This window comes from Sphingomonas sp. GM_Shp_1 (assembly GCF_026540895.1).
Lineage (GTDB): Bacteria > Pseudomonadota > Alphaproteobacteria > Sphingomonadales > Sphingomonadaceae > Sphingomonas.
This window is the reverse complement of sequence record NZ_JALNUR010000012.1, coordinates 1-55574: the sequence shown is the minus strand read 5'-3', so window position 1 is coordinate 55574 and position 55574 is coordinate 1. Positions and strand designations below refer to the sequence as shown.

Sequence of the window (55574 nt, the reverse complement as noted above, 5' to 3'; positions counted from 1 at the left end):
AGCACCGAGACGACGACGGTCAGGCCGAAATTCTTGAAATACTGCCCCGGCACGCCCGGCATGATCGACACGGGCAGGAACACCGCAACGATCGCCATGGTGGTGCCCAGCACGGCGAGGCCGATCTCGTCCGCCGCGTCGATCGACGCCTGATAGGCGGATTTGCCCATGCGCATGTGGCGCACGATATTCTCGATCTCCACGATCGCGTCGTCGACCAGCACGCCCGCCACCAGGCTGAGCGCCAGCAGCGTCATCTGGTTGAGGGTGAAGTTCATCAGATCCATGACCCAGAAGGTCGGGATCGCCGACAAGGGGATGGCCAGCGCCGAGATCACCGTCGCGCGCCAGTCGCGCAGGAACAGGAACACGACGATCACCGCCAGCACCGCGCCCTCGATCATCGCATGGATGGCGCTTTCATATTGCTGCTCGGTATATTTGACGCTGTTCGAGCGGAGGACGAACTTCACCTCCGGGTTGCGCTTTTCCAGCGCCTTCAGCTTCTCGACCGCGCCGTTATAGACGCTGACGTCCGAGGCGCCCTTGGCGCGCTGGAAGTCGAAGCTGATGACCTGTCGCCCGTCGACCGCCGCCTGCGAACGCTGCTCGGCATAAAGGTCCCGGACCGTGGCGATGTCGGCCAGCCGCACGGTGCGCCCGCCGCCCACGTTGATCTGGGTCTGGCCCAGATCATAGGCGTTGCGCGCATTGCCCAGCACGCGGACCGCCTGTTCCGTGCCCGCGATCTCGGCCCGGCCACCCGCCGCGTTCAGGTTGGTCATGCGAAGCTGCGCATTGACCTCGCTGGCGGTCAGGCCCTGTGCCTGGAGCTTCAGCGGATCGAGGATGACGCGAATCTCGCGCGTCACGCCGCCGTTGCGGATGACCTTGGAGAGGCCGGGGACCGACAACAGCTCCTTGGTGACGTTATTGTCGATATACCAGCTAAGCTGTTCGGGCGTCATGTTGGACGCGACCGCCGAATAGCTGGCCAGGTCGTTGTCGGTCGAATCGACGCGGATCACCTGCGGTTCCAGGATGCCGTCGGGCAGCATCGAGCGGATCTGGGTGATCGCGTCGCGCGCATCGCTGACCGCGCGGTCGATCGGGGTGCCGATATCGAGCTGGACCAGCGTCTGCGACTGGCCCTCGGTCACGGTCGAGGTGATCTGGTCGACGCCCTGCAAGTTCCGCAACGCCGCCTCGACCCGCTGGGTGACCTGCGTCTCCAGCTCGGTCGGCGCCGCACCCGGCTGGTTCACGACGACCACGACGATCGGGAAATCGATGTCGGGGTCGTTGTTCACGTCCATCCGCATGAAGCTGACGATCCCCGCCAGCGTCAGCGCGACGAACAGGACGATCGGCGGAACCGGGTTCCGGATCGCCCAGGCGGAGATGTTGCGGAAACTCATGTCACTTGGCCTCCGGGCCGCCGAGGATCGGATGGACCAGCTGGCCGACCGCCAGGAAGCCACCCGCCGACCGCACCACCCGCTCATTGCCGTTCAGGCCCGAGGCGATGGTCACGCCATCGTCCGATACCTGACCGATCTTGATGTTGCGGCGCGCGACCTTGTTGTCGGGACCGACGATATACACGAAACTGCCCTTGTCGTCGCTCTGGATCGCCGAATCGGGCAGCATGGGCGCGCGGCCCGCGCCGCCGCGGATCGTCGCCGAGGCGAAGCCGCCCGGACGAAGTTCGGGACTGTAGGAGAGCGCGATTCGCGCGATGCCCTGGCGGGTCTGCGGATCGATGACCGGCGACACCTGCCACACCTCGCCCTTGAAGCTCCTGTCGCCGCCGACCGGGGTGACGGTGGCGGGCGAACCGACGGTCAGGCCGACCAGGTCCGATTCGGCGAGCTGCGCGCGAAGCTCCATCTGCCCGCCCATCGCCATGCGGAACAGCACCCCCGACCCTGAGCTGACGATCTGGCCCGGCTCGGCGGCGCGGGTCAGAATCAGCCCTTCGGCGGGCGCGCGGATGTCCAGGCGGCCGTTGCGCGCCTGCGCTTCCCTGTACGACGCCTGGGCCGCACGGACGCGTGCGGCGGCGGCGTTGCGGGTCGCCTCGCGCCGTTGCAGATCGGCCTTGGAGATGAAGCCGCGATCGACCAGCTGCTGCGCGCGGTCCAGTTCGGCCTGCGCGATCTGCTGGTCCGACTGCGCCACCGCGACCTGGGCGTTCAGCGCCGAGGCGGTCTGGGTCTGGACCGAGCGATCGACGGTCGCCAGCACCTGGCCCGCGCGGACCCACTGGCCCGGCTCGACCAGGACGCGGGTGATCATCCCCCCCTCGCCCGCGACGCCGACCGGCATTTCGCGCCGCGCGGCCAGCGTACCGGTGGCGGAAACGATGCGGCTGACCGCCTGCTGGCCGGGAACCACGACGGTGATGTTGGGCACCTGCGTTCCGCTGGAGGCGCCGGTGGCCGAATCATGCTTCTTGCCGCCGAGCAGATACCAGCCCGCCAGCGCCACGAGGGCGAGCACCACGACCACCGGAATCCAGCGCCGCCGTGCGGGCGCGGGTCCTTCCAGTGCCATATGGCCGCCGCCACCAATCGCCCCCGTTTCGTAATTCATGTTCGTCATCGATCCCCGATCCGCATCCTCATGTCGTGGCCACGCCTCAGATGCGCCTATTCGCCGCTGTATTATAGAAATACATCACTGCACTCAAGCGACTTTGCGTATGGGAGAATTAAGGCGGCTCTAAGATGCGCCGGACGCGTTCATCGCACGTTTCGGCGCGGTCGGCCAAAGGCTTTGCCAGCATCAAAGGGAGTTGATGATGAAATTATTCCTGTTTTCCGCCGCCTTGGCTCCGCTCGCCATGGCGTCGGGCGTCGCCGCCCAGTCGGTGCCCGCCCCGACCACGGTCGAGCCGCTGGTCCCGGCGGCGGGTACGATCCTCGACGTTTCGGCGGAGGGGCGCACGACGCGGGTGCCCGACCTGGCGACGATCCGCGCGGGCGTGGTCAGCCAGGGCGCGACCGCCGCCGCGGCGCTGAGCGACAATGCGCAGCGCATGGCGCGCGTGCTGGCGGCGGTGAAGCGGGCCGGCGTCGCCGACCGCGACATCCAGACCGCGACCGTCCAGCTTCAGCCGCAATATCGCTATGGCGAGAATGTCCCGCCAACCATCACTGGATATCAGGCGACCAACACGCTGAGCATCCGGTTCCGCGACATCGCCAAGTCCGGCACGGTGCTGGACGCGCTGGTGGCGCAGGGCGCCAACCAGATCGACGGCCCCAACCTGTCGATCGACAAGCCCGATGCCGCGCTGGACGAGGCGCGTACTGATGCCGTCGCCAAGGCCCGCGCGCGCGCCGAGCTTTATGCCAAGGCGGCGGGAATGCGCGTCGCGCGGATCGTGTCGATCACCGAGAACGGCGCGGACGCGGGTGGGCCGGAGCGGCCGATGATGATGGCACGCGCGATGGCCTCCGACGCCATGGCCAAGACCAGCATCGCGCCGGGTGAACGGGACGTGACGGTCAATGTCTCGGTCCGCTTCCTGCTGAACTGATCCGGCCCGCCCCCTCCGCCCGCGTGGCGGAGGGGGCATCGCCCATACCCGATATACGAAAAAGGGCCGCCCGGTTTCCCGGACGGCCCTTTTGATTCCGCTCAGAGCGAGTAAGTGCTTAGCGCACCCGACCGCGACGAACGAGGTTCACGATCGCCAGCAGGATGACGGCACCCAGCAGCGAAACGAGGAACGAGGTCAGCGTCAGACCCGCGTTGTTGATCGAACCACCCGAAAAGATCAGGCCGCCGATGAACGCGCCGACGATACCGACGACGATGTTCAGGAAAATGCCCTGCTGGGCGTCAGTGCGCATGATGATGCTGGCCAGCCAGCCAATGACACCACCGATGATAAGCCACAGGATAATACCCATTGTCTTTCCCTCCGTTGGGCCCGCGAGCGGGACACGGGGGGAAGACGTGCGAATGGCGGTTATTGTTCCGTGCCCGTACCATCAATTCGATGAAGCGTTTTCACATTGTCAACGATGCGATCGTTTTTAATTTCGTGCTCAGTATTTCTGCTGGCGCTCATAGAGCGAGCGATAATGCTGGATGCGGGTGACGCGCAGGCCCGGCATGCCCGACCGGTCGATCGCGCGCTGCCACCCGGCGAATTCCTCCACCGTAAGGCCATAGCGATCGCAGACTTCGTCGACCGAGAGGAGACCGCCGTTCACCGCCGCGACCACTTCCGCCTTGCGACGGACCACCCATCGGGTCGTGCTGGGCGGCGGGAGCGATTCGAGCGTCAGCGGTTCGCCGAGCGGCCCGATCACTTTCGCAGGACGGATCTTCTGGTTCTCGATCATCATACAACCTCACCGGGGCTCCCTACCCCATGTCGTCTGTAACGGCGGACCTGACACACGCGGTTGAACATCACCTAAAGTCGAAAGGTTAATGCTTTATTCACTCTTACTCCATCGGGCCAGATGACGCGCCATGGGGCCGTTGAACGCGCCGTCGAGCGGCGCGAACAACACGGGGTCCGCCGTGCCGCGAACGAATCCCGCCTGCACCGCCGCCGTCCGGCTGGCAGCCTGCCGGGCGGTCGCGCCGACCATCAACACCGCCAGATCGGGCGGCAGCACCGTCAGTTCGGCATCCCGGTCAAAGCGGTTGAAGCTCAGGTCCAAAAGCGCAATCCATCCCGATCGTGAACGACCCTGTTATCGGGCGGATATGAAAGTCGGGTAAAGGGCGGGGGCATTTTCCGCTTTTTCTTCGCCCGCAGGCCGCTCGTTCTTCGCCCGCAGGCCGCTCGTTCTTCGCCCGCAGGCCGCTCGCTTTGCAAGCCGCGCGCGAAAGGCGTATGGGGCGCGCATGGAGCAAATGGTGGACTTTCAGCTTGGGGGCGATCCTCGGGCGCGTCGGATCGTGGTGGCGATGTCGGGCGGCGTCGACAGCTCGGTCGTGGCGGCGCTCGCCCATGCGACCGGGGCCGAAACCATCGGCGTTACCCTGCAACTCTATGACCATGGCGAGGCGGTGGGCCGCGCCGGGGCCTGCTGCGCCGGGCGCGACATTCGCGACGCGCGCGCGGTGTGCGATCGCCTCGGCATCGCGCATTATGTCTTCGATCACGAAGACAGCTTCCGCACCCAGGTGGTCGACCGCTTCGCCGACGAATATCTCGCCGGGCGCACCCCCATACCGTGCGTCCAGTGCAATATGGGGCCGAAATTCACCGACCTGCTGAAGCTCGCCCGCGATCTGGGCGCGGACTGCCTGGCGACCGGCCATTATGTCCGCCGGATCGAGGGCCGGGGGGGCGCGGAACTGCATCGCGGGGCCGATCCCGCGCGCGACCAGAGCTATTTCCTGTTCGCCACCACGCAAGCGCAGTTGGACTTTCTGCGCTTCCCGCTGGGCGCCCTGCCCAAGTCGCGGGTGCGCGAGATCGCCGCCGAACTGTCCTTGAGCGTCGCGGCCAAGCCCGACAGCCAGGATATCTGCTTCGTCCCCGATGGCGATTATGCGGGGCTCGTGAAGAAATTGCGTCCGGAATCGGATACGCGCGGCGACATCGTCGACCTGGCGGGCGCGAAGCTGGGCGAGCATCGCGGGCTGATCCACTATACGGTCGGCCAGCGACGCGGGCTGGAGATCGGGGGCAGCCCCGAGCCGCTCTATGTCGTCCGGCTGGAGCCCGATACCAAGCGCGTCGTCGTCGGCCCGCGCACCGCGCTGGCGGTCGAGGCGGCGCGGCTTGCGGCCATGAACGTGCTGGGTCCGCTGGACGGCCCGCTCTTCGCCAAGGTCCGCTCGATGGCGAAGCCCGTGCCCGCCCGCATGGTCGGCGACCGGCTGGTCTTCGAAACGCCCGAATATGGCGTGTCGCCCGGCCAGGCGGCGGTGCTGTATGATGGCGACCGGGTGCTGGGCGGCGGCTGGATCGCGCAGACCGAGGCGGCACGCATCGCCGCCTGACGCGTTGTTCCGGCATGACCGGTCCTACCATCGAAGAGCTGCGCCACCGGATGGAGGCCGCCGCCGAACGCCTCGATTTCGAGGAAGCGCGGGCGCTGCGCGACCAGATCAACCTGTTGCGCGGCGGGGCGGAGGATATGGCGGTCGACACCAGCGGCCTGACCCGACAGCAACCCGGCGCAATGGGTCTGGGCACCAGCCAGTCCCGGCCGGAACGCCCCGAAGGCTGGGTGCCGCCCAAAAAGCCCGACCCGATGACCAAAGGACGCGGTCGGCGTCAGGGTTAAAGTTGGAGCGGGACGCGAAGAATATGTTCGCGCGGAGGCGCGGAGAACGCAGAGATGTCGTGCCCGAGGCGACACCAGTCCATTTTTGCCGTCCGATGATTTCGTGAGGCGCGCTGCTTCAGGAGCATATTTTCTCTGCGCCTCCGCGGCTCTGCGCGCAAAAAGGTTGGCGGCTTCGCTTAGAGCGGAATGACATCAGGTTGATCCACCCCTCCCCTTCAGGGGAGGGGCTCGGCTCAGGCCGATTCCATGTCATACGGCCACCTCGTTCAGCAGCATCTCCGCCTCACAAGCCTGCCGCCCCTATGCCGGTTCGTCCGGGACGAAGCGAAGCACCCCGGCCAGCCGTGACGGTTGGTGCGTGTCGCTGGGGTGGTTCACCCCGTCATTGACCGGAACCTCGGCGAAATCGAAGGGCGGCACCCCCTTCAGACAGGCGACGTTGACGCCATATTGATCGGGATTCGATCGCCGCTGATGATGGGTAGATGCCGCATCCGGCAACAGGAACAGGTGCAGCGCCGGACCGTGTCGAACCCCGCCGTCAGCTTCGCCTCGAAACGGACCGCCCCGCAATGGCAGCATCCCGGCACCATGTCGCTCATCCCGCTCATCCCTATCATCCCGCCCGCAGATCGAGCGCGAAGAACTGGTTATGCGGGCTGGGCGCATAGTCCGCGAACGCCTCGCACGGCACGAACCCCGCGCTGCGGTAGAGCGAGACGGCGGGCGCGTGGAGCGGGGCCGTGCCGGTTTCCAGGCTGAGGCGGTCATAGCCCCGCCCCCGTGCCTCGCCGACGATATGGACGAGCAGCGCGCGTCCCACGCCCTTGCCGCGCGCCTCTGGGGCGGCGCGCATCGACTTCACTTCGCCATGGCGCGGGTCGAGTTGCTTCAGCGCGCCGAAGCCGACCAGCGCCGCCCCCTCCCACGCCGTCCAGAAGGTCACCTCCGGTGCCGACAGGCCCGAGGCGTCGAGCGCGAAGGCATATTCTTCCATCACCCCCCGCAATTCGCGCAAATGGAGCGCCAGCAGATCGGCGACATAGGGTGCGTTCGGGTCGTCCTGCCTGATGTCCATCGGGTCCTCCTTGTCACCACCCCGCGACCGTATCGCGATCGCGGCGGGTGGCAAGGCCGCCAGGTTCAGCGCCCCGGCGCGAAGGCCGCGCGATAGGCGGGCTTCACCGCCGCCAGGACCACCCGCGTCACCGGCAGGGTCACCTCATAGCTGCCCTCCACATAGGAGCCCGCGACATAGGGGTCGGCGATCAACCCGATCCGGTCGATCGCCCGGCCGTTGCTCGATCCCAGCAACAGGGTCAGGTCCTTGAGCGGCGGGCAGGCGTTCATCGACGACAATTCCCCCCGGTTGCGCCGCATCTGCTCGGCCTTCAGGCGGGCGCAGTAATCGGTGCGGGTCGCGGCTTGCAGCGCAGCCTCCGAAACGAAGACCGACTTGGTCTCCAGCCGCCGCCCCGCCGCCTTGTCCCACAGCAGCGCCGAAGAGGCGGGCTGGCCATGCGCGCCGCCGGTGTAATGATAGCTGTCGCTCGACAGGCTGAGGAAACGGGACGTGTCCGTCACTTGCTTCCAGGTCTTCACATAGGAATAGGGACGGAAGGGGAAACCGGACGCCTTCGCCTCGCGCCGGTCCGACGCTGCATCACGCGCGGTTTTCCGGCGAATGGCGGCGGCCTCGGCGTCGAGCCTGTGCTTCAGGGCCGGAATGCGGCCCACGGCGGCGGGATAGTGATAGGTGAACTCATAATCCGCCGTCTTCGTCCGGATCGTCGCCACCTGCGCCGCCACCGGTCCGGCCACGCCCAACAGCGCCAGCGCGATGATCACCTTCCGCATCGTCCACTCCCTTCATGCGCCCTATGAGTGGACCAGCCGGGCTGTACGGACGATGACCGGCTCCCTGCGCCTTGTTCGGCGACCCGTGAGAACGTATATCGAACAAATGGCGCAACTCGACACCCGTGAGAAGCTGGCGATCCTGGCGGATGCCGCGAAATATGATGCGTCCTGCGCCTCGTCGGGGACGGCCAAACGCGACAGCCGCGACGGCAAGGGGATCGGCTCGACCGAGGGGATGGGCATTTGTCACGCCTATGCGCCCGATGGCCGCTGCATCTCGCTGTTGAAGATATTGCTGACCAACAGCTGCGTCTTCGACTGCCATTATTGCATCAACCGCAAATCCTCCAACGTTCGCCGCGCGCGCTTCACGGCGCAGGAGGTGGTGAACCTCACCCTCGCCTTTTATCGGCGCAATTATATCGAGGGGCTGTTCCTCTCCTCGGGTATCATCAAGTCCTCCAACTACACGATGGAGCAGATCGTCGAAGTTGCGCGATCCCTGCGCGAGGATCATGGCTTCCGCGGCTATATTCACCTGAAGACGATTCCCGACGCCGATCCCGAACTGGTCCGGCTGGCCGGGGTTCATGCCGACCGCGTGTCGATCAATGTCGAACTGCCCACGGTCGGCGGGTTGCGTCGCCTTGCGCCGGAAAAGGATGCGGGCCGGATCGAGGGCGCGATGGCCGAGGTGAAGACCGCGATCGACGACCGGCAGGACGCGGCCAAGAAGTACAAGTCCGCCCCCGGCTTCGCACCAGCGGGCCAGTCGACCCAGATGATCGTCGGCGCCGACGCCGCGACCGACCGCGACATCGTCGGGCGCGCGGCGACGCTCTACGACCGCTTTGCCTTACGTCGTGTCTATTATTCGGCGTTCAGCCCGATCCCGGACGCCTCCGCCGTGCTGCCCCTCCAGCGCCCGCCGCTGATGCGCGAACATCGACTCTATCAGTCCGACTGGCTGATGCGCTTCTACGACTATCAACCGCGCGAGGTTGCCGCCGCCGCCGACGAGGCGACGGGGATGCTGCCGCTCGACATCGATCCCAAGCTCGCCTGGGCATTGAAATTCCGTCAGAATTTTCCGGTCGATGTGAACCGTGCCCCGCGCGAGATGCTGCTGCGCGTACCCGGCCTGGGGGTGAAGGCGGTGGACCGGATCATCGCCAGCCGCAAATGGCGGCGGCTGCGGCTGGAGGATATCGCACGGCTGACCGTGTCGATCACCAAGCTGCGTCCCTTCCTGATCGCCGAGGACTGGCGCCCCGTCGCGCTGGCCGAGCGGGCGGACCTGAAACCGCTGGTCAAGCCCAGGACCGAACAGCTCGAACTCTTCGGCTGAGTGAGAGTGATTCGCGGGTGAAACGAGCGGCCGGTTTCGCCGTTGGGCTTCGCGAAGGAGACACAGCGATGGCGACCGCCGACATCTATACCGATCTGAAGCGCGATCACGACAAGCAGCGCGAAATGCTGAAAGAGCTCGCCGAACTGAAGGGGGATGGCGCCAAGCGCAAGAAGCTGTTCGAGGCGTTCCGCATCGAAATCCAGAGCCACGCCGCCGCCGAGGAGGAGTCGCTCTACGCCACCATGCTCGGCGAGCCCGAGTTGCGCGACGATGCGCGCCATTCGGTGTCCGAGCATAAGGAGATCGACGATCTGCTGGGCGAGATGATGGACCTCGATTTCGCGTCGGACGAGTGGGAATCCAAATTCTTCCACATGCGCCATCGCTATGAACATCATATCGACGAGGAAGAGGAAGAGATGTTCCCCGCCGCCGATAAGGAACTCGACGACGCGACCGAGCAGAAGCTGGCGGACATCTATGAGACGCGCAAGCCCATCGAGGCGAAGGAAGCCAAGGCCAACCCGCCCGGCGCGGACGAACGCGATTGATATTGGATGACCTTGATCCTCCCCGGCACGGGGAGGGGGACCATGCGAAGCATGGTGGAGGGGGAGAGCCGCAAAGGACGACCTATGTGGAGCCTCCCTTTCCGTCAGGCCTGCGGCCTGCCACCTCGCCGTACCGGGGAGGATCGGTGGGCGATTGCCGTTCATTGCCACTAACCCATGCGCATCGTCACCCTCCCCGCCCCCGATGATTTCGACGCCTGGCGCGACGCCGCGCGGGGACTGATCGCCGACAGCGTGCCGCCCGACCAGGTGGTGTGGCAGGTGGGCGAACGATCCGCCGACCTGTTCGGCGCGGTGGCGGAACAGGCCCCGGCCACAGATGCGCCGCGCTTTTCCGTGTCGCGTGGTTTCCTCGACCTCGCGCGCAGCGTCATCCTGTCCGACGACCCGGAGCGTTTCGCCCTGCTCCATACCGCGCTCGATCGGTTGCGGCGCCAGCCCCGGTTGATCGAGGATCAGGCCGATCCGCTGGTCCGCCGCCTCGATCGGCTGGCCAAGGCGGTGCGACGCGACATTCACAAGATGCGCGCCTTTCTCCGCTTTCGCGAAACCGAGGATGACGATGGCCCGCGCTATGTCGCCTGGTTCGAGCCCGAACATCATATCGTGCGCGCCAATGCGGCCTTTTTCGTCAACCGCTTTACCACGATGCGCTGGTCGATCCTGACGCCGGAGGTATCGCTCCACTGGGACGGCAAGACCCTGTCCGAAGGGCCCGGCGCCTCACGCGCCGACGCTCCCGAGGGCGATCCGACCGAGGCGGTGTGGAAGACCTATTATGCCAGCATCTTCAACCCCGCGCGCGTGAAGATCGGCGCGATGCTCAAGGAGATGCCGCGCAAATACTGGAAAAACATGCCCGAAACCGCGTTGGTCCCGCAACTGATCGCAGGCGCGCAGGCGCGGGAGACGGGCATGATCGACACCGCCAGAACGGATGTGCGGACGGGACGCGGCGGCAATGCGCAAAGCGCTTGGGCGGCGTTGCGGGACGAGGCGATGGGCTGCACCCGCTGCCCGCTTTACGCGCCCGCCACCCAGACGGTGTTCGGCGAAGGGCCGGTCGACGCGTCCCTGATGTTCGTCGGCGAGCAGCCCGGCGATCAGGAGGATCTGGCGGGCCATCCCTTCGTCGGCCCCGCCGGCCAGGTCTTCGACCGCGCGGTGGCGGACGCCGGGATCGACCGCGTGCGCGCCTATGTCACCAACGCGGTCAAGCATTTCAAATTCGAGCCGCGCGGCAAGCGCCGCATCCACAGTTCGCCCAATGCAGGCGAAATCCAGGCCTGTCGCTGGTGGGTGGAGCAGGAACGACTGCTGGTCCAGCCGCAGGTGACGGTGGCGCTGGGCGCGACCGCGGCGCGATCGCTGTTCGGCAAGGTCATGACCATCGGACGCGAGCGGGGCAAAGCGTTGACCCTGCCCGATGGCGGCATGGCCTTCATCACCGTCCATCCGAGCTACCTGCTCCGCCTGCCCGATCCGGAGGCCAAGAAGGTGGAATATGCGCGGTTCGTGGAGGACCTGAAACTGGCGGCCACGGCGCTACCGTCCTGACCGTTGTCGTCCATCGGTTTTCCCGACATATCGCGGCGATGCTGTCGCGACTGGTCCACCGATTCCGCCGAAAGCCTCCTGCCCATCCGCCGGAAAGACGGGGCGAGGCGAACTTGCTGGTCAAGCCCACCTGCCCCGACTTGGCCCGTGTCATGCCGGTCATCCTGCCGTTGGAACTTCTCGACATGGCATGGCCGGGGCCGATCGTCCGGATCGGCACGCTGCCCTTTGCGATGGCGTGGGCGGACTGCGTCGAGGGAAATAAATTCTTCTATGTCACGGCGGACGAAGCGCAGGCGTGGGACGAGGCGGACATCGACTGGCGGGCGATCGCTTTCGACAATCTGTCGCGTCTGGCCAGGCGCCAACCGGCATCGGGCCGCAAAGATGACGAGCACGGACGTCCGTTCGTCATGGTCATGCTGCATCCGGATGCGTTGGGGCCCTCCCGGCTATTGGTGCCGCATCTGTTCGACGAAATACTCGGCCCCGATTACCAGGTCGCCATCCCGGAGCGGACCTGCGCGATCGCCTTTCGGCGTGAGTTGACGCCCGCCCAGGCGGCCGACATCACGGCCATGATCGGCGGCTGTTACCGGCATGGCACCGAACCCATGAGCCCGGAGCGGTTCGACGCGCGAGCATTCTGGAGCCCCGACGCCCGCTAGGCCGGATCGACATTCAGATATGCCCTTCTTTTCCCTCGCCCCTCATAGAGGGGAGAGGGTTGCGCAGACTTAGGCTTTGCACAGCAAAGGCTTAGTCGGAGCTGGGTGAGGGGTGCTGCGCTCGCGCAGGGGAGCACGCAAGCCTGCGGCCCGCTCAACCCCTCACCCAAGCTGCGCTAGCCAGCAGGCTGGCAAGCTCCGCTAACCCTCTCCCCTATCTAGGGGAGAGGGAAGAGGGGCGTATCTGCGGGCAGCACGCTGTCGTCACATCTCCCTGGGATCAGGCCCGATGCGTCCATCCGGATCGTCGAGCGCGTCGAGCGCGGCGATATCCTCATCGTCCAGCCTCAGGTCGCTGGCCGCGAAATTGTCCGCCATATGCGCCGCATCCGCAGCCTTGGGGATCACCGACAGGCCATGCGCCAGATGCCAGGCGAGTACCACCTGCGCCGCCGAACGGCCATGCTTCTGTGCGATTGCGACGATCTCGGGGCGTTGCAGCAAATCCCCACCCCGCCCCAACGGGCTCCAGCTTTGGGTGACGATGCCCTTAGCCTCGTGATAGGCGCGCGCCTCGCGCTGCTGGAAGCGGGGGTGGAGTTCGATCTGGTTGACCACGGGCACCACACCGGTCGCGTCGATGATCCGGTCGAGATGCTCAGGCAGAAAGTTCGACACGCCGATCGACTTCGCCTTGCCCGCGTCGCGCAAGCCGATCAGGCTCCGCCACGCCTCGACATAGGCATCCTCGGCGGGCACCGGCCAGTGGATCAGATACAGGTCCGCCGCCTCGACGCCCAGTAGCGCCAGGCTCTCGTCCAGCGCCGCCTCGGCATCACGGTGGCGGTCGTTCCACAGCTTGGTGGTCAGGAAGACGTCGGCATCGCGCAGACCGTCGCCCACCCCGCGCTCATTGCCATAGATGGCGGCGGTGTCGACCAGTCCGTATCCAGTATCGAGCCCGCGTCGCACCACCAGCGCGACCTGCGAATCGGGAATTTGATAGGTGCCCAGCCCCAATCGGGGCATGGACCGGCCGTCGTTCAGGGTCAGCATGGTCATGGCGTCCCAAACCGACCGATGCGCGCGCCGGTTCCGATTGACCCCCGCCCCCCGATCGCGCAAGTCGCTGGCCCCATGGTCGAGCATATTCTTTCCGCGCTGGCGAGCTTCGCCATCTGGGTGATTTCCACCGGTGGCTATCTGGGCATCATGCTGCTGATGGCGATCGAGAGCGCCTGCATCCCGCTGCCCTCCGAGATCATCATGCCGTTCGCGGGCTATCTGGTATCGACCGGACAGTTCAATCTCTACCTCGCCGCGACGGCCGGGGCGCTGGGGTGCAACCTCGGCTCGATCGTCGCCTATGAGATCGGCAAGCGCGGCGGGCGTCCGGTGGCGGAGCGCTGGGGCAAATATCTGCTGATCGGGCCGGGCGAGTTGGACGCGGCCGACCGGTTCTTCGCACGCTATGGTTCGATCGCGGTGCTGATCGGGCGGCTGCTGCCCGTCATCCGCACCTTCATCGCCTTTCCGGCGGGGGTGGCGCGGATGAAGCTCGTTCCCTTCCACCTCTATACGTTCCTCGGCAGCTGGCCCTTCTGCCTGGTCCTGGCGATCGTCGGGCGCGAATTGGGCGAGAAATGGGATTCGGACCCGCGCGTAAAAGCCTTTTTCCACCGCGCCGACCTGGCGATCGGGATCGTGCTGGTCGTGCTGATCGGCCTTTATGTCTGGCACCGGGTGCGCGGACTCAAACGCGCGCAGGACTGAACCAGCCACAGCGACAAGGGGACGGCCAGCAGGGCCCATAGCGCCAGGCCGTTCCACGGGGTCCATCCCCACCATTCGGACGCGACGGTGTGAAGGTCGCCGAAGCGGAAATGCTGCTGGATCACCGCCTCCCACCAGGCCCAGCGGAACGGCGGCGGCGCGAAGATCTCCGCCGCCGCGATGGTCAGGTTGATGCCGATCGACACCAGCAGGAAGGCGACATTCACGCCGCGCAGCCAAAGCGACCGCGTCGCCGCCCAGAAGGGTGCGAGGCCCAGCGCCGCCACACCCGCCAGCGGCATGGCATGGCGCGGGCCGGTCGCATTGCCGCCGTCCCAATAGACATAGGCCGCATTGACCAGCAACGCGACCAGCGCCACCCCGCCCGCCGTCAGCGCCAAGCCGCGCGTCTCCCGCTCCTCCCCCAGCCGCCACAGCCCGAAGGGTGCCAAGACCAGGATCGGCGCGACCCAGATCAGCCCGCGCGTCGGCCCCACCAATATCGCCAACAGCACGCGCCGATCCGGGGCGGTCAGGCCGAACAGCCCCCGGTTCATCCCCTCGAACCCGACCACGCCCGAATAGCCGATGCGGAACACCGTCCCGAACGCGAAGAGATTATAGGCGAGCAGCGGCAGCAGCCCGATCAGCCCGCCCGCGATCAACTGCCATAGCGCCCTGGGGTCACGGCGATGACGCCATAGCGCCCATAGCCCGATCAGCGATCCCGCCAGCACCGCCTGATACTCGACCACCACGGCCCAGCCCAGAGCGAGCCCCGCCACCGCCAGCCATCGCCCTCCCCCGCGCGCGACGGCGGCCAGCGCGATGAGGAACAGCGCCGCGACGCTGGCATGGCCGAGCAGGGTCGTGGCGTAGCCCCAGATCGGCGTCCCCAGCGCATAGCCCAGCGCGGCGAACAGCCCCGCGCCCGCCTGCCCCGTCACACGCCGGCCCAGGTCGAACAACAGGACCGCGGCGATCGCGGTCAGCAGCGCCGAGCCCAGGGCCGCAGCGACCCGCGTCCGCAACCGAAGATAACGGACAAAGCCATCGTCCCCGGCCGATATCAGATGCCGGTCCGCCCGGTCCCCGGTGATCGCATCGACCATCGCCACGGCGGGCAACGCCATCAGGGTCATGCCCGGCGCCTTGTCGAGATAGACATGGTCCCCGAACTGCGCCTTATCGATCGTCAGCGGCGCCATCGGGTCGATCGTCGCGGTGCCGTTCTCCACCATGCGGATCGTGGCGAACAATCGGGTGGCGTTGTTGGGGTTCAGCTCCCACGACCCGAACCAGCTCGCGGAGAACCAGACCAGCAGGAAGAGCCCGATCCGGATGCCGCTCAAGCCCTTGCCCCTTGTCATCGCCTTCCCTTCGCTCCGCCGCCGCTATCGCCCCCTTCCCTCCCCTGCAAGGGGAGGAATGAGCGGCCCTATCCCGCCGGGATGGGCAGTGTGCTGGTCGATTTGATTTCCGACAGTGCGACGGTCGAGTTGATTTCCTGCACCCCGGGCAGGTTCGACAGTCGCTCGAAGAACAGCCGCTCATAGGATTCGATGTCCGCCGCGACGATGCGCAGCATGAAGTCGACCGAGCCCATCAGGACGTGGCACTCCATCACCTCGGGGATGTCGCGGATCGCGGCGGCGAATTCGTCGAGATTGGCGCGGCCATGGGCATTCAGCTTCACCTGCGCGAAGATCTGCGCCTTCAGCCCGACCTTCGCGCGATCGACCAGCGCCACCCGCCGCTTGATGATCCCGTCGCGCTCCAACCGGTCGATCCGCCGCCAGCAGGGCGAGGCGGACAGACCGACCACTTCGGCGATGGCGGCGGTGGACAGGCTGGCATCCTCCTGAAGCAGAGCGAGGATACGCCGTTCCCATATATCGAGATCGTGCGGCATGACTATCCTCGTATGATGCGTTCATAGGTGTATTCAACCGGAAATAGCGCATCCAGCCATGCAATTCGGCCAGTTTCGCCTCGCATCCTGCGCTATCACTCCCCTCGTCAGACCATTCAGGGATCACCGCATGTCGTTCACCGCCCAACATCACCAGGATCTGCCGCCCGAAGAGGTGGTGACATTCTATGACCGGGAAAGCGGCGCGCGGGGGATCATCGCGCTCCATTCCACCACCCTGGGGCCGGCGGCGGGCGGGTGTCGGCTGTGGCGCTATCCCGATCACCACACCGCCACGCTGGACGCGCTGCGGCTGGCCGAGGGGATGGCGCTCAAGAACGCGCTGGCCGAACTACCCTTTGGCGGGGGCAAGGCGGTGATCTGCCTGCCCGATGGACCGTTCGACCGGGCCGCGCTGTTCCGCACGTTCGGCAGGCAAGTCGCCGCGCTCAAGGGCCGCTATGTCACCGCCGAGGATGTCGGCACCAGCGTCGCCGACATGAGCGAAGTCGCCACCCAGACCCGCCATGTCGCGGGGCTTCCGGCCAAGGGGGCGCAGCCGGGTGGCGATCCGTCGCCCTGGACCGCGCTGGGTGTGATGCAGGCGATGCAGGTCGCCGTCCGCCACCGGCTGGGCGCGGAGCTGTCCGACGTGACCGTGGCGGTGCAGGGACTGGGCCATGTCGGCTATGCCCTGTGCGAATTGCTGCACGAGGCGGGGGCCAAGCTGATCGTCGCCGAACCGCGCAGCGAGGTCGCGGCGCGCGCCGCCGACCGGTTCGGCGCGATGGTGATGAGCAGCCGCGCGCTGCTGTCGGCGCGGGTCGATGTACTGGCGCCCTGCGCGCTCGGCGGCGTGCTGAATGCCAAAAGCGTGGCGGAACTGAAGGCCAGCGTGGTGTGCGGCGCGGCCAACAACCAGCTGGTCGATGACGACATGGCGCAGCGCCTGGCCGAGCGCGGCGTGCTGTACGCGCCCGACTTCCTCGTCAATGCGGGCGGTATCGTCAATGTCGCGGGCGAATATCTGAGCTGGCGCAAGCCCGAGGTTCGCCGTCGCGTCCTGGCGATCGGCGCCCGGATGAAGACCGTGCTCGCCCGGGCCGAGCGGTCCGGGCTGACCCCGCACCATGCCGCGCGTGGAATCGCGCGGGACCGTATCGCGCAGAGCCCGCGGGTGCAGGCGGAGGCGGCCTGACCCATGGCCTTTGACTTCGCTCAGGCCGAACGGAGGGTGGGAGGGTATCCCAACCCCCGTTCAGCCTGAGCGAAGTCAAAGCGCACGCCCCGCTCCATGAGCACATTTCCTCCCCTGTAAGGGGAGGGGGACCATGCGCAGCATGGTGGAGGGGTGTCCCCGCTATCGAGAGGGCAACACCCCTCCGTCAGGCCTTCGGCCTGCCACCTCCCCTTGCAGGGGAGGAATAGGGGTCAATCATCAAGGATTTTGCGGTTCCTCGTCCCGCTTACGCTGGGCATTGACCGCGCGGTTCTCTCTTGCGCGCTGGACGAAGCAGCCCGTCGCGCCGCCCGCGCCGACCGCCGAGCAACTGCCGATGCTGTTCACACCGGTGCCCTCGTTGAGCGTACCGGTCGCGCGCGCGGCCCAGCTTTCATTCTCGGGCGTCACCTGAAGCTCGCGAAGCTCCTTGGGGACGCGGAACTGTTCCTCGGCGCTGCGGCGGACGCAGACGACGATCTCGTTGCCATTGGTGTCGGTCGGGCAGCGTTCGTTGCCGAACAGCGTCAGCACGCCGTTGACCGGCGCATTGCGCGAGACCTCACCCGGCCCCTCGATCGGCTTGGCCTTGATCGCGCCCGGTGCCGCTACCTGCTGCGCCATGACGGGGCCGCCCGCCGTAACCATCGCCAAGCCCGCCAGCGCTGTCGCGCGCCATGAACGGTGGAACATCCTCTCTCTCCCGCTCGTCCGAAGTCAGACCCGCTTGGCCGCGGCGATCGCGACCTTGCAGCCTGCCCGGATCAATCCATACAGCACCGGATAGGCGATCGCCTCCTCCGCGCCCGCGCCCAGCGCATGGTCGCGATGCTCCAGTTCCTCGGCCTGGAAATCGGCGATCGCGTTCGACAATTCGGGGTCGCTGTCGCCCAGTTCGTCGAGCTGTGCCTGATAATGTTTGTCGATCTCGGTCTCGACCGCCGCGGTGCAGGCCATCGCCGCCTTGGGGCTGATGGCGGCGGTGATCGCGCCCAGCGCGAAACCCGCCTTGTCCCAGAAGGGCTGGAACAAGGTCGGGCGTACCCGGCGCTCGGCGATCATCCGGTCGAAGAAGGCGCGGTGGCGCTCCTCCTGCTCGGCCATATGGTGGATGGCGCGGGCAAAGGGATGCCGGTCGCCCAGCACCGCGAGCTGCCCCGCATAGATGCGGGTCGCGCCATATTCCCCGGCCTGGTCCACCCGGACCATCGCCTTCATCGGTTCGCGCCGGTCGCCCGGCATCCAGCGAAGCTGGCTCATCGCGCCTTCCTCATCAACACCAGGATCGCCGCCGCGCCGCCCAGCGAGAAGATCGCGTTGAACCCGGCCAGCGAAATCCCGCCCAGGGTCCATTGCGCCACGTCGCAGCGAATGACCGGCGCCTTCAAAATGGCGTTCAGCCGGTCGGCGGCGGTGCCACCCGTGAAATCCACCGTCGAGGTGCAGGCGGTAAAGCCCTGCCACCAGCCATATTCGACCCCGGCATGGGCGACACCGATGGCCCCCGACACTGCGATCAACAACGCGGCAAGGATGACAAGCGATCCCCGGATGCTGCGCTGGGCCACGAAGAAGGCGGCGAAGGCGGGCACCAGCGCGGCGTAATGCGGCCAGCGCTGCCAATGGCACATCTCGCAGGGGTAGAGGCCGCCGAACAACTGGCTGCCCCAGGCCCCGGCAAGCAGCGCCAGCGGCAGGAAGAAAGCGATCAGGTTCGCCCGGGTCTCGTTGCGGGTGCGGGGAGTGCTCATCGTCACTTCACCGGCGGCTTGGTGGCGGCGGCGACCTGCGCGGGTCCGCCCAGCCGTGCGACGGTCTTCAGCGCATAGTAAAGCTGGAAGTCCTCGACCCCCTGCTTCTTCAGCGCATCCGGCGTCATCGCGAAGCGCGGATCGTCCTTGGTATCCTCTTCCAGGATCGCGTTGTCGGCCTTCACCTCGTTGATCAGGTGGCGGCGCAGATCGGCCTCGCGGAAGACGGGGCGCGTCTTGTAATCGGGGTCGGAAATCTGCGGCACCTTGATGTCCGGCTCGATCCCGCCCTCCTGCACCGACCGGCCCGAGGGGGTGTAGTAGCGCGCGGTGGTCAGGCGAAGCGCCGTCTCCGGCCCCAGCGGCAGCAGCGTCTGGACCGACCCCTTGCCGAAGCTGCGCTCACCCATCACCAGCGCGCGGTGATGATCCTGAAGCGCGCCCGCGACAATCTCCGACGCCGAGGCGGTGCCGGAGTTGGTCAGCACGATCACCGGCAGGCCATGCGCATCGTCGCCGGGCTTGGCATAATAGCGCTCGATATCCGACTTTTCACGCCCGCGCTGCGACACGATCTCGCCATGGTCGAGAAAGGCGTCGCTGACCGCGATGGCCTGGGTCAGCAACCCGCCGCCATTGTCGCGCAGATCGACGACATAGCCCAGCGGCCGGTGGCCCAGCGCCTTGTCGATCGCCATGATCGCCGCGCGCGTGTCGGCGCCGGTATTTTCGGAGAAGGTGTTGATGTTGATATAGCCGACATCGCCCTTCACCTCCCATTTGACCGGACGCTGGACAATGACCTCGCGCACCAGGGTCAGCTCGATCGGCTTGTCGCGGCCGGGGCGAACGATGGTCAGCTTGATCTTGGTGCCGGGCTTGCCGCGCATCTGGCCGATCGCCTCGTCCAGCGACTGGCCATAGATCAGCTTGCCGTCGATATGGGTGATGTAATCGCCCGACTTGACCCCCGCGCGGCCCGCCGGCGTATCCTCCTGCGGCGCGATGACCTTGATCGCGCCATCCTCCATCGAGACGGTCAGGCCCAGGCCGCCATAATTGCCCTCGGTCTGGATCTTGAGATTGTCGAAGTCGAGTGCGTCGACATAGCTGCTATGCGGGTCGAGTGCCGCCAGCATCCCCTGGATCGCGCCCTTGATCAGCGTGTCGTCGTCGACCTTGTCGACATAATCGGCCTTGATCCGGTTATAGACGTCGAGGAACCGGTCGAACTGGCGGACGGTCGAGCTGTCCACCGCCGCCATCGCGGAGGTCGTGATCGGCACCATGGCCAGCGCGCCGACGATGGCAGTAGCAGTCAGAAGCGGACGTTTCGGAAACGAGAGCCGTGGGAACGAGCTGGGCATCGAGGGTCCTGGACCAGAAAAGCGAACCGCCTGTGTAGCGGGAAGCCGACGGCAATCAAAGCGCAACCGTGCTGAACGGCGGCTGAGCGGAGAGGCGACCTTCGCGAGTTGAATGCCGAAGGACCGCACCGTCAGGTCGGCACGGCCTCATAATGGTCCTCGGACCGGCACGTCCGGTTGCGGCCATTTTGCTTGGCGCGGTACAGCGCCCGGTCGGCGCGTTGCAGCAGTTCCGCGGGCGTTTCCTCCCTGGCGAAGGTGGCCACGCCCAGGCTGGCCGTGACCATCAGTTCGCGGCCATCGGGCAAGGGCACCGCCCTGACCGCGATCTCCTCGCGGATCTGCTCGCCGAAGACCGCCACTTGGTCGAGGTCGCAGTCAGGGGCCAGGACGACGAACTCCTCGCCGCCGAACCGCGCCACCGTATCGGCCGACCGCGCGGTTTCGACCAGCAGGCGCGAAACATGGCGGATGACCTGGTCGCCGACCGAATGGCCATAGGTGTCGTTCACATGCTTGAAACGGTCGATGTCGATGATCAGCGTCGAAAAGGGCGTGGCCGAGCGACGCGAACGGTCGGTCTCCTCGACCAGCTTGGCATCGAGATAGCGGCGGTTGAACAGGCCGGTCAGCGGATCGCGGATCGCATCACGCTCCAGGGCGGAGATGCGCACGATATCGTTCGTGGTCAGATCGGAAAGCCGCGCGACGATCAGGACGAAGGCGCCCCCCGATGAAAGGATCAGCGAAACGATCAGGTCCGACATGGCGAGCGGCGAGCCGAGGCGAAGAAACCCGAAAGCGGCATAGCCCGCGATGAACGCGAAGATCAGCCCGCGAAGCCACAGCCACCCCGTCCGCAACCGACCACGCCCCAGCATCCGCAGGATAGACGCGATCGACGGCAGCGACATGACGAGAAAGGCCATCCCCGAAACGATTGCGAGCGAAACAAGCCAGGCCATGATCTGGCATTAGCGAAGAAACCTGTAGATTCCGTTGATGATCGAAGCGGAACAGACAGGCCCCGGCGCAAGACGCGGCCCGCCCGATCGAAGCGCCGCACCATTCAGATGTTGTTGTTTATTCTGAATTTTGTTCGCTTTACTGGCCCACGTGGAGTCGAAAACCCGTGCGCCCCACCCTCACCCCAATATCGCGGCGATATCCATCGGCCGCCCGTTGCGACGCAACTCCACCGTCACGCGCGGCTCGACGCCGTTTCGCCCCTGTCCCGCCCGGCCCAGTACCGCCCCCGCCGCGACACGCTGGCCGGGCCGGACGGCGACGCCGCCCAGACCGGTCACGAGGCTGGTCCAGCCCGCGCCGTGATGGACGATGACGATCCCGCCATAGCCCCGGAACCGGCCCGCATAGCGCACCTCGCCGCCCGCCGGTGCGACGACCGGGGCGTAAGGCACGGTGGCCAGCGTGATGCCGCGCGCGCGGACGCCCGAGTCCGAAATCTCGCCAAAGCCGCCCGCGACCTTGCCCTGTACCGGCAGTCGATAGGTTCCGGGCGCGATGGCCGGACCCATCGCCCCGGGGGCCAGGGGCCGTGCGGTCGGCCCCGCCAGCGCGACCAGTTCGCCGGCCGTCGCATGCGCCTCGCCGCGTTCGGCCATGCGGTCGACGATGTCGCGTGCCGCCTCGCCCAGCGCCAGCGCGCGGTTGGATTCGTCGACCGCCACCTGCCCCAGCGCCTCGGCACGGCCGCGATGGCTGGCCTCCAGCTTGGCCAGCGCCTGGCGTTCGCTCTCCAGCTTCGTCGTGGTGGCGGCCAGGGCCCGTGCCGCCAGTGCCGATTGCGCGCGCACCCGCCGGGTCGCGGCCAGTTCGGTCCGAACCACCGCCGACCGCGCGGCGATGACCGGCGATACGGTGGCGAAGACCGCGCGGACATGCGCCAGATCGGCGATCGATCCCGGCTGCACCACCGCCGCGACCGGAGGACGCGCCGCCATGCTCTGCATCGCCGCCAGCAGATGCGCGAGCGGTGCCTGTGCCGCCGCCAGCCGCGCCTGTTGCTGGGCCAGCAGTCCAGCGACCAGGTCGACCCGCGCGCGCGCCGCCGTCACCTCCGCCTCCGCCGCCGCGACGCGCGCCGCCATGGCGCGCTCCCTGGCCTGGGCGATGGCGGCGGCATTGCGCTCGGCCCCGGCCTGTCGCTCCAGCGCCTGGGCCCGTGCCTGCGCCGCCGCCGCGCCCGCCCGCGCATCGGCCAGGCGGCGCTGGTCGGCGGCGATGTCGGTCGCACCCAGCAGCGCCAGCCCCGCCATCGCCAATATGCCATGACGCCGCTTCACGCGCCTATCCCTCGCGGTGATAGGGGTGGTTGGCCAGGATGCTGGTCGCGCGGAACAGCTGCTCGGCCAGCATCGCCCGCGCCATCATGTGTGGCCAGGTCGCCCGGCCATAGGAGATGAGCAGGTCGGCACGCGCGCGATCCGCATCCTCGAACCCGTCCGCCGCACCGATCATGAAGCGGCACTCGCGCACGCCATCGTCGCGCCAGCGCTCCAGCCGACGCGCGAAATCCATCGAGGATAGATTCTCGCCCTTCTCGTCCATCAGGACGAGGCGCACCTGCCCCTCCAGCGGCGGAACCTTGCCGCCGGTGTCGGGGAGTTCGGTGACCTTGGTCGGCCAGCCGATCCGCTTGATATAGCGATCGACCAGTTCGGCCTCCGGCGAACGGCCGATCCGCCCGCGCGCGACGATATGCAGCAGCACGGGCGGGCGCTAGATCGTCAGAGTTGGCGGTCGGCGGGACTCGCGGGCGGAGTCGGCGCATCGCCGAATGCCCACATGCGCTCCAGATTGTAGAAGCTGCGCACCTCGGGCCGGAACAGGTGGACGATCACGTCATTGGCGTCGATCAGCACCCAGTCGGCGGTCGGCAGACCCTCGATCCGCACCGAGCGGCCGAACTCCGCCTTGATCTTCTCGGCGAGCTTCATCGCCATCGAGGCGACCTGCCGGGTCGAACGACCGCTGGCGATCACCATGAAATCTGCGATCGACGACTTGCCCGCGAGCGGGATCGAAATCGTCTCCACCGCCTGGTCGTCGTCGAGCGAGGCGAGAATGAGGCGGTGCAGCGCCTCCACCTCGGCAGGATCGGACGGACGCGGCGATTGCGGGGAAGTGGCCAAGTGAGCTCCTGTTCAGGGGACGTTTCGGCCCATATGCCGAAACCAGTCCGGATCGCGGGCCCGAAGGCCCGTGGCGGAAGTCGGGTCGGGGCGGAAGCGCAACAGCACGAAGGCCGGCAAACTCCACATCGTCCAGTTCTTCGCCTGGCCCGGACGCCTCTGGAAACGCCTGAACCAGCCCAGCGCGGGTGTCGCGTGGGCGGCGGCATTGTACCCCGGACGGCCGATAACCGCAATCGGGATCGCGCGCGCAATCGATCGCCACCCGCGCCACCTGTGAAATTGCTCCAGATTGTCCTCGCCCATCAACCAGATGAAGTCATGGCCGGGATAGCGCCGCTGGACTCGGCGGACGGTGTCGAGCGTGTAGCGGGTGTGGAGTTCCCGCTCGATCGCGCTCGCCCGGATCGGCGCGCGCCGGGCCATGATCCGCGCGGATTCCAACCGCGCGGCAAAGGGCGCCATGTCCCCGACGCCGTCCTTCAACGGATTGCCCGGCGACACCAGCCACCAGACCTCATCCAAGTCGAGCGCGCGGAGGGCGTCCAGCGTGATGCGGCGATGGCCGCGATGCGCCGGGTTGAACGACCCGCCGAGCAGGCCGATCCTCACACACCATTCTCGGCGCGGATCTGCCCCGAACCCCGCCCGACCCATTTATAGGTGGTCAGCCCCTCCAGCGCGACCGGGCCGCGCGCATGGAGCCGCCCCGTCGCGATGCCGATCTCCGCCCCCAGGCCGAACTCGCCGCCATCGGCGAACTGGGTCGAGGCGTTCCAGAGGACGATCGCGCTGTCCACCTCGGCCAGGAAGCGCTCGGCCACCGCCTCATCCTCTGCGATGATCGCATCGGTATGGTGCGAACCATGGGCGGCGATGTGCGCCATCGCGCCGTCCAGACCGTCGACCAGGGCCACGCTGGCGATCGCGTCGAGATATTCGGTGTCCCAATCCTCGGGCGTGGCGGCCTCCAGTCCCGGCACCATCTCGCGCACCGCCGCATCGCCGCGCACGGTGCAGCCCGCCCTCACCAGGCCATCGACGACTTCCGCCGCGTGACAGAAGGCGCGATCGATCAGCAACGTCTCCATCGCGCCGCAAATGCCGGTGCGGCGCATCTTGGCGTCGCGCACGATGCGCCAGGCCATGCCGTGATCCGCCGACGCATCGACATAGACATGGTTGATCCCGTCGAGATGCGCGAGCACCGGCACCTTCGCCTCGGCCTGCACGCGCGCGACCAGGCTCTTGCCCCCGCGCGGGATCAGCAGGTCGATCAGCCCGTCCGCCACCAGCATCGCGCCCACCGCCGCGCGGTCGGTGACGGGGACGAGCTGCACCGCGTCCGCCGGACCGCCCGCCGCCGTCCAGCCCGCGACGAAGGCGGCATGCAGCGCACGGTTGCTGTGCACCGCCTCAGAGCCGCCGCGCAGGATCGCGGCATTGCCCGCCATCGCACAGAGCGCGGCGGCATCGATGGTGACGTTGGGGCGGCTTTCATAGACGATGCCGATCACGCCCACCGGCACCCGGACGCGCGACAATTTCAGGCCGTTGGGCCGCACCCGCTCGTCGATCCGCTCCCCGACCGGATCGGGCAGCGCCGCCACCGCCTCGACGCCCGAGACGATCCCGTCGATCCGCGCCGCGTCCAGCTTCAGCCGGTCGAGCATCGCGGGCGACAGGCCGTTCGCCGCGCCCGCCGCCATGTCACGGCCATTGGCCTCCACGATCGCCGGGGTCGCGTCGCGGATCGCGCGCGCGCCGGCACGCAGCGCGTCGGCCTTGGCGGCGGTCGGCATACGGGCCAGCAGCTTCGCGGCGGTGCGCGCACGGGCACCCATGTCGGCGATCAGGGCGGGAATGTCGTGATGGTCGGCCATGCGGGCTCGGTATCATGGTCGGGCGGTGGGCCCAAGCATGGGAATCTTTGCTTGGGGAAAGGGCGGGGCCCTGCCCCTCCACCATGCTGCGCATGGTCCCCCTCCCCAATCATAGCTTGGGGAGGAATGGGCTACACCAATCCTCCCCATCTCCGATGGGGAGGGGGACCGCCCGGCGCAGCCGGGTGGTGGAGGGGCATTCCCCACGCAATGTCACTCCCCCTCTCCATTTGTTCATCCCAAGCCCCTATGACATTCCCCATGCACAGCCGTTTCGAATCCCTGCCCAACCGCCGCGCCATCGTCGATCGTCGGGCGCTGGCCGAACAGGTCGCCGCGCTCGGCATTACGGGCCCCGAGGGTCGCACCCTGGTCACCCCGATCCTTCGCGCCGCACTCGACGCCGGGCGGCAGGAGGTGGCGCGGCGGCTTCTGGTCCATCCGTCACGCGGGCTGGAGGCGGCGGCGGCGCAGGCCTATCTGACCGACCAGGTGCTGCGGGTGCTGTTCGATTTCACCACCGAGACGCTCTACCCCCTCAGCAATCCCACGGCGGGCGAGCGGCTGACCCTGATCGCGGTCGGCGGCTATGGCCGGGGCGAGATGGCGCCCTATTCGGATGTCGATATCGGCTTTCTCACCCCCTTCAAGCAGACGCCCCATGCCGAGCAGGTCATCGAATCGATGCTCTATTCCCTATGGGATCTGGGGCTGAAGGTCGGCCATTCCAGCCGCTCGATCGACGAGATGATCCGCCAGGCCAGGGCCGACGTGACCGTTCGCACCGCCCTTCTGGAAGGGCGGTTCCTCTGCGGCGACCAGACGCTGTACGACGAAGCCGCGCGCCGGTTCAAAACCGAGATCCAGACCGATTCGCATCGCCAGTTCATCGCCGACAAGCTGGCCGAGCGCGACCTGCGCCACCGCAAGATGGGCGACACCCGCTATGTCGTCGAACCCAATGTCAAGGAAGGCAAGGGCGGGCTTCGCGACCTGCATGCGCTCTTCTGGATCGGCAAATATGTCTATGACGTGGACCGTGCCGCCGACCTGATCGAGCGCGGGCTGTTCACCCGCGAGGAATATCGCCAGTTCCACCGCGCCGACAATTTCCTGTGGGCGGTCCGCTGCCACCTCCATACCATCACGGGGCGCGCCGAGGATCGGCTGACCTTCGACGTGCAGCGCCAGATCGCCGAGCGGATGCGCTTCTCCGACCGTCCCGGCAAGGCCAAGGTCGAGCGGTTCATGCAGCTCTATTTCCTCCAGGTGAAGACGGTTGGCGCGCTGACCGGTGCGTTCCTGGCGCATCTGGACGAGCGGTTCGCGGCGCGCGGGCACCGCTTCGGCCTGCCCACCATTCGGCGCCGCCCGCGCCGGTTGAACGGCTTCGTGCTGGATCGCGGGCGCCTCGCTTTGCCCCGTGACGACTTTTTTCAGGAAGACCCGGTCCGTCTGATCGAAATCTTCCAGCTCGCCGACCGGTACGAACTGGAAGTCCATCCGCTGGCGATGCGGGCGGCGTCGCGCGATGCCAAGCTGGCCGATGACGTGCGCCGCGATCCCCGCGCCAACGCGCTGTTCCTCGACGTGCTGACCAGCCGCCGCGATCCCGAGCTGGTGCTGCGCTGGATGAACGAGGCGGGGGTGTTCGGCCGCTTCGTGCCCGATTTCGGCCGCGTCGTCGCGCAGATGCAGTTCGACATGTATCACCATTATACGGTCGATGAGCACACCATCCGCGCACTCGGCCTGCTCGCCCGGATCGAGCGGCAGGATATGGTCGAGGAGCACCCCGTCGCCTCGGCGATCATCGGCCAGATCGTGTCGCGGCGCGTGCTCTATGTCGCGGTGCTACTGCACGATATCGCCAAGGGGCGCGGCGGCGACCATTCCATCCTGGGGGCGGAGGTCGCCGAACGGCTCTGCCCGCGCCTAGGCCTGAGCGAGGCGGAGACCGAGACGGTCGCCTGGCTGGTCCGCTGGCACCTCCTCATGTCCGCCACCGCGTTCAAGCGCGACCTCTCGGACTTCAAGACGATCCTCGATTTCTGCGAAACGGTGCAGAGCCCCGAGCGGCTTCGCCTGTTGCTGGTCCTGACCATCGTCGATATCCGCGCGGTCGGCCCCGGCACCTGGAACGGGTGGAAGCGCCAGTTGCTCTCCGACCTGTACGAAGCCGCCGAGGAGGTGCTGCGCCTGGGCCACAAGCAGCGCGGGCGGACCGAGCGGATCGCGGCCAAGCAGGCGCGGCTGGGCGAAATGCTCGGCTGGCCCGAGGCGCAGATAGCCGCGCATGTCCGCCGCCTGCCCGAAGCCTATTGGATCGCCGAGCCCGAGGATGTGCTCCTTCATAACGCACGGCAGATGGCGGCGGCGGGAGATGCGCAATTGTCGATCGACGCCCAGGTCTATGCGGAGCGCGGCGCGACGCTGGTGTCCATTTACGCCGCCGACCATCCGGGGCTGTTCTACCGCATCGCGGGGGCGATCCATGTCGCGGGCGGCAACATCATCGATGCGCGCATCCACACGACGCGCGACGGGATGGCGATCGACAATTTCCTGGTGCAGGACCCGTTGGGTCGCCCCTTCGACGATCCGGGTCAGCTCGGCCGCCTGCGCCGCGCGATCGAGGATGCGCTGGCCAATCGCAACAAGCTGGCCGACCGGCTGGTCGCCAAGCCCTCGATCCGCCCGCGCGCCGACGCCTTCCCGATCGCGCCCAATGTGTTGATCGACAACCGCGCGTCGAACCGCTTCACCGTGGTCGAGGTCCATGCCCGCGACCGCCCGGCATTGCTGAACCAGCTGGCCCATGCGCTGTTCCAGTCGAAGGTGACGATCCATTCGGCGCATGTCGCGACCTATGGCGAGCGCGCGGTCGACGTCTTCTATCTGACCGACCTGACCGGGGACCAGATCACCAATGGCGGGCGGTTGAAGACGCTGGAGAAACGGTTGCTTGGCGCGGCGGCGGGGGAGGTGATGGAGATTGCGGCGTAATTCCCGGTTCCTCCCCAAGCTCGGCTTGGGGAGGGGGACCATCCGAAGGATGGTGGAGGGGCGGGACGGACCGGCCATGCCCCTCCACCACGCCCTGCGGGCGCGGTCCCCCTCCCCATCTGACGATGGGGAGGATTGACACGTGACGCCGGTCAGCCGCGATCGAATTTGCTCTTCCCCGCATTCCGTCCCCCGCGAACCCCAAGAAAAACCCCGGCAGCCCAAAGGACTCCGGGGTCTTTCAAAGCCATCACCCGGGAACAAAAACCCCCGAGTCGACCAGGCTCACTTCGGCGCCAGCACCATCAGCATCTGGCGGCCTTCCATGCGCGGATAGGCTTCGACCTTGGCGACCTCGGCCACCTGCTCGGCGACGCGCTGGAGCACGTTCATGCCCAGCTGGCCGTGGCTCAGCTCGCGACCGCGGAAGCGCATGGTGACCTTCACCTTGTCGCCCTCGCCGATGAATTCGACCACCTTCTTCATCTTGGTGTCGTAATCATGGTCGTCGATGTTCGGACGCATCTTGATCTCCTTGATCTCCTGCGTCTTCTGCGACTTGCGGGCGAGGTTCGCCTTCTTCTGGGCCTCGTACTTATATTTGCCGACGTCCAGGAACTTGGCGACGGGCGGATCGGCGTTGGGCGACACCTCGACCAGGTCGAGTCCCAGCTCCTGGGCCTGAGCCATCGCTTCGCGCGTGTACATCACGCCGAGATTCTCGCCCTCATGGTCGATGACGCGAACCTTGGGGCTTTGGATCCACTCGTTGAATCGGGGACCGTTCATCGGCGGCGCCTGCATCGGACGGCGCATCATGGGAGGACGTATGGGTATTTCTCCTGTGGCAATTACCCGTCCAATATAGGCGATCGGGCGCAAATTTGAAAGGGCGAGACACATGTCCCGCCCTTTCCTTGATCATTTGTGGATTCAGCCGCGCAGATCGGGCGGAGTGGCCTCGTCGCGCAGCATCGCGATGGCCTCGTCCAGCGTCATCACCTCCTGGGCCTGGCTTCCCAGACGGCGGACGGCGACCTTGCCCTCCTCGGCCTCGCGCTTGCCGACGACCAGCAGCACGGGCACCTTGGCGACCGAGTGCTCGCGCACCTTGTAGTTGATCTTCTCGTTGCGCAGATCGGTCTCGACCCGGATGCCCGCCGCGGCCAGCTTCGCCGCCGCCTCTTCCGCATAGCCATCCGCATCCGACACGATGGTCGCGACCACCGCCTGGACCGGCGCGAGCCAGACGGGGAAGCGGCCCGCATAATGTTCGATCAGGATGCCGATGAACCGCTCATAGGATCCGAAGATCGCGCGGTGGAGCATGATCGGGCGGTGCCGCTCGCCATCCTCGCCGATATAGGACGCGTCGAGTCGCTCGGGCAGAACCCGGTCCGACTGGATGGTGCCGACCTGCCAGGTCCGGCCGATCGCGTCGGTCAGATGCCATTCCAGCTTGGGCGCATAGAAAGCCCCCTCGCCCGGCAGCTCTTCCCAGCCATATTGCTCGGTCGCCAGCCCCGCCCGCACGACCGCGTCGCGCAACTCGGTTTCGGCCATGTCCCACATCTCTTCGGTGCCGAAGCGCTTTTCGGGGCGCAGCGCCAGCTTGATCGAATAGGTGAAGCCGAAATCCTTGTAGATCCGGTCCGCCAGTTCGCAAAAGGCGCGGACTTCCTCGACGATCTGGTCCTCGCGGCAGAAGATGTGTGCGTCGTCCTGGGTGAATTGGCGCACGCGCATCAGGCCGTGCAGCGCGCCATGCGGCTCGTTGCGGTGGCAGCAGCCATTCTCGTAGAAGCGCAAGGGCAGGTCGCGATAGGACTTGATCCCCTGGCGGAAGATCAGGACGTGCGCCGGGCAGTTCATCGGCTTCAGCGCCATCCACTGCGCATCGTCCGACACCAGCGGGCCCTCGTCCTCGACGTTCGGCACCTCGTCGGGGATCACGAACATATTCTCGCGATACTTGCCCCAATGGCCGGACTGTTCCCATTGGCGCGCGTCCATGACCTGCGGGGTCTTGACCTCGCGATAGCCGCCCGCGTCGATCGCGCGACGCATATAGGCCTCCAGCTCGCGCCAGATGCGATAGCCCTTGGGATGCCAGAAGACCGAGCCATGCGCTTCCTGCTGGAGGTGGAACAGGTCCATCTCATTGCCCAGCTTGCGATGGTCGCGCTTGGCGGCCTCTTCCAGGCGCGTCAGATGCTCGGCGAGCTGCTTCTTGTTCAGCCAGCCGGTGCCGTAGATGCGGCTGAGCATCGCGTTCTTCTGGTCGCCGCGCCAATAGGCGCCCGACACGCGGGTCAGCTTGAAGGCATTGGGATCGAGCTTGCCGGTCGAGGCGAGATGCGGCCCCCGGCACATGTCGAGCCAGGCGTCCTCGCCGCGCCCCGCGCGATAGACGGTCAGTTCCTCGTCATCGGGCAGTTCGGCGGCCCACTCGGCCTTGAAGGTCTCGCCCTGCGCCTTCCAGCGCTCGATCAGCTGCTCGCGGGTCCAGACCTCGCGGATCAGCGGCTCGTCCTTGGCGATGATCTCGCGCATCTTGGCCTCGATGGCGGGCAGGTCTTCCTCGGTGAAGGGTCGGTCCTTCGGCGCGAAGTCGTAGTAGAAACCGTCATCGGTCGCGGGGCCGAAGGTGATCTGCGTGCCGGGGAACAGCGCCTGCACCGCCTCGGCCAGAACGTGCGCATAGTCGTGGCGGGCGAGTTCGAGCGCGTCCGCCTCGTCCTTCGCGGTCACCAGCGCGAGGGCGGAGTCCCCCTCGAACGGGCGCATGATGTCGCGCAGCTCGCCATCCACGCGCGCGGCGATGGCGGCCTTGGCCAGCCCCGGCCCGATCGCGGCGGCGATGTCCGCGGGGGTAGTTCCGGGCGCGACCTCACGGACGGAACCGTCGGGCAGCGTGATACGGAACATCGCGGACATGGATACTCTCTTCGATAGCTAGGGATGATGCGCGGGCGATCCACCCGGCGCGGGGGCTCTATAGGGAAGAAACTGCGCGGCGTACATGCCCCTCCAAGCAGCCGAACGATGGCCGGCATAAGGCTAGCGTCCACGGCCAGCGCTCCGGTACGGGCCCCTGAACAGGAACATCCGAATCGGTTTGGCGGTCTTCCAATAGCGTCCCGTCAATCCAAGAAATCTCCGGCCCTCCAGCGGTCGAGGCGAAGCAGTTGGCGATAGGCCTCGACGATAATCTCGACACCGAGCCGTTCCTGCTCGTCCATCACGATATCCAAATTTTCAACGGCCACGGCGGTTCCCTGCATATTGACCGTTGCCGCATTATTACCGGTGACGCCGTAGTCGATATCAACGGCCAGAATGCAGTTGGCCCCCATCGACAAGGCTTTTTCGACCAATATGGATCGCGCCGCCGCCTCGCCACGATTGACCTTGTGACTCATGCCGGAACTGACATTGACGGCACCGAACATGTCAGACACGCCTTGACTGAATTCGTTAAAGAAGCCCGTGCCGACCGTGACATTGGCTGTCACCATGTTCTTTAACTTGACACGACAGCCCTCCGGCAGGGTCGAGACTGTATACATCGGGAAATTCTCGATATTGGTCTGTAGCTTTTGCTTCAAGGCACCGGCTTGCTCGCTGATTTTTTTCCTACTGTAATAGACAAGTGTTTCGCCACATTTTTCACAAAGATCAGTATATTCTCCATTCTCGAAGAAATTTACGATCTTCACATCCGCTGGAGATTTCCGTGCATTTCCAGTGCGAAAGGTGGATGCCTCAACAATTTTGGCACCGCAATTGCCACACTCATCCGCCATATACCCCACAGTCCTTACAGAGCCGGTTTCACTCCAGCATGCCATATCGATGCTGATTGGAAACCCCTGATGGCCAGGACTGCGCAGAATATGCAAAGGGAGAAAGGGGGAGACCTTGAACCAGAGCTGGCTACTGGGACCTGCGAAGAGGCGCTCCAACCCGTAGATGTCCCCAATCGCATCGAGGCTCAGGCGTGGCCCTGCACCGCCGGCAACACCCCCAGCGCGGGGCGGGCATACCAATAGCCCTGGTGATAACGCACACCCAGTTCGTTCAGGGTCGCGGCCTCGGCGGCGGTTTCGATCCCCTCGGCGATCAGCAGCGTATCGAGTTCGGCGCACATGCCGACCATGGCGCGGACGATGGCCCGCCGGCGGGGGTCGGTGTCGATGTCGCGGACCAGCTCCATGTCGAGCTTGACCTCGTCGGGATGGAAACGGACGAACCGGTCCAGCCCCGAATGGCCCGAACCGAAATCGTCGATCGCGACCGAAAAGCCGATCTGCTTATAGGTGTCGATAATACCGGCGACATGCTCGGGCGAGCCCATCTGCTCATTCTCGGTGAATTCGAAGATCAGGCGGTCGACCGGCAGCCCCTGGGCCTGGGCGGTGCGCAGGGTCAACTGGATGCAGGCCATCGGCGAATAGACCGCATTGGGCAGGAAGTTGATCGACAGCCGCGCGTCACCCCCCATGATCCCCGCCGCCATCGCGGTCTCGATCGCCTTGACCCGGCACGCCTGATCGAAGGAATAGCGATTGGCCTCGGTCACCTGCGACAGGACGCTGTATGCGCCCTCTCCCTCCAGCCCCCGGATCAGCGCCTCATAGGCGAAGGGCAGACCGGTGGTCGTATCCACGATCGGCTGAAACGCCATGGTGAACGGGATTTCGAAATCGACACCGTCGCGGCATCCGGTACAGATTTTGCGCATTTCCATTCGCTTGCTCTAGGCGCAAATGGTTAACGCAAGCTGCCGCGCCGAAAGAAAAGGGCGACGCCGGTCCGTTACCGCCGCCGCCCCTGTCGGTCAGCGATCGCCGCTATGACTGGCCTGACCGCCCTTGGAACCGGCTTCCGCCGCGCGTTCGGGATCGTTCTTGAAATTGCCGCCGCTCTCCTGGCCGCCCTTACGCCCGGCTTCGGAAGCCTTTTCGCGGTCATTGGCGAAGTTGCCCGGATTGTTCTCGCGGCCACCGCCGCCATTGCTGTCTGCCATGATGTCTCTCCTACTGTCCCCGCGGCAGATAGACGAAGCGCAGATCGTTCAAGTTGCCGAACCGACAGAATCAATATTATTCTGCATAAATCGCCGAAACTGATCCTGTTTATGGAGCGAGGCGGCATGTCCAGGGCGGATCATGACCCATATCATTATCCACCACAGAGGGACACGGGCCCTTCCGGCTTTCAGACCCCGCCACGTACGACATGACATCGCGCGGCCGATCGGGGTTTATTGATCGATCGCGTAGGCCACCATCAGCGTGACCTTGAAGTCGACGGGTGCGGGCGACAGATCGACACGGACAGGCGCGCTAGGCGGCGGCGGAGGAGGAGGCGGGGGCGGCGCGGAGGATGCACCAGCCGGCGCACCTTCCGGCATCTCGATCACGACTTCGCGATAATTGCTGTCCTGCACCCGCAGCAACCTGCCCAGCTTCTGCCCCGATCCTTCCGCGATCAACTGCGCCTGTGCCCTGGCCCCGGCCAGCGCGGTCCGCATGGCCTTCTGACGCACGGGCTCCGAGTTGCTCAGCCCGTAATCCTGAAGCTGGACCTGCAATCCGCCAAGCCGGCCGATCACGCCGACCAGCGTACCCGCATCGGCGACGCGGGGCGTGCTGATGCGCACCGGCATGGTGGCGACATAGCCCTGGATCGCGCAGGCGCCAGTCGACAGCTGGACCTGGCCGTAACCGCTGTTGCACTCCCGCGAGCGCACCGGCTGGATTGCGAAGTCGGACGTCTGCAATTCCATCGCGCCGCGCACCACCTGCTCGGCGCCCGCGCGAATGGTCTTGGCCTGATCGCGCAGTCGCGTCGTCGCCTCGTCGGACGTCGCGCCCTCGCCACGGACGGTGTAACTGATGGTCGCCCGGTCAGGGGGCGCCTGCGCGGTGCCCGTCGCCGATACCAGAATCTGCGAAGGCGATGATGTCTGCGCCACCGCCGCCGTGGTGGTCAGCGCGACGCACATGCCCAGGGTCCATGCCTTCATCTATACTCTCCCTCACACGATCCCGAACGGCACCACATGATTGTCCTGGATATGCCCGATCCGCGCGCGTCCAAGATAGGGCACGCTCATCTCGCCGCACCAGCGCTGGATCATATATTCCAGTGTCTCGCCCCATTCGGGCTCGTTGGGCTGGACGTTGCTGACCGCGCCCAGCCGCACGCCCGCCACGCCCTTCAACTGGGTGGCGTTGGCCATGGTGAACAGCATCCGGTCGACCGCATAGAGATGTTCCGACACCTCCTCGATGATCAGGACATGGTCGGTCAGGTCGGGCAGCCAGGGCGTTCCGATCAGCGCGTGCAGGATCGACAGGTTGAACGCCGCCGCCGGACGTCCGTCGAGCCCGGGCTCCAACCCCTGCCGGTCGCCGCTGACCAGCCAGCCGAGCGAGCGCGCCACGGTCACGTCGCCCTGCTGGCGGCGGATATCGCTCGCCATCGGCCCGTGCACCGGCCGCCCGATCCGCCGGGCGTAGAGTGCGGCCAGCACGAAGCCGAGATCGGAATAGCCGATATAGGTCTTGTGCCCCGCCGCCGCGTTGAGGTTCGGCATGACCCGCGACAGGATGCGGTTCGATCCATAACCGCCGCGCAGGAACCAGATGGCGTCGATCCCCGGATCGTTGGCGAATTCCAGGAAGGCCGAGGCGCGGCGTTCGTCGGACCCCGCGAAATGCCCGTCCTGCTCATAGCATTGCGGGTGAAAGATCAGGTCGACCTGCGGATAGGCAATGGCGGCAAAGGCGCCGACCGGCGCTTCGGCGGCGGGGTTGCCGATGCTGGCCGGGGCGAGGATTCCGATCTTCATTTCAGCGCGTCCCTTCACTGCCGATTTGGGGCTGCCCATCCGGCCGGGCATTGCCCTGCACCACCAACTCGCCGATAGCGTGGCGCCATGACCAACGGCAATTCCTGTTTTCTGGTGGGCATCGGCGGATCGGGGATGATGCCCCTCGCCATGATCCTGCGCGCGCGTGGATGGACGGTGGCGGGCTCCGACCGGGGGCTCGACCAGGGGCGGGTCGCGGCCAAGTTCGATGCACTGCGTGCCGCCGGGATCGCGCTGTTCCCCCAGGACGGATCAGGCGTGACCTCGGCCGATCAGCTCGTCATCGCCTCGGCGGCGGTGGAGGAAACGGTGCCCGACATCGTCGTCGCCAACCTGCTGGGTTGTCCCCGCGCCACCCGCGCGCGAATGCTCGCCAGCCTGTTCAACGAAAGCCGCCTGCCGATCGGCGTGGCGGGGACCAGCGGCAAGTCGACCGTCACCGGCATGATCGCCTTCATCCTGCACCAGACCGGCCGCGACCCGACCGCGATGAACGGCGCGGTGATGAAAGACTTCGTCTCCCCCGACAGCCCCTTCGCCAGCGCCCTGGTCGGCGGCGGCGAGGCGTTCGTCAGCGAGGTGGACGAAAGCGATGGCTCGATCGCGCTCTATGATCCGGCCATCGCGGTGCTGAACAATGTCAGCCTGGACCATAAGTCGCTGGAGGAATTGCGCGACCTGTTCGGCGGATTCGCCAGGCGCGCACGCCACGTCGTCGCCAATGCCGGCGATGCCGAGACAGCGGCGTTGCTGGCGGACCTGCCCAACCTGACGACCTTCGCGGTTGGCGGGGCGGCCGATCTGGTCGCCGAAGCGCTGAAGCCCGAGCCCTTCGCGATTCAGTTCGATCTGGTGACCGGCGGCGCGGGCTATCGGGTCCGCCTGTCGGTGCCGGGCCGCCACAATGTCTCCAACGCGCTGGCCGCCATCGGGGCGAGCGTGGCGGCGGGCGTGCCGCTGATCGACGCGATCCGCGCGGTCGAGCGCTTCACCGGGCTGAAACGCCGGTTCGAAAAGGTCGGCGAGGGCGGCGGGGTGACCGTGATCGACGATTTCGGCCACAATCCCGACAAGATCGCCGCGACGCTCGACACGCTCCATGCCTTTCCGGGACGCCTGCTGATCCTGTTCCAGCCGCATGGCTATGGTCCGCTGAAGGTCATGCGCCGCGAACTGGTCGACAGCATCGCCGCGCGGATGAAGCCCGGCGACGTGCTGGCGATGCCCGACCCCGCCTATTTCGGCGGTACCGTCGCGCGCGAGGTCACGAGTGCCGACATCATCGCGGACCTGGGCGATCGCGGCGTCGACGCCCGCCACATCGCCGACCGCGCCGGGGCGGCGGCGGCACTGGTCGCGGAAGCGCGAGGGGGCGACCGCATCGTGGTGATGGGCGCGCGCGACGACACGCTAAGCCTGTTGGCGCAGGACATGGTGGAGCAACTCGCCGCCACGTAAAGGACGCTTTACGTAAAGCGAGCTTTCCATGTAAAGCTTCCTTCACATTCGAAGGAGGCTCGTCATGCCCATGCAACCCGAAATGAAGCGCTATACGCGCCGTCTGATCACTATGATGACGCTATACGCCGTTGCTCTGGTGGGGGCGAATATGGGGTTCCGCCACGCTCACCCGACCGGGGTGCTGGCCTATCTGGTCGCCGTGTTGCCCGCCCTGCCGATCATCGGCGTATTCGTCGTCATTGGCCGCCTGCTGGTCGAAATGCGTGACGAATATGTCCGGATGCTGTTGGTGCGCCAGTCGCTGGTGGCAACCGGCTTTGCCCTGTCGATCACCACGGCCTGGGGATTTCTGGAGAGCTTCGGTCTCGCCCCCCATGTGCCTGGCTATTATGCGGCCGTGATATGGTTCGCCGGATTTGGGGTCGGTGGCGGCTTCAACGCAGTGCAGGAATGGCGGGCGAGGGCGTGAACAACCACCTGCGCACCCTGCGCGCCGAGCGGGGCTGGAGCCAGCAGGAGCTGGCCGAGCGGCTGGAGGTCAGCCGCCAAAGCGTCAACGCGATCGAGACGGGCCGCTACGACCCGTCACTGCCCCTCGCCTTCAAGATCGCCGAACTGTTCGACCGCGCGATCGAGGAGATTTTCGTCAGTCCCTCGCGCGGCTGATTTGGCCAATCCCCATCATCATGATAGGATCGGCGGACGGCCATAGGAGATCGCACACCATGTTCCGTCGCCTGTTCACCGAGCATCCCGACAGTGTCGGCGAAAGCTATCTCCAGCATTTCGGCGTCGCGGCGCGGTTCGGCGGGATCATGATGCTGGGCGGTCTGGGCGCGATCGTCCATGCGGTGGTGCCGGGGCTGTGCACCACGACCGGCAGCGATACGGTGGCGCGATTATACGCCGAGATGGTCGCCAAGCGGCGCAAGGTTCAGGCGGCGCAGGCGCAGATGAAGAGCGTGGAATATGTGATCTGAGGGGGAATGCCCCTCCACCACTCGCTGGCGCGAGCGGTCCCCCTCCCCAAGCCCGTTCCACCCCCTACGACCGTTCAGCCTGAGCGTAGTCGAAGGCCACGCCCCGGACCTTCGCCAAATCCCCCTTTGGCGACGCGACTCCCGTGGCCTTCGACTACGCTCAGGCTGAACGGAGGACGGGAATGGGCATGCGGGTTTCCATCGTCCCGCCCAGACCCTAAATCCCCGTTATGACCGACACCGCCCCCTCTCCCCGCCCCAACCTCGCCTATCACTGGACCGAGGGCACCGGCCCCGCGATCGTCTTCCTGCCCGGCTATGCGTCGGACATGCAGGGGTCAAAGGCGTTGGCGCTGGAGGCCTGGGCGCGTGAGAAGGGCCGCGCGTTCCTTCGCTTCGATTATGGCGGGTGCGGCCAGTCGGAGGGGGCGTTCGAGGATCAGGCGCTGGCCGACTGGCGCGACGACGTCCTCGCGATGCTGGACGATGTGGTGAAGGGCCCCGCCGTGCTGGTCGGATCGTCGATGGGCGGCTGGCTGATGCTGCTCGCGGCCAAGGAGCGGCCTGACCAGGTCAAGGCGCTGGTCGGGATCGCGCCGGGACCCGACTTCACCGACTGGGGCTTTTCGACCGAGGAGAAGATGACGCTGCTCCAGAGCGGTCGGCTGGAGCGTCCCAACCCTTATGGCCCCGCTCCCACCGTCTATACCCGCCGTTTCTGGTCGTCGGGGGAGGCCAACCGCCTGACCTTCGGCCCGATCGCCTTCGATGGCCCGGTCCGGCTGCTTCAGGGCATGGCCGACCCCGATGTGCCCTGGCACCGCACCACCCATCTGGCGCAGCTTTTCCGTTCAGCCGATGTGCAGACTCTGTTGATCAAGGATGGCGACCACCGCCTGTCGCGCGACGGCGACATCGCGCTGCTGATCCGCGCCGTCGAAGAAGTGTCAAGCCCCCTATGATCCTCCTCCCCCTCGCACTCGCCGCCGCCGTTCAGGCGTCCCCCAAGCCCGCCGCCAGGACACCCCCACCGCCATCTGCCGCGCTGCCCGCCGACCCGCGCGAGGCGCGCTATCAGCACTGCGTCGTCATGGCCGAGCGGAGCCCCGCCGCCGCGCGGATGGAGGCGAGCAGTTGGACGCTGGCGGGCGGCGGCTATTTCGCACAGCAATGCCTGGGCCTCGCCTACACGACCGAGCGGCAATGGGCGGCGGCGGCCAGCGCCTTCGAGCAGGCGGCACGCGCCGCCGAAACCGCGCATGACATACGCGCCGCCAATTACTGGTCGCAGGCGGGCAACGCCTTTCTGGCGGCTGGCGATGCGACCAAGGCCCGCGCGGCGCTGGATGCGGCGCTTGCCTCGGGCGACCTGACCGGCTTCGCGCGGGGCGAGGCGCAGCTCGACCGCGCGCGGGCGCTGGTCGCGGCGGGACAGCCCGTGGCGGCGCGGGTCGATCTGGACGCAGCGCTGGTCAACGCCCCCGCCGATCCGCTCGCCTGGCTGTTGTCGGCGACGCTGGCGCGGCGGATGAAGGATCTCCCGCGCGCGCAGAAGGACATCGCCCAGGCGCTGGCCCGTTCCGCCGACGACCCCAATGTCCAGTTGGAGGCGGGCAATATCGCCGCCACCGCCGGGGACGAAGCGACCGCGCGCAAGGCGTGGAGCGAGGCCGCCCGGCTCGCCCCGCCGGACAGCCCGATCCGCGCCGAAACCGCCAAGGCGCTGTCACAATTCCCATCACGCTGATCCTTATCGCACGTCAAAGCCGCCCGGCCCCCGACGGATTAGAATGACCATCGCGTCACAGGCAGGAGCTTCCATGCGCTATCTTCACACCATGATCCGCGTCAGCGACCTCGACGCCAGCATCCGCTTCTTCGAACTGCTGGGCCTGAAGGAGGTGCGCCGCATCGATAACGAGGCGGGGCGCTTCTCGCTGATCTTCCTGGCCGCGCCGGGGGACGAGGGCCGTGCCGAGGTCGAGCTGACCCATAATTGGGACCCGGAAATCTATACCGGCGGGCGGAATTTCGGCCATCTCGCCTACCGCGTCGACAATATCTACGAGACGTGCCAGCGCCTGATGGACGCGGGCGTGACGATCAACCGGCCGCCGCGCGACGGGCATATGGCCTTCGTCAAGACGCCCGACGGCATCTCGATCGAACTGTTGCAGGACGGTGCGCTGCCCTCCACCGAACCTTGGGCCTCGATGCCGAACGTCGGAAGCTGGTAAGAGCATTTCCATGGAAATCGTCCGAGTCCCCGTCCTCAGCGACAATTACGCCTGGCTGATCCACGATGCGGGCCGCACCGTCGCGCTCGATCCGGGCGAGGCCGCGCCGGTCGCCGCCGCCGCGTCGGCGCGCGGCTGGACCATCGAGCAGGTCTGGCTGACCCATTGGCACCCCGATCATGTCGGCGGGGCGCAGGCCTTGCGGGCGCAGGGCGCGCGGGTGGCGGGTCCGGCGGCGGAGGCGGCGAAGATCGCCGGGCTCGACACGCTGCTGGCCGAGGGAGACGACATCGCCATCGGCGACGCGCACGCGACCATCTGGTCGGTGCCGGGGCATACGGCGGGGCATATCGCCTTTCACTTCGACGACCGGGCGGTGATCTTCACCGGCGACACGCTGTTCGCCATGGGCTGTGGTCGGCTGTTCGAGGGGACGGCGGAGCAGATGCATGCCAATATGCGCCGCTTCGCCGCGCTGCCGGGCGACACGCGGGTTTATTGCGGCCACGAATATACGCTGTCCAACGCCCGGTTCGCGGCGGTGGCGGAACCCGACAACGGCGCCATCACCGACCGGCTGGTCGAGGTGACGGCGATGCGCGATCAGGGCGAGCCGACCATTCCGACGACCATCGCGCTGGAGCGGGCGACCAACCCCTTCCTCCGTTCGGTCGATGCCGCCGAACTGTCCGAGCGGCGTGCAGCCAAGGACGCGTTCAAGGGTTAAGTCATTGCTACGGGGGTTTTTGTGATGGAGGCTGAAAGATGCGTTTCCGAACCCTGCTCCCCCTGACGACCTTGGCCGCGGCGATCGCCGGGTGCACGCCCACCCCGGCGGAACAGGCGCGGATCGAACAGGCCGCCGCGACCAACCGGGCCGATCTCGCCGCCACTTTGCGCGGCCTGACGCCGGGCAAGCCGACCCAGTGCATCGGCCAATATACGACGCGCCAGGTCAACGCCTATGGCCCGACCATCGTCTATACGATCAGCCCGCGCCTGAAATTCGTCAGCCAGACGGCAGGCGGCTGCGAAGGGATCGGGCAGCGCGCGCGCAACGACATCCTCGTCACGCGGACGACCACGGGGCAGCTCTGCTCGGGTGACATCGCCCAGACGGTGGATCGCGCCTCGGGCTTCTTCACCGGCAGTTGCAGCTTCGGGGAGTTCGTCCCCTATCGAAAGGAGCGGTGATGCGCGCGCGTTTCGCCACCGTCGCGGTGCTGGCGCTCGGCCTGACGGCGGCCAGGTCGGACCCCTTTGCCGGGCGGACCGCCGGCCCGCCCGCGCAATGCGTCGACACCAGCGTCACCATGACGGGGCCGTCCATCTATGACGACAACACCATCGTCATCAATCCGGGCGGAAAGCGCATGTGGAAGGCCAAGGTGCGCGGCCAGTGCCCGGGGCTTCGCCCGTTCAACACGCTGATCGTCGAGCGCTGGGGATCGCAGATCTGTCGCAACGACCGGTTCCAGGTGCTGCAACAGGGGATGTCGATTCCGTCGCAATGGTGCTTCTTCGACGGGTTCGTGCCGTATGAGCGGGGGCGGAAATAGGGGGTATCGCAAGCTGTATGGCTTGGGGCCTTCCCTCCCCCATCCCCTCCCGCTTGCGGGAGGGGAGCGGCCAGATCGGACGGCGCGATCTATTCCGAACTGTGACCCTTGGCACGCCCCTCCCACAAGCGAGTTTCAGGTCGGTCATGCCCCCGGGCATGACCTAAACGATGCGGGGCATCGTTTACCTGAAACTGGGATGGGGGAGGGCCCGGTGTCTCACCGAGCCCCCGCCCCCATCAAAGCACAAACCGACTCAAATCCGTATTCCGCGCCACCGCCGACAATTGCTTGTCGACATAGGCCGCATCGACGGTCAGCACCGTCCCCTGCCGATCCTCCGCCTCGAAGCTGATTTCCTCCAGCAGTTTCTCCATCACCGTCTGGAGCCGCCGCGCGCCGATATTCTCGACCTGGCCGTTCACCTCGGCGGCGATGCGCGCAATGGCGGCGATGCCGTCCTCGGTGAAGGAAATCTCCACCCCCTCGGTGCCGATCAGCGCCTTGTATTGGAGCGGCAACGACGCCTTGGTGTCGGACAGGATCGCGACGAAATCCGCCTCGGTCAGCGCTTTCAACTCGACCCGGATCGGCAACCGGCCCTGCAACTCGGGCAACAGGTCGGACGGCTTGGCGACGTGGAAGGCGCCGGACGCGATGAACAGGATATGGTCCGTCTTCATCGGGCCGTACTTCGTCGAAACCGTCGTCCCCTCGATCAGCGGCAGCAGATCGCGTTGCACCCCCTCACGACTGACTGACCCGCCGCGCACGTCGCTGACCGCGATCTTGTCGATCTCGTCGAGAAAGACGATCCCGTTCGCCTCGGCATCGGCGAGCGCGGCGCGGCTGACCTCGTCCTGGTCGAGCCGCTTGTCGGCCTCCTCCTCGACCAGCTTGGTCCAGGCGGCGGAGACGGTCAGCTTGCGGCGCTTGAGCGGCTGGCCACCGCCGAACGCCTTGCCCATCATCTCGGACAGGTTGATCATCTGCGGCGCGGCACCGGGGATCTCGAACGGCATGGCTGGGGCCTGTTCCAGTTCGATCTCGATCTCGGTCTGGTCGAGATGGCCGTCGCGGAAACGCTGGCGGAACGCCTCGCGCGTCGCCTGGGTCGAATCCTTGCCGACCAGCGCATCGAGCAGCCGGTTCATCGCCGCCTCCTCGGCCTTGTCCTTCACCGCGACGCGGCGGCGTTCCTTTTCCAGCCGGATCGCCTCCTCGACCAGGTCGCGGGCGATCTGCTCCACATCGCGGCCGACATAGCCGACCTCGGTGAACTTGGTCGCCTCGACCTTCACGAAGGGGGCGTCGGCCAGCTTGGCCAGACGACGGCTGATCTCGGTCTTGCCGCAGCCGGTGGGGCCGATCATCAGGATGTTCTTGGGCGTCACCTCGTCACGCAGCTCCGCGCCCAGCCGCTGGCGACGCCAGCGGTTGCGCATGGCGACGGCGACGGCGCGCTTGGCGTCGGCCTGGCCGATGATATGCGCGTCGAGCGCGGCGACGATCGCCTTGGGGGTCAACTGGTCGTTCATGGGAACCTTGAGTTACTGCGCGCCGTCGATCGCTTCGAGCGTGACGCGGTCATTGGTGTAGACACAGACATCGGCGGCGATCGCCATCGCCTTGCGCGCGATCGTCTCGGCATCCTGTTCATAGTCGACGAGCGCCCGCGCCGCGGCGAGCGCATAATTGCCGCCCGATCCGATCGCGCAGATGCCGTTCTCGGGCTCCAGCACGTCGCCGTTTCCGGTCAGGATCAGCGTCACGTCCTTGTCGGCGACGATCATCATCGCCTCCAGGTTGCGCAGGAACTTGTCGGTCCGCCAGTCCTTGGCCAGCTCGACCGCCGCGCGCAGCAGCTGGCCGTTATGCCGCTCCAGCTTGGCCTCCAGCCGCTCGAACAGGGTGAAGGCATCCGCCGTCGCGCCCGCGAAGCCGCCGATGACCGAGCCGTCGCCCAGCCGCCGGACTTTCCGCGCATTGGGCTTCATGACCGTCTGGCCCATCGAAACCTGACCGTCCCCGGCCACCACCACCCGGCCGCCGCGACGGACCGAGCAAATCGTCGTGCCATGCCAGGTGGGCATGGCGTGTTCATTCCCGCTCATGCGCGGCGATATGGAGGTGGGGGTGCGCGGGTTCAATGGAGGCCTGTTGCGAGCCGTTCGGCCTGAGCGAAGTCGAAGGCCGCGCTCGACCATCGAGGCTCACGATCCTCCCCGGCACGGGGAGGTGGCAGGGCAAAAGCCCTGACGGAGGGGGGCTTCCACACAGGCCCTTCCTCGCGGCACGCCCCCTCCACCGCCGCTTCGCGACGGTCCCCCTCCCCGTGCCGGCGAGGATAGCATTACTCCCCCAGCTTCTCGATCTTGTCCTTCAGCGCCGCCAGTTCCGCCTTCAGCGCGGCCATCTCCGCATCCTTGCCCGCCGTAGGAGCCGCAGCGGGCGCGGGCGCCGTCGCACCGGGCTTGAACCCCTGGGTCGCCGCCTCGAACATCGCCAGGTTGCGCTTGGCGAGGTCGGCGAACGGCGTATTCGCGAACGCCCCCTCGACCGCCGACTTGAACTGTTCCTGGTTGCGGCGGAAGCTGTCCATCGACGCCTCCAGATAACCCGGCACCATCGCCTGCATCGAGTCGCCGTACATGGAGATCAACTGGCGCAGGAAATTGACCGGCAGCATGGTTTCGCCCCGGCTTTCCTCTTCCATGATGATCTGGGTCAGGACATTATGGGTGATGTCTTCGTCGGTCTTGGCATCGACCACCTTGAAGTCGCGCCCCGCGCGGATCATCGCCGCCAGATGGTCGAGCGTGATGTAGGAGGAGGTTTCGGTGTTGTAGAGCCGCCGGTTCGCGTATTTCTTGACGATCACAATGCCGTCCGCCGCCTGCTTCTTCATCGACCCCCGCCTTTCCTGTCATGATTTTGGTGCAGCCTAACGCCATGGATTTCGCATCGCAACACGGTCCGCGCCCTTTGCCGGTGTTCCTGGCGATGTTGCGCAGCGAGGCCGCGGAAAATCCCGAATTGGTGCAACGCGCCATGGAGGGCTTGCGGCGGTTTCAGGCGGCCCGGCGCGAGCGACCGATGCGTGCTCTGCCCGTGCGACGACGGCGCGGTCGCGTGAGATTGCGCGATGCGGGATCGGGAGGAGAAGGCCGCCCTGTCCTGTTCATCCCCTCGCTGATCAATCCGCCATCCATCCTCGATCTGTCCCGCGACCGCTCACTGATCCGCTGGCTTCGCGGGCAGGGCTTCCATCCCTGGCTGATCGACTGGGGCGTGCCGGGGACGAAGGACCGCGACATCGATGTGGCGGGGCATGTCGAGCGTTTCCTGCTGCCGCTGATCGCCACCTTTCCCGAACCGCCGGTACTGGTCGGCTATTGCCTGGGCGGCACGCTCGCCATGGCGGCGGCGGCGCGGAGCAAGGTGGCGGGGCTGGCCGCCATCGCCGCGCCCTGGCACTTCACCGGCTATGGCGAGGAGGCACGCGACGCGATGGCCGCGCAATGGGCCGCGATCAAGCCGACCTCCGAGGCCTTGGGCCTGGTTCCCATGGAGGCGTTGCAGGCGGGCTTCTGGCGGCTCGACCCCGCGCGGACCATCGCCAAATATGCCGGTTTCGCCGATCTCGACCCGCGCAGCGAGGCGGCGCGCCGCTTCATCCGGCTGGAGGACTGGGCCAATCAGGGTGCGCCCCTGCCCCACGCCTTCGGGCGCGAATTGTTCGAGGAACTGATCGCGCTGGATCGTCCCGGCCAGGGACAATGGCGCGTGGCGGGCGAGATCGTCACGCCATCGCAATGCGACGCCCCTAGCGTCGAATTCGTCGCCACCGCCGACCGGATCGTCCCCGCCGCCACCGCGATCGGGCTGGCCGACCGGCGGGCGGGGGGGACGGGCCATGTCGGCATGGTCGTCGGGGGACGTGCGCAGGAACAGCTATGGCAGCCATTGGCCGACTGGATCACGACGCTGCCCACGCCTAGATAGAGAGAAAGTAGAGAGGAGCCTTCATGACCGAGATCGTCATTACCGCCGCCAAGCGTACCCCCGTGGGCAGCTTCCTGGGCGCTTTCGCCGCCACCCCCGCCCATGAACTGGGCCGGATCGCGATCACCGCCGCGCTGGAACAGGCGGGCGTCAAGGGCGAGGAAGTGTCGGAGGTCATCCTCGGCCAGGTGCTGACCGCCGCACAAGGCCAGAACCCCGCCCGCCAGGCGTCGATGGCGGCGGGCATCCCCAAGGAAGTGCCCGCTTACGGCGTCAACCAGGTCTGCGGATCGGGCCTGCGCGCCGTGGCGCTGGGGCTTCAGGCGATCGCCAATGGCGATGCGACGATCGTCGTCGCGGGCGGCCAGGAGTCGATGTCGCTCTCGCCCCATGCCCAGACGATGCGCGGCGGGACCAAGATGGGCCCACTGACCATGGTCGACACCATGGTGCATGACGGCCTGACCGACGCCTTTGCCGGCTATCACATGGGCATCACGGCCGAGAATCTGGCCGAACAATATCAGGTGACCCGCGACGAGCAGGACCGGTTCGCCGTCCGCTCGCAGAACCTGGCCGAAAAGGCACGGGGCGAGGGCCGCTTCAAGGACGAGATCGCGCCCGTCACCATCAAGACCCGCAAGGGCGAGACGGTGGTCGCCGACGACGAGTATATCCGCGCCGGTGCGACCCTCGACAGCGTGTCGGGCGTCCGCCCCGCCTTCAAGAAGGACGGCACGGTGACCGCCGCCAACGCCTCGGGCCTCAACGACGGTGCCGCCGCGCTCGTCCTGATGAGCCGCGAGGAAGCCGAGAAGCGCGGCACCCCCATCCTCGCCACGATCAAGAGCTGGGCCTCGGCGGGCGTCGATCCCTCGGTGATGGGCATCGGCCCGGTCCCCGCCACCAAGCGCGCGCTGGAAAAGGCGGGCTGGACCGTCGGCGACCTCGACCTGATCGAGGCGAACGAGGCCTTCGCGGCGCAGGCGCTGTCGGTCGGCAAGGAACTGGGCTTCGATCCCGACAAGGTGAACGTCAATGGCGGCGCGATCGCGCTCGGCCATCCGATCGGGGCCAGCGGTGCGCGCGTGCTCACCACGCTGATCTACGAAATGGAGAAGCGCGACGCCAAGAAGGGTCTCGCCACCCTGTGCATCGGTGGCGGCATGGGTATCGCCATGTGCGTCGAGCGCTGACCCAAAGCTTTTCGCGACTGATGCGGGGGGTGTGACGGAGACGTCGCATCCCCCGCTTCATTTCCCGCCTGTAACGACGTCCTTGCCCGATTCTGGCGATCCAAACCGCCTGCCCCGAACGGTGTCGAAGGACGCATCGCCCCGCCTGAATTCGCGGTTAACCGCAAAAATGCCGCAATGCGAATTGCGTCCAAAAAGTTCATGATAATTTCGTGACTTAATGCATTTTCGATTAAAAATGACAAAGCTGTCACAAACATGCCACATGGTCTTCATAATAGCCCTGGACGACGCGTTAGGCGCTTGTTTTTGATCGAATAATTTCTTTCCCTGAGGACAGCGGACGGAATGATCCGCAGTTAAAGGGGTAAATAAAATGAAGATGCGTACCCTGCTGGGAGCGTCCGCGCTCGCCAGCACCCTGATTCTCTTGCCCGTCTCCGCGCTCGCCCAGACCGCCGCCTCGGGAACCACCGCCGCCCAGCCGCAGGAGAACGCGGCGGATGATCCCAACATCGATGAGCGGGCCGCGCAGGAAAAGGGCGACGTCATCGTCACCGGCTCGCGTCTGGCGCGTCCGAATCTGGATTCGCCGACTCCGGTCACTTCGGTCACGGCCGAACTGCTGACTTCGACCGGCAACCTGAACCTGGGTGACTCGCTCAACCAGCTGCCTGCCCTGCGCACCTCGTACAGCCAGGCGAACTCGACGCGCTTCATCGGTACTGCCGGTCTGAACCTGCTCGATCTTCGTGGTCTGGGCACGCAACGTACGCTCGTCGTCGTCAACGGTCGCCGTCACGTGACGTCGCAGCCGGGCAGCTTCGTCATCGATACCAACACCATTCCGACCGATCTTCTGGAACGCGTCGACGTCGTCACTGGCGGCAGCTCGGCGGTCTATGGTTCGGACGCCATGGCCGGTGTCGTGAACTTCGTGCTGAAGCGCGACTTCGAAGGCATTCGCGCGACGGGCCAGAGCGGCATTTCCAGCCGCGGCACGCGTGGTTCCTATTTCGGTGCGCTGACCGTCGGTAAGAATTTCGCCGAAGGCCGCGGCAACATCGCGGCGGCGGCCGAATATTCCTTCTCGGACGTGGTTTATTATACTGACCGTGACGACATCACCGGCGCCTATTCGGGCCGCAGCCAGTTCAACGCGATCCAGAACACCGGCCCGCAGTTGAATCCCAATGGCGGCACGATCCGCACGGGGCCGGAATCGGCGCTGGGCGACGGCATTCCCGACGCGGCCTTCCTGCGCAACGTGCGCAACAACACCATCTCCGAAGGCGGCCTGTTCACCGCCAGCTGCCCGACCGTGGCCGCGACCGGCGAGTCTGCCGCCGCCTTTGCGGCCCGCCGTGGCGTCGCCTGCTCGGGTCTCGCCAATATCGGCAGCTCGAATCCGCTCAGCCAATATGGCCGGACCTTCGTCTTCAACCCCGACGGCTCGCTATCGGCCAATAACTGCATCACCGACCTGCGCCCCTTCGGCTCGGGCAATTGCGTGGGCGGCCAGGGCTCGACCCTGCGCCTGAACGGCATGCTTCAGCCCCGGCTGGAGCGTTTCTCGGGCAACATCCTGGCGCATTTCGACGTTTCGGACGCTTTCAAGCCGTTCGTCGAAGCCAAATATGTCCGCATCAACGCGTTGCAGGAAGGTCAGCCGACCTTTGCGAACAACACGTTCAGCATCAACAACCCCTATCTGACCGACCAGACGCGGGCCACGCTGGTGTCGGCGCTGGCGCCGGGGGCCACCACCTTCACCGCGCAGCGCTTCAACGTCGATTTCGGTGGTCGGGGCGAAATCCACAAGCGTGAGACGTTCCGCATCGTCGGCGGCGTCGAGGGCGACTTCGGCGATGGTTGGCATTATGAAGTGTCGGCCAATTACGGTCGCCTCGACACGTTCTACAAGACGAACGGCAATTACGTTACCCAGAAATATGCCAATTCGATCAACGCGGTGCGCAATGCCGCCGGTCAGATCGTCTGCGGCATCAACGCCGATGCCTCGACCGCCAATGACGACGCGGCCTGCGTGCCCGTCAATCTGTTCGGCGACGGCCAGGTCAGCCAGGCCGCGCTGAACTATTTCTCGATCACCTCGACACGCAAGCAGAAGGCCGAGCAGTTCGACGTGGTCGGCTATATCAACGGCAAGCTGTTCCCCCTGCCGGGTGGCGATGTCACCTTCTCGCTGGGCGGCGAATATCGTCGCGAAACGGCGTTTTCGAAATATGACGACCTGACCGCCAGCGGTGCGACGTTCCTGAACGCGATCCCGACCTTTGCGCCGCCGGCCTATGACATCAAGGAAGCGTTCGGCGAAATCAGCGTGCCGTTGCTGGCCGATCGTCCGTTCTTCCACGAACTGACGCTGACCGGTGCGGCCCGCGTCTCGCATTACAATATCGGCAATGCGGGAACGCCGTGGACGTACAACGTCAACGCGATCTGGTCGCCGATCCGCGACATCACCTTCCGCGGTGGTTACGCGCGTTCGGTCCGCGCGCCGTCGCTGAGCGAACTTTATTCGGCCAGCTCACAGACCTTCGCACAGCCGTCGGACCCCTGCAGCCAGAACAACATCAACAACAATCCCAACCGCGTTCGCAATTGCGCCGCGGCGGGTGTGCCGACCACCCAGACCTTCAACGGCACGACCGAACCGTTCACCAACAATGCGGCATCAAGCATCTATGGCTTCAATCGCGGCAATTCGGAGCTCCAGGCGGAAAAGAGCCGCAGCTTCACCATCGGCACGGTGATCCAGCCACAGGCGATCCGCGGCTTCTCGGTGACGGTCGATTATTACAACATCACGATCAAGGACGCGATCTTCTCGCTGGTCGCGCAGACGATCATCAACCAGTGCTACGACAATCCCAGCGGCATCGACAATCCGTTCTGCGCGGCGGTCTTCCGCAACCCGAACGGCACGTTCGCGGGGCAGCAGAACGTCATCCATGGCGGTGCGACCGTCTCGTTCCCGACGACCGGACCCTCCTTCTTCTCGCAGGGGTTCAACTATGCGAAGCTGGAGACGTCGGGCATCGACATCGACGCGTCCTATCGGACCAAGATCAGCGACACCGGTACGCTGACCTTGCGCCTGCTGGCTAGCTATGTTGCGCAGAACAACGGTTACACCGATGTCGGCGATCCGACCTATCGCGATCGTTACAAGGGCGAGCTGGGCTATTCCGCGTGGCGCGGTCAGTTCATCGGCAATCTGAATTTCGAAACCTTCGATCTTCAATATCGTCTGCGTTACGAAGGCAAGTCGACGATCTCGACCGAGTATGAAACGCAGAACAGCTATGATGGCCGTCCGGCACGTAACCCGGACGCCTTCCCGATGATCTGGTATCCGGAAGCGTTCTACCACTCGGTCCAGGTCGGCTTCAACGCGACCGATCGCTTCCGCTTCTATGTCGGCGTCGACAACCTGACCGACGTGAAGCCGCCCTATGACCTGCTGGGCGTGGCGGCCGGCGATCCGTACGACAATATCGGCCGGTTCTTCTACGCCGGGTTCAAGGCCAACTTCTGATCCCGAGGGATCGGACCTGATCGGGGCTCTCCTTCGGGAGGGCCCCTTTTTCTTACCCCCGCGCGAAACGCTGTCCCAGGCCGGTCAGCAACTCATATTGCGAAACGCCCGACACGGCGGACGCCTGGGCCAGGTCATAGGCCATGGCCAGCCAGTCGCCCTCGCGCAGGTCGGCTCGCGCGCTGACATCGACCGCGAGCAGATCCATCGACACCCGGCCCAGCACGGGCAGGATCGCGCCGTCCGCCGTCGCCGCCCCCACGCCCGACAGCGCGCGGCGATAGCCATCGGCATAGCCCAGGTTCAGGATCGCGACCTCGGTATCGGCGGGCGCGGTCCAGGTCGCGTTGTAGCCGACCGTCTCCCCGACGGGCACGCGGCGGCGTTGCAGGATCTGCGCTTCCGGAAAGCCCACCTGCCGCAGGGGCCCCGCCATGTCGGGACGGGGTATGCCGCCGTAAAGCGCCAGACCGGGGCGGGTCAGATCGAAATGATAATCGGTGCCCAGCCCGATCCCCGCCGAATTGGCGAGGCTCATGCGTCGCGCGGAAGTGTGGCCCCTTAGGCTGGCGAACATGCTCTGCTGCCGGGCGTTCATCGCCACATCTTCGTCGGCGCAGGCCAGATGGCTGAGCAAAGTCTCGATCTCCAGCCCGTCGAGCAGGCCGTCGCGCACCGCCTCCACGGAGACGCCGAGCCGGTTGATGCCGGTATCGACCATCACGTCGCACGGGCCGCCGCCGCTCTCGCGCCAGCGCGCGACCTGTTCGGGGCTGTTGAGCACGGGCCGCGCCACGCCCGTGCGGGCCACCGCCACATCCTCGGCCCGCAGGCCATGGAGGACCGACACGCTCAGCCCCAGCGGCGCCAGCGCCAGCGCCTCGGCCCAGTTGGCGACGAAGAAATCGCGGCACCCCGCCTCGGCCAGCGTCTCCGCCACGAGCGTTGCGCCCAGGCCATAGCCATTGGCCTTCACCGCCGCACCGCATACCGCCTCGCCGCTCCAACGGTCGAGTTGCTGCCAGTTGGATCGAAGCGCGTCACGGTCGACGCGCAGGCGGAGGGGAGCGGCTATGTCCATCACCCGCCGGGCTTTAGGCCGCATTGCCGGGCGGGAAAAGGCGGGTCGGGTTTTTCCCGCGCCCATCCGCCGCCCCGTTCCGCCTGGGCGGGGGTGAGAGTTAGCGGAGGGTACGGATGATACCGGAGAAATCGACCGGCGGCTGGCCCTCGCCCACGAACGCCGCATAGAGTTCCGCCGCGCGCTCGCCCATCGGCGTCGTCGCCCCCGCATCGCGCGCGGCCTCCATCGCCAGCTTCAGGTCCTTCAGCATCAGCGCCGCCGCGAAACCGCCTTGATAGTCATGATCGGCGGGCGTCTCCGGCCCGACGCCGGGCACGGGGCAATATTTGGTCATCGACCAGCTCTGGCCCGACGAGACCGAAGCGATGTCGTAAAAGGTCTGCGCCTCCAGCCCCAGCTTCTCGGCCAGTACGAACGCCTCGCAGGTCGCGATCATCGTCGCGCCGAGCAGCATGTTGTTGCAGATCTTGGCCGCCTGGCCTGCGCCGGGACCACCGGCATGGATTACCGCCTGGCCCATGGCCGACAGGAAGGGCTCGGCTCGCTGGAAGGCTTGTTCAGGCCCGCCGACCATGAAGGTCAGCGTGCCAGCCTTGGCGGCTGCGATCCCGCCCGAGACGGGGGCGTCGACCGCCATCATGCCTTTACCCTGCGCCGCCTCCGCCACCCGGCGCGCGGTGGCGACGTCGATGGTCGAACAGTCGATCAGGATCGCGGACGGCGGCGCGGCGGCGAAGACGGCGTCGGCATAGACGCGCTCGACATGGGTTCCGGCGGGCAGCATGGTGACGACCGCCTCGACCCCGTCCATCGCCGCGACGGCACTGTCGGCGGGGAGGCACCCCGCCGCCTCCGCCGCGGCCAGCGCGTCCGCCGACAGGTCGAAAGCGCGGACGTCATGCCCCGCCTTCGCCAGATTGGCCGCCATCCCGCCGCCCATATTGCCCAGGCCGATAAACGCGATCCGCGCCATATGCTCTCTCCTATCTTCTTTTTCTTAAGCCCCTCCCGCAGGCGGGAGGGGTTTGGGGAGGGCAAGGTGTCTCACAGAGCCTGTCGCTTGCGGCCTGCCCTCCCCCATCCCCTCCCGCTTGCGGGAGGGGCGTGAGACTCAGTTACCGGTCCAGTTGGGGCTTCGCTTTTCCACGAACGCGGCCATGCCTTCCTTCTGGTCGGCCGAGCCGAACAGGCCGTGGAACAGCCGCCGCTCGAACTGCACGCCCTGGGCCAGCCCCATGTCGAAGGCGGCGTTGACCATTTCCTTGTTCGCCTTCACCGCGATCGGCGCCATGCCCGCGATGGTCGAGGCAGTCTTCAGCGCCTCCTCGACCAGATCGGCGGCTGGGACGATCCGCGCCACCAGTCCGGCGCGCTCGGCTTCCTCGGCGTCCATCATCCGGCCGGTCAGGCACATCTCCATCGCCTTGGCCTTGCCGACCGCATGGGCGAGACGCTGCGAGCCGCCCATACCCGGCGTCACGCCCAGCTTGATCTCGGGCTGGCCGAACTTGGCCGTATCGGCTGCCAGGATGAAGTCGCACATCATCGCCAACTCGCACCCGCCGCCCAGCGCATAGCCCGCCACCGCCGCGATGATCGGCTTGCGGATGCGGGTGAAGGCGTCCCAGCCCGAGAAATGGTCGCGGCCATACATGGCGGCGAAGTCCATTTCCTGCATCTCCTTGATGTCCGCGCCCGCCGCAAAGGCTTTCGCGCTCCCGGTGATGACGGCACAGCGCTGCTCCGGGTCGGCGTCATAGGCGCGCATCACGTCGAGCAGTTCGGCCAGCAATTCGGCATTGAGCGCGTTCAGCGCCTGGGGCCGGTTGAGCGTCACCAGGGTCACCGCCTCGCGGCGCTCGACGATCAGGGTGTTATAGTCGGTCATGCGGCGTCCTTCTCAGCGGTCGTCGGGTGTCCAGGCCTGCCCCTCGGGCAGCGGTGCGAAGATATGGTCGATCATCGTATCGGTCACGCCCTCCGGCATGGGCGGATTCCAGCGCGGCGCATTGTCCTTGTCGACGATCAGCGCACGGACGCCCTCGACGAAATCGGGACGCTGCACCACATGGGCAGCGACGCCATATTCGCGGCGCATCTCGTCGGCGAAATCGGTGGTCAGCCTGCCCTCGCGCAGCAGGCGGAGGGAGACCTTGGAGGCCTGGGGCGATTTGGCGCGGAGAATGCCCAGTTGCCGGGTCGCCCAGTCGCCGCCATCCGCCTCCAGCGCGGCGATGATCTCCTCCAGCGTGTCGGCGGCGAAGAGGCAGTCGATCTCGGCGGCGTAGGCCATGATCTTCGCTTCGGGCGCGGGCGTCGAGAGTCGGTCGAGTGTCGTGGCGATTTCCTGCGGTGCGGCGATGATCACGGCCTTGGCCTCCTCCAGCGTGGACGCGGGCAAATAATGCGTCGCCAAGCCCAACGCGCAAGCCTCCGCCCCGTCGAGCCGATGGCCGGTCAGCGCCAGAAACTCGCCCATCCGGCCCGGCAGCCGCGAGAGATACCAGCCGCCGCCGACATCCGGGAACAGGCCGATCCCCGTCTCGGGCATGGCGAACCGCGTATTCTCGGTCGCGACGCGGAAGCGCGCGGGGGCGGCAATGCCGACGCCGCCGCCCATGGTGATGCCGTCCATGAAGGCGACGATCGGCTTGGCATAGGTGAACAGCCGGTGGTTCATCCGGTATTCGGCGTGAAAGAAGCCGCGCGCCGCCTCGCCATCGCCAGCACCACTCTCGGCCAGCAGGCGGATGTCGCCCCCGGCGCAGAAGCCACGCCCCTCGGCATGGTCGATGATGACCGCCTCGACACTCAGGTCGCCGCGCCAGTCCTCCAGCGCGGCCAGTACCCCCTCGCACATCTCGCGGGTCAGCGCGTGGATCGCCTTGGGCCGGTTGAGCCGCAGCCGCCCGACCGGGCCTTCGCGGGTGACGATCAGGTCTTCACTCATGTCTTTCCTTAACCCCTTCCCGTTCCCCGGCGAAGGCCGGGGCCCAGTTGTGGCAACGTATGAGGCGCGCCACCGGCTGCTTAGAAACTGGGCCCCGGCCTTCGCCGGGGAACAGTTCAGTCCTTCAACAAGTCCCGACCAACGATCATCCGCATCACCTGATTCGTTCCCTCCAGGATCGAATGCACCCGCAGGTCGCGCCAGAAGCGCTCGATGGGATAATCCATCAGATAGCCGTAACCGCCATGGAGCTGCAGCGCCCGGTCGACCACCGACGATCCGGTGTCGGTGGCCAGCCTTTTGGCCATGGCGGCGAAGCGGGTCTTGTCGGGCGCATTGTCGGTCACCTTCGCGGCGGCGAGATAGAGTAGCGCGCGCGCCGCCTCCAGTTCGGTCGCCATGTCGGCGAGCGTGAACTGGGTATTCTGGAACTCGGCGATCGCCTTCCCGAACTGGCGGCGGTCCTTCACATAAGCGACGGCCTCGTCCAGGCAGCGCTGCGCGCCGCCCAGCGAACAGGCGCCGATGTTCAACCGCCCGCCGTCCAGCCCCATCATCGCGATGCGGAACCCCTCGCCTTCCGCGCCCAGCCGGTTGGCGACGGGGACACGGACATTGTCGAACATAACCTGCCGCGTCGGCTGCGAATGCCAGCCCAGCTTGCGCTCGTTCGCACCGAAGGAGACGCCCGCCATGTCCTTGTCGATCACCAGGCAGGAAATGCCCTTGGGCCCGTCCTCTCCGGTGCGGACCATGGTGACATAGACCTCATTCTCGCCACCGCCCGAGATGAACTGCTTGGAGCCCGAGACGACATAATGATCGCCGTCCAAGACCGCGCGGGTCTTCAGCGCGGCGGCGTCGGAGCCCGAACCCGGCTCGGTCAGGCAATAGCTGGCCATGCGCTCCATGGTGACCAGGTCGGGCAGATAGCGGCCCTTCACATCCGCCTCGCCGAAGCGGTCGATCATCCAGGACGCCATGTTGTGGATCGAGATGAACGCGGATGTGGAGGGACAGCCATAGGCCATCGCCTCCATGATCAACGCCGCCTCCAGCCGCCCGAGTGCAATGCCGCCCGCTTCTTCCGAGACATAGATGGCGGCGAAGCCCAGTTCGGCGGCGGCCTTGATCGTGTCGCGGGGGAAGATGTGCTGCTCGTCCCACTCGGCCGCGAAGGGGGTGATGCGGTCGGCGGTGAACCGGCGCGCGAGGTCCTGGATTTCGCGCTGCTCGTCGGTGAGGTCGAATTGGGTCATGGGGTTGGTCTCGTCCATCTAAAGCCCCTCCTCCCGGAGGGGGGAGGGCAGGCCGCAA

At 66.5% G+C, this 55574-nt stretch carries 59 protein-coding genes (1 of these 59 running past the window's edge); 23 read left to right on the top strand and 36 right to left on the bottom strand.

The genetic code is table 11. The annotated features are described in order from the left end of the window. A protein-coding gene (locus tag OXQ33_RS08365) for an efflux RND transporter permease subunit (RefSeq protein ID WP_267434220.1) crosses the window boundary here: on the bottom strand, positions 1-1418 show its 5' portion. It extends 1789 nt beyond the left edge of the window; only the first 1418 of its 3207 coding nucleotides appear in the window; it begins with the start codon at positions 1416-1418; its stop codon lies off the left edge, out of view. Position 1419: 1 nt separating this feature from the next. Continuing rightward, positions 1420-2595 (bottom strand): efflux RND transporter periplasmic adaptor subunit, encoded by a 1176-nt coding sequence (locus OXQ33_RS08360; RefSeq protein WP_267434256.1) that lies wholly within the window; start codon positions 2593-2595, stop codon positions 1420-1422. Positions 2596-2803: 208 nt separating this feature from the next. Here OXQ33_RS08360 and OXQ33_RS08355 point away from each other — a divergent pair, with 208 nt between their 5' ends. Next, a complete protein-coding gene (locus OXQ33_RS08355; protein ID WP_267434255.1) occupies positions 2804-3544 on the top strand; it encodes an SIMPL domain-containing protein in 741 nt (246 codons plus the stop codon). A 118-nt stretch (positions 3545-3662) separates the two neighbouring features. Here OXQ33_RS08355 and OXQ33_RS08350 read toward each other — a convergent pair whose 3' ends face one another. From OXQ33_RS08350 to OXQ33_RS08340, 3 genes are all read right to left on the bottom strand, one after another. After that, positions 3663-3920 (bottom strand): GlsB/YeaQ/YmgE family stress response membrane protein, encoded by a 258-nt coding sequence (locus OXQ33_RS08350; RefSeq protein ID WP_267434219.1) that lies wholly within the window; start codon positions 3918-3920, stop codon positions 3663-3665. Between the two features lie 138 nt (positions 3921-4058). Next, complete coding sequence (locus tag OXQ33_RS08345; RefSeq protein ID WP_267434254.1) at positions 4059-4358, bottom strand: DUF1153 domain-containing protein; 300 nt, start codon at positions 4356-4358, stop codon at positions 4059-4061. 96 nt (positions 4359-4454) lie between these two features. Next, positions 4455-4685 (bottom strand): hypothetical protein, encoded by a 231-nt coding sequence (locus tag OXQ33_RS08340; protein ID WP_267434218.1) that lies wholly within the window; start codon positions 4683-4685, stop codon positions 4455-4457. Positions 4686-4881: 196 nt separating this feature from the next. Here OXQ33_RS08340 and mnmA point away from each other — a divergent pair, with 196 nt between their 5' ends. Then, a complete protein-coding gene (gene mnmA / locus OXQ33_RS08335; protein ID WP_267434253.1) occupies positions 4882-5979 on the top strand; it encodes a tRNA 2-thiouridine(34) synthase MnmA in 1098 nt (365 codons plus the stop codon). A 14-nt stretch (positions 5980-5993) separates the two neighbouring features. Beyond that, positions 5994-6266 (top strand): UvrB/UvrC motif-containing protein, encoded by a 273-nt coding sequence (locus OXQ33_RS08330; protein WP_267434217.1) that lies wholly within the window; start codon positions 5994-5996, stop codon positions 6264-6266. A gap of 303 nt (positions 6267-6569) precedes the next feature. On the opposite strand, the gene OXQ33_RS08325 is transcribed toward OXQ33_RS08330, so the two are convergent. The 3 genes from OXQ33_RS08325 to OXQ33_RS08315 all read right to left on the bottom strand — a co-directional run bounded on the left by OXQ33_RS08325 (position 6570) and on the right by OXQ33_RS08315 (position 8126). After that, on the bottom strand, positions 6570-6851 hold the full coding sequence (locus OXQ33_RS08325; RefSeq protein ID WP_267434216.1) for a hypothetical protein: 282 nt from the start codon (positions 6849-6851) through the stop codon (positions 6570-6572). Between the two features lie 34 nt (positions 6852-6885). Continuing rightward, on the bottom strand, positions 6886-7347 hold the full coding sequence (locus OXQ33_RS08320) for a GNAT family N-acetyltransferase (protein WP_267434215.1): 462 nt from the start codon (positions 7345-7347) through the stop codon (positions 6886-6888). Positions 7348-7412: 65 nt separating this feature from the next. Then, positions 7413-8126 carry a DUF4163 domain-containing protein gene (locus tag OXQ33_RS08315; RefSeq protein ID WP_267434214.1) on the bottom strand — a complete coding sequence of 238 codons (714 nt, stop codon included), beginning with the start codon at positions 8124-8126 and terminating at the stop codon, positions 7413-7415. Between the two features lie 106 nt (positions 8127-8232). On the opposite strand from OXQ33_RS08315, the gene OXQ33_RS08310 reads away from it, so the two are divergent. The 4 genes from OXQ33_RS08310 (at position 8233) to OXQ33_RS08295 (ending at position 12277) form a co-directional block, all read left to right on the top strand. Next, the gene (locus tag OXQ33_RS08310; RefSeq protein WP_267434213.1) at positions 8233-9477 is read left to right on the top strand and encodes a putative DNA modification/repair radical SAM protein; all 1245 of its coding nucleotides are present in this window, start codon (positions 8233-8235) and stop codon (positions 9475-9477) included. A 68-nt stretch (positions 9478-9545) separates the two neighbouring features. Further along, on the top strand, positions 9546-10031 hold the full coding sequence (locus OXQ33_RS08305; RefSeq protein ID WP_267434212.1) for a hemerythrin domain-containing protein: 486 nt from the start codon (positions 9546-9548) through the stop codon (positions 10029-10031). 177 nt (positions 10032-10208) lie between these two features. Beyond that, complete coding sequence (locus OXQ33_RS08300; RefSeq protein ID WP_267434211.1) at positions 10209-11609, top strand: UdgX family uracil-DNA binding protein; 1401 nt, start codon at positions 10209-10211, stop codon at positions 11607-11609. A gap of 113 nt (positions 11610-11722) precedes the next feature. Further along, positions 11723-12277, top strand: a complete 555-nt coding sequence (locus tag OXQ33_RS08295) for a hypothetical protein (protein ID WP_267434210.1) — start codon at positions 11723-11725, stop codon at positions 12275-12277. A 264-nt stretch (positions 12278-12541) separates the two neighbouring features. Here OXQ33_RS08295 and OXQ33_RS08290 read toward each other — a convergent pair whose 3' ends face one another. Continuing rightward, a complete protein-coding gene (locus OXQ33_RS08290) occupies positions 12542-13339 on the bottom strand; it encodes an aldo/keto reductase (RefSeq protein WP_267434209.1) in 798 nt (265 codons plus the stop codon). 75 nt (positions 13340-13414) lie between these two features. On the opposite strand from OXQ33_RS08290, the gene OXQ33_RS08285 reads away from it, so the two are divergent. Further along, positions 13415-14050, top strand: coding sequence for a DedA family protein (locus OXQ33_RS08285; RefSeq protein ID WP_042483974.1), 636 nt, complete (start codon positions 13415-13417; stop codon positions 14048-14050). Here OXQ33_RS08285 and OXQ33_RS08280 read toward each other — a convergent pair. Both OXQ33_RS08280 and OXQ33_RS08275 read right to left on the bottom strand, forming a co-directional pair. Next, positions 14005-15420 carry a glycosyltransferase family 39 protein gene (locus OXQ33_RS08280; RefSeq protein ID WP_267434208.1) on the bottom strand — a complete coding sequence of 472 codons (1416 nt, stop codon included), beginning with the start codon at positions 15418-15420 and terminating at the stop codon, positions 14005-14007. The genes OXQ33_RS08285 and OXQ33_RS08280 overlap by 46 nt on opposite strands. A gap of 68 nt (positions 15421-15488) precedes the next feature. Next, positions 15489-15962: an Lrp/AsnC family transcriptional regulator gene (locus OXQ33_RS08275; RefSeq protein ID WP_267434207.1), complete on the bottom strand. Its 474-nt coding sequence runs from the start codon at positions 15960-15962 to the stop codon at positions 15489-15491. Positions 15963-16092: 130 nt separating this feature from the next. Between OXQ33_RS08275 and OXQ33_RS08270 the strand changes: the two genes are divergently transcribed. Next, positions 16093-17160: a Glu/Leu/Phe/Val dehydrogenase dimerization domain-containing protein gene (locus tag OXQ33_RS08270; protein ID WP_267434206.1), complete on the top strand. Its 1068-nt coding sequence runs from the start codon at positions 16093-16095 to the stop codon at positions 17158-17160. A gap of 240 nt (positions 17161-17400) precedes the next feature. On the opposite strand, the gene OXQ33_RS08265 is transcribed toward OXQ33_RS08270, so the two are convergent. The 10 genes from OXQ33_RS08265 to OXQ33_RS08220 all read right to left on the bottom strand — a co-directional run bounded on the left by OXQ33_RS08265 (position 17401) and on the right by OXQ33_RS08220 (position 25337). After that, positions 17401-17874: a hypothetical protein gene (locus tag OXQ33_RS08265; protein WP_267434205.1), complete on the bottom strand. Its 474-nt coding sequence runs from the start codon at positions 17872-17874 to the stop codon at positions 17401-17403. A gap of 24 nt (positions 17875-17898) precedes the next feature. Beyond that, entirely contained in the window at positions 17899-18441 is a 543-nt protein-coding gene (locus OXQ33_RS08260; RefSeq protein ID WP_267434204.1) for a demethoxyubiquinone hydroxylase family protein, read from the bottom strand. Continuing rightward, a complete protein-coding gene (locus OXQ33_RS08255; protein WP_267434203.1) occupies positions 18438-18932 on the bottom strand; it encodes a disulfide bond formation protein B in 495 nt (164 codons plus the stop codon). The genes OXQ33_RS08260 and OXQ33_RS08255 overlap by 4 nt, the downstream gene beginning before the upstream one ends. 2 nt (positions 18933-18934) lie before the next feature. Next, positions 18935-20221, bottom strand: a complete 1287-nt coding sequence (locus OXQ33_RS08250; RefSeq protein WP_267434202.1) for a S41 family peptidase — start codon at positions 20219-20221, stop codon at positions 18935-18937. Positions 20222-20430: 209 nt separating this feature from the next. Continuing rightward, positions 20431-21264: a GGDEF domain-containing protein gene (locus OXQ33_RS08245; RefSeq protein ID WP_267434201.1), complete on the bottom strand. Its 834-nt coding sequence runs from the start codon at positions 21262-21264 to the stop codon at positions 20431-20433. Between the two features lie 180 nt (positions 21265-21444). Continuing rightward, positions 21445-22605 (bottom strand): peptidoglycan DD-metalloendopeptidase family protein, encoded by a 1161-nt coding sequence (locus OXQ33_RS08240; RefSeq protein WP_267434200.1) that lies wholly within the window; start codon positions 22603-22605, stop codon positions 21445-21447. Between the two features lie 4 nt (positions 22606-22609). Continuing rightward, positions 22610-23032: a 23S rRNA (pseudouridine(1915)-N(3))-methyltransferase RlmH gene (locus OXQ33_RS08235; RefSeq protein ID WP_267434199.1), complete on the bottom strand. Its 423-nt coding sequence runs from the start codon at positions 23030-23032 to the stop codon at positions 22610-22612. A gap of 17 nt (positions 23033-23049) precedes the next feature. Next, positions 23050-23454, bottom strand: coding sequence for a ribosome silencing factor (gene rsfS / locus OXQ33_RS08230; protein ID WP_267434198.1), 405 nt, complete (start codon positions 23452-23454; stop codon positions 23050-23052). 12 nt (positions 23455-23466) lie between these two features. After that, positions 23467-24066: a nicotinate-nucleotide adenylyltransferase gene (locus tag OXQ33_RS08225; protein ID WP_267434197.1), complete on the bottom strand. Its 600-nt coding sequence runs from the start codon at positions 24064-24066 to the stop codon at positions 23467-23469. After that, positions 24063-25337, bottom strand: a complete 1275-nt coding sequence (locus OXQ33_RS08220) for a glutamate-5-semialdehyde dehydrogenase (RefSeq protein WP_267434196.1) — start codon at positions 25335-25337, stop codon at positions 24063-24065. The genes OXQ33_RS08225 and OXQ33_RS08220 overlap by 4 nt, the downstream gene beginning before the upstream one ends. A 261-nt stretch (positions 25338-25598) precedes the next feature. On the opposite strand from OXQ33_RS08220, the gene OXQ33_RS08215 reads away from it, so the two are divergent. Further along, entirely contained in the window at positions 25599-28343 is a 2745-nt protein-coding gene (locus tag OXQ33_RS08215; RefSeq protein WP_267434252.1) for a [protein-PII] uridylyltransferase, read from the top strand. Positions 28344-28628: 285 nt separating this feature from the next. Here OXQ33_RS08215 and infC read toward each other — a convergent pair whose 3' ends face one another. From infC to OXQ33_RS08180, 7 genes are all read right to left on the bottom strand, one after another. After that, positions 28629-29162 (bottom strand): translation initiation factor IF-3, encoded by a 534-nt coding sequence (gene infC / locus OXQ33_RS08210; protein ID WP_037569087.1) that lies wholly within the window; start codon positions 29160-29162, stop codon positions 28629-28631. A gap of 114 nt (positions 29163-29276) precedes the next feature. Then, complete coding sequence (thrS, locus tag OXQ33_RS08205) at positions 29277-31280, bottom strand: threonine--tRNA ligase (protein ID WP_267434194.1); 2004 nt, start codon at positions 31278-31280, stop codon at positions 29277-29279. 206 nt (positions 31281-31486) lie between these two features. After that, positions 31487-32308 (bottom strand): heavy metal-binding domain-containing protein, encoded by an 822-nt coding sequence (locus tag OXQ33_RS08200; RefSeq protein ID WP_267434193.1) that lies wholly within the window; start codon positions 32306-32308, stop codon positions 31487-31489. Between the two features lie 29 nt (positions 32309-32337). Further along, the gene (locus OXQ33_RS08195; protein ID WP_267434192.1) at positions 32338-33087 is read right to left on the bottom strand and encodes an EAL domain-containing protein; all 750 of its coding nucleotides are present in this window, start codon (positions 33085-33087) and stop codon (positions 32338-32340) included. A 96-nt stretch (positions 33088-33183) separates the two neighbouring features. After that, a complete protein-coding gene (locus tag OXQ33_RS08190; RefSeq protein ID WP_267434191.1) occupies positions 33184-33372 on the bottom strand; it encodes a general stress protein in 189 nt (62 codons plus the stop codon). 237 nt (positions 33373-33609) lie between these two features. Further along, complete coding sequence (locus OXQ33_RS08185; RefSeq protein WP_267434190.1) at positions 33610-34374, bottom strand: SIMPL domain-containing protein; 765 nt, start codon at positions 34372-34374, stop codon at positions 33610-33612. 12 nt (positions 34375-34386) lie between these two features. Beyond that, the gene (locus OXQ33_RS08180; RefSeq protein WP_267434189.1) at positions 34387-35202 is read right to left on the bottom strand and encodes an LD-carboxypeptidase; all 816 of its coding nucleotides are present in this window, start codon (positions 35200-35202) and stop codon (positions 34387-34389) included. A gap of 87 nt (positions 35203-35289) precedes the next feature. On the opposite strand from OXQ33_RS08180, the gene OXQ33_RS08175 reads away from it, so the two are divergent. The 10 genes from OXQ33_RS08175 (at position 35290) to OXQ33_RS08130 (ending at position 41460) form a co-directional block, all read left to right on the top strand. Further along, on the top strand, positions 35290-36681 hold the full coding sequence (locus tag OXQ33_RS08175) for a Mur ligase family protein (protein WP_267434188.1): 1392 nt from the start codon (positions 35290-35292) through the stop codon (positions 36679-36681). 82 nt (positions 36682-36763) lie between these two features. After that, positions 36764-37153, top strand: coding sequence for a hypothetical protein (locus tag OXQ33_RS08170; protein ID WP_267434187.1), 390 nt, complete (start codon positions 36764-36766; stop codon positions 37151-37153). Further along, on the top strand, positions 37150-37350 hold the full coding sequence (locus OXQ33_RS08165; RefSeq protein ID WP_267434186.1) for a helix-turn-helix transcriptional regulator: 201 nt from the start codon (positions 37150-37152) through the stop codon (positions 37348-37350). The genes OXQ33_RS08170 and OXQ33_RS08165 overlap by 4 nt, the downstream gene beginning before the upstream one ends. A gap of 59 nt (positions 37351-37409) precedes the next feature. After that, entirely contained in the window at positions 37410-37664 is a 255-nt protein-coding gene (locus OXQ33_RS08160) for a DUF6356 family protein (protein ID WP_267434185.1), read from the top strand. A 230-nt stretch (positions 37665-37894) separates the two neighbouring features. Next, positions 37895-38626, top strand: a complete 732-nt coding sequence (locus OXQ33_RS08155) for an alpha/beta hydrolase (RefSeq protein WP_267434184.1) — start codon at positions 37895-37897, stop codon at positions 38624-38626. Next, the gene (locus OXQ33_RS08150) at positions 38623-39411 is read left to right on the top strand and encodes a tetratricopeptide repeat protein (protein WP_267434183.1); all 789 of its coding nucleotides are present in this window, start codon (positions 38623-38625) and stop codon (positions 39409-39411) included. Before OXQ33_RS08155 ends, OXQ33_RS08150 begins: the two co-directional genes overlap by 4 nt. Before the next feature lie 73 nt (positions 39412-39484). Next, the gene (locus tag OXQ33_RS08145) at positions 39485-39901 is read left to right on the top strand and encodes a VOC family protein (RefSeq protein WP_267434182.1); all 417 of its coding nucleotides are present in this window, start codon (positions 39485-39487) and stop codon (positions 39899-39901) included. A gap of 10 nt (positions 39902-39911) precedes the next feature. Beyond that, entirely contained in the window at positions 39912-40628 is a 717-nt protein-coding gene (gene gloB / locus OXQ33_RS08140) for a hydroxyacylglutathione hydrolase (protein ID WP_267434181.1), read from the top strand. Between the two features lie 38 nt (positions 40629-40666). Beyond that, positions 40667-41095 carry a hypothetical protein gene (locus OXQ33_RS08135; protein WP_267434180.1) on the top strand — a complete coding sequence of 143 codons (429 nt, stop codon included), beginning with the start codon at positions 40667-40669 and terminating at the stop codon, positions 41093-41095. Then, the gene (locus OXQ33_RS08130; RefSeq protein WP_267434179.1) at positions 41095-41460 is read left to right on the top strand and encodes a DUF6491 family protein; all 366 of its coding nucleotides are present in this window, start codon (positions 41095-41097) and stop codon (positions 41458-41460) included. The genes OXQ33_RS08135 and OXQ33_RS08130 overlap by 1 nt, the downstream gene beginning before the upstream one ends. Positions 41461-41699: 239 nt before the next feature. Here OXQ33_RS08130 and hslU read toward each other — a convergent pair whose 3' ends face one another. The 3 genes from hslU to phaR form a co-directional block, all read right to left on the bottom strand. Beyond that, entirely contained in the window at positions 41700-42998 is a 1299-nt protein-coding gene (gene hslU, locus OXQ33_RS08125) for an ATP-dependent protease ATPase subunit HslU (protein ID WP_267434178.1), read from the bottom strand. A 12-nt stretch (positions 42999-43010) separates the two neighbouring features. Next, complete coding sequence (gene hslV / locus OXQ33_RS08120) at positions 43011-43553, bottom strand: ATP-dependent protease subunit HslV (RefSeq protein WP_058744342.1); 543 nt, start codon at positions 43551-43553, stop codon at positions 43011-43013. Between the two features lie 260 nt (positions 43554-43813). Next, positions 43814-44368 (bottom strand): polyhydroxyalkanoate synthesis repressor PhaR, encoded by a 555-nt coding sequence (gene phaR, locus OXQ33_RS08115; protein WP_267434177.1) that lies wholly within the window; start codon positions 44366-44368, stop codon positions 43814-43816. Positions 44369-44412: 44 nt separating this feature from the next. Here phaR and OXQ33_RS08110 point away from each other — a divergent pair, with 44 nt between their 5' ends. The 3 genes from OXQ33_RS08110 to OXQ33_RS08100 all read left to right on the top strand — a co-directional run bounded on the left by OXQ33_RS08110 (position 44413) and on the right by OXQ33_RS08100 (position 50223). Then, positions 44413-45465, top strand: a complete 1053-nt coding sequence (locus OXQ33_RS08110) for an alpha/beta fold hydrolase (RefSeq protein WP_267434176.1) — start codon at positions 44413-44415, stop codon at positions 45463-45465. Between the two features lie 23 nt (positions 45466-45488). Continuing rightward, complete coding sequence (locus OXQ33_RS08105) at positions 45489-46661, top strand: acetyl-CoA C-acetyltransferase (RefSeq protein WP_267434175.1); 1173 nt, start codon at positions 45489-45491, stop codon at positions 46659-46661. Between the two features lie 376 nt (positions 46662-47037). Continuing rightward, on the top strand, positions 47038-50223 hold the full coding sequence (locus OXQ33_RS08100) for a TonB-dependent receptor (protein WP_267434174.1): 3186 nt from the start codon (positions 47038-47040) through the stop codon (positions 50221-50223). Positions 50224-50275: 52 nt separating this feature from the next. Here OXQ33_RS08100 and alr read toward each other — a convergent pair whose 3' ends face one another. From alr to OXQ33_RS08075, 5 genes are all read right to left on the bottom strand, one after another. Then, positions 50276-51304, bottom strand: coding sequence for an alanine racemase (alr, locus tag OXQ33_RS08095; protein WP_267434251.1), 1029 nt, complete (start codon positions 51302-51304; stop codon positions 50276-50278). 100 nt (positions 51305-51404) lie between these two features. Continuing rightward, a complete protein-coding gene (gene mmsB, locus OXQ33_RS08090) occupies positions 51405-52280 on the bottom strand; it encodes a 3-hydroxyisobutyrate dehydrogenase (protein WP_267434173.1) in 876 nt (291 codons plus the stop codon). A 138-nt stretch (positions 52281-52418) separates the two neighbouring features. Next, complete coding sequence (locus OXQ33_RS08085; protein ID WP_267434172.1) at positions 52419-53195, bottom strand: enoyl-CoA hydratase; 777 nt, start codon at positions 53193-53195, stop codon at positions 52419-52421. Positions 53196-53207: 12 nt separating this feature from the next. Then, entirely contained in the window at positions 53208-54257 is a 1050-nt protein-coding gene (locus OXQ33_RS08080; RefSeq protein WP_267434171.1) for an enoyl-CoA hydratase/isomerase family protein, read from the bottom strand. A 116-nt stretch (positions 54258-54373) separates the two neighbouring features. After that, entirely contained in the window at positions 54374-55516 is a 1143-nt protein-coding gene (locus tag OXQ33_RS08075; protein ID WP_267434250.1) for an acyl-CoA dehydrogenase family protein, read from the bottom strand. Positions 55517-55574 lie beyond the last annotated feature (58 nt).

What these genes read in the sequence shown, in the direction of transcription:
- OXQ33_RS08105 (WP_267434175.1), top strand. Translation starts at nt 45,489, where the DNA reads ATGACCGAGATCGTCATTACCGCCGCCAAGCGTACCCCCGTGGGCAGC.
- OXQ33_RS08075 (WP_267434250.1), bottom strand. Translation starts at nt 55,516, where the DNA reads ATGACCCAATTCGACCTCACCGACGAGCAGCGCGAAATCCAGGACCTC.
- alr (WP_267434251.1), bottom strand. Translation starts at nt 51,304, where the DNA reads ATGGACATAGCCGCTCCCCTCCGCCTGCGCGTCGACCGTGACGCGCTT.
- OXQ33_RS08265 (WP_267434205.1), bottom strand. Translation starts at nt 17,874, where the DNA reads ATGTTCCACCGTTCATGGCGCGCGACAGCGCTGGCGGGCTTGGCGATG.
- OXQ33_RS08245 (WP_267434201.1), bottom strand. Translation starts at nt 21,264, where the DNA reads ATGGCCTGGCTTGTTTCGCTCGCAATCGTTTCGGGGATGGCCTTTCTC.
- OXQ33_RS08315 (WP_267434214.1), bottom strand. Translation starts at nt 8,126, where the DNA reads ATGCGGAAGGTGATCATCGCGCTGGCGCTGTTGGGCGTGGCCGGACCG.
- OXQ33_RS08270 (WP_267434206.1), top strand. Translation starts at nt 16,093, where the DNA reads ATGTCGTTCACCGCCCAACATCACCAGGATCTGCCGCCCGAAGAGGTG.
- OXQ33_RS08320 (WP_267434215.1), bottom strand. Translation starts at nt 7,347, where the DNA reads ATGGACATCAGGCAGGACGACCCGAACGCACCCTATGTCGCCGATCTG.
- OXQ33_RS08305 (WP_267434212.1), top strand. Translation starts at nt 9,546, where the DNA reads ATGGCGACCGCCGACATCTATACCGATCTGAAGCGCGATCACGACAAG.
- OXQ33_RS08175 (WP_267434188.1), top strand. Translation starts at nt 35,290, where the DNA reads ATGACCAACGGCAATTCCTGTTTTCTGGTGGGCATCGGCGGATCGGGG.
- hslV (WP_058744342.1), bottom strand. Translation starts at nt 43,553, where the DNA reads ATGCCCACCTGGCATGGCACGACGATTTGCTCGGTCCGTCGCGGCGGC.
- mnmA (WP_267434253.1), top strand. Translation starts at nt 4,882, where the DNA reads ATGGTGGACTTTCAGCTTGGGGGCGATCCTCGGGCGCGTCGGATCGTG.
- OXQ33_RS08170 (WP_267434187.1), top strand. Translation starts at nt 36,764, where the DNA reads ATGAAGCGCTATACGCGCCGTCTGATCACTATGATGACGCTATACGCC.
- OXQ33_RS08150 (WP_267434183.1), top strand. Translation starts at nt 38,623, where the DNA reads ATGATCCTCCTCCCCCTCGCACTCGCCGCCGCCGTTCAGGCGTCCCCC.
- OXQ33_RS08310 (WP_267434213.1), top strand. Translation starts at nt 8,233, where the DNA reads ATGGCGCAACTCGACACCCGTGAGAAGCTGGCGATCCTGGCGGATGCC.
- OXQ33_RS08145 (WP_267434182.1), top strand. Translation starts at nt 39,485, where the DNA reads ATGCGCTATCTTCACACCATGATCCGCGTCAGCGACCTCGACGCCAGC.
- OXQ33_RS08190 (WP_267434191.1), bottom strand. Translation starts at nt 33,372, where the DNA reads ATGGCAGACAGCAATGGCGGCGGTGGCCGCGAGAACAATCCGGGCAAC.
- OXQ33_RS08080 (WP_267434171.1), bottom strand. Translation starts at nt 54,257, where the DNA reads ATGAGTGAAGACCTGATCGTCACCCGCGAAGGCCCGGTCGGGCGGCTG.
- thrS (WP_267434194.1), bottom strand. Translation starts at nt 31,280, where the DNA reads ATGTCCGCGATGTTCCGTATCACGCTGCCCGACGGTTCCGTCCGTGAG.
- OXQ33_RS08110 (WP_267434176.1), top strand. Translation starts at nt 44,413, where the DNA reads ATGGATTTCGCATCGCAACACGGTCCGCGCCCTTTGCCGGTGTTCCTG.
- OXQ33_RS08275 (WP_267434207.1), bottom strand. Translation starts at nt 15,962, where the DNA reads ATGCCGCACGATCTCGATATATGGGAACGGCGTATCCTCGCTCTGCTT.
- OXQ33_RS08355 (WP_267434255.1), top strand. Translation starts at nt 2,804, where the DNA reads ATGAAATTATTCCTGTTTTCCGCCGCCTTGGCTCCGCTCGCCATGGCG.
- OXQ33_RS08155 (WP_267434184.1), top strand. Translation starts at nt 37,895, where the DNA reads ATGACCGACACCGCCCCCTCTCCCCGCCCCAACCTCGCCTATCACTGG.
- OXQ33_RS08260 (WP_267434204.1), bottom strand. Translation starts at nt 18,441, where the DNA reads ATGAGCCAGCTTCGCTGGATGCCGGGCGACCGGCGCGAACCGATGAAG.
- OXQ33_RS08360 (WP_267434256.1), bottom strand. Translation starts at nt 2,595, where the DNA reads ATGAATTACGAAACGGGGGCGATTGGTGGCGGCGGCCATATGGCACTG.
- OXQ33_RS08255 (WP_267434203.1), bottom strand. Translation starts at nt 18,932, where the DNA reads ATGAGCACTCCCCGCACCCGCAACGAGACCCGGGCGAACCTGATCGCT.
- OXQ33_RS08135 (WP_267434180.1), top strand. Translation starts at nt 40,667, where the DNA reads ATGCGTTTCCGAACCCTGCTCCCCCTGACGACCTTGGCCGCGGCGATC.
- OXQ33_RS08085 (WP_267434172.1), bottom strand. Translation starts at nt 53,195, where the DNA reads ATGACCGACTATAACACCCTGATCGTCGAGCGCCGCGAGGCGGTGACC.
- gloB (WP_267434181.1), top strand. Translation starts at nt 39,912, where the DNA reads ATGGAAATCGTCCGAGTCCCCGTCCTCAGCGACAATTACGCCTGGCTG.
- OXQ33_RS08130 (WP_267434179.1), top strand. Translation starts at nt 41,095, where the DNA reads ATGCGCGCGCGTTTCGCCACCGTCGCGGTGCTGGCGCTCGGCCTGACG.
- mmsB (WP_267434173.1), bottom strand. Translation starts at nt 52,280, where the DNA reads ATGGCGCGGATCGCGTTTATCGGCCTGGGCAATATGGGCGGCGGGATG.
- OXQ33_RS08220 (WP_267434196.1), bottom strand. Translation starts at nt 25,337, where the DNA reads ATGGCCGACCATCACGACATTCCCGCCCTGATCGCCGACATGGGTGCC.
- infC (WP_037569087.1), bottom strand. Translation starts at nt 29,162, where the DNA reads ATGATGCGCCGTCCGATGCAGGCGCCGCCGATGAACGGTCCCCGATTC.
- OXQ33_RS08325 (WP_267434216.1), bottom strand. Translation starts at nt 6,851, where the DNA reads ATGCTGCCATTGCGGGGCGGTCCGTTTCGAGGCGAAGCTGACGGCGGG.
- OXQ33_RS08100 (WP_267434174.1), top strand. Translation starts at nt 47,038, where the DNA reads ATGAAGATGCGTACCCTGCTGGGAGCGTCCGCGCTCGCCAGCACCCTG.
- OXQ33_RS08300 (WP_267434211.1), top strand. Translation starts at nt 10,209, where the DNA reads ATGCGCATCGTCACCCTCCCCGCCCCCGATGATTTCGACGCCTGGCGC.
- OXQ33_RS08185 (WP_267434190.1), bottom strand. Translation starts at nt 34,374, where the DNA reads ATGAAGGCATGGACCCTGGGCATGTGCGTCGCGCTGACCACCACGGCG.
- OXQ33_RS08350 (WP_267434219.1), bottom strand. Translation starts at nt 3,920, where the DNA reads ATGGGTATTATCCTGTGGCTTATCATCGGTGGTGTCATTGGCTGGCTG.
- OXQ33_RS08160 (WP_267434185.1), top strand. Translation starts at nt 37,410, where the DNA reads ATGTTCCGTCGCCTGTTCACCGAGCATCCCGACAGTGTCGGCGAAAGC.
- OXQ33_RS08345 (WP_267434254.1), bottom strand. Translation starts at nt 4,358, where the DNA reads ATGATCGAGAACCAGAAGATCCGTCCTGCGAAAGTGATCGGGCCGCTC.
- OXQ33_RS08285 (WP_042483974.1), top strand. Translation starts at nt 13,415, where the DNA reads ATGGTCGAGCATATTCTTTCCGCGCTGGCGAGCTTCGCCATCTGGGTG.
- OXQ33_RS08215 (WP_267434252.1), top strand. Translation starts at nt 25,599, where the DNA reads ATGCACAGCCGTTTCGAATCCCTGCCCAACCGCCGCGCCATCGTCGAT.
- hslU (WP_267434178.1), bottom strand. Translation starts at nt 42,998, where the DNA reads ATGAACGACCAGTTGACCCCCAAGGCGATCGTCGCCGCGCTCGACGCG.
- OXQ33_RS08250 (WP_267434202.1), bottom strand. Translation starts at nt 20,221, where the DNA reads ATGGTGCCGATCACGACCTCCGCGATGGCGGCGGTGGACAGCTCGACC.
- OXQ33_RS08330 (WP_267434217.1), top strand. Translation starts at nt 5,994, where the DNA reads ATGACCGGTCCTACCATCGAAGAGCTGCGCCACCGGATGGAGGCCGCC.
- OXQ33_RS08195 (WP_267434192.1), bottom strand. Translation starts at nt 33,087, where the DNA reads ATGCGCAAAATCTGTACCGGATGCCGCGACGGTGTCGATTTCGAAATC.
- OXQ33_RS08290 (WP_267434209.1), bottom strand. Translation starts at nt 13,339, where the DNA reads ATGACCATGCTGACCCTGAACGACGGCCGGTCCATGCCCCGATTGGGG.
- OXQ33_RS08280 (WP_267434208.1), bottom strand. Translation starts at nt 15,420, where the DNA reads ATGACAAGGGGCAAGGGCTTGAGCGGCATCCGGATCGGGCTCTTCCTG.
- OXQ33_RS08180 (WP_267434189.1), bottom strand. Translation starts at nt 35,202, where the DNA reads ATGAAGATCGGAATCCTCGCCCCGGCCAGCATCGGCAACCCCGCCGCC.
- phaR (WP_267434177.1), bottom strand. Translation starts at nt 44,368, where the DNA reads ATGAAGAAGCAGGCGGCGGACGGCATTGTGATCGTCAAGAAATACGCG.